This is a genomic window from Vibrio artabrorum (assembly GCF_024347295.1).
In the GTDB taxonomy this organism is placed as follows: Bacteria; Pseudomonadota; Gammaproteobacteria; order Enterobacterales; family Vibrionaceae; genus Vibrio; species Vibrio artabrorum.
In genome coordinates, this window is record NZ_AP025458.1 from 2,996,480 (window position 1) to 3,054,150 (window position 57,671).

The following is a 57,671-nucleotide window of genomic DNA, read 5'->3' on the forward strand; positions in this document are numbered from 1 at the left end:
GAACAACGCTTAACTAATTCAGCCAAAGCACCTTCTAGATGTTCGCTCTTAACTGGGGCTGCTTCTACATCTGATGACAACGCTAACTCTGCCTCCCACTTCTTAGTGATATCTAAGCCCATCTTAGAACCAAGACCGACGACTGGAGAAGCAAAATCTAGAGAATCGATCGGTGTGTTCTCTATCATCAGGCTATCGCGTGTCGGATCCATATATTTACACATCGCTGCGGTTACTTGAGACCAATCTCGAGCGTTAACGTCCTGATCGCATACCAAAACAAATTTTGTGTACATGAATTGACGTAAGAAAGACCAAACCCCCATCATCACTCGTTTGGCGTGACCAGGATATTGCTTCTTCATGGTGACGACTGCCATTCGGTACGAACAACCTTCCGGTGGGAGATAGAAGTCTTCGATTTCTGGAAATTGTTTTTGAAGGATAGGAACAAACACTTCATTTAACGCCACACCTAATACCGCTGGCTCATCCGGCGGGCGGCCAGTGTAGGTACTGTGATAGATAGGGTTCTCGCGCATGGTGACATGAGTAATAGTGAACACGTGGTGTTTTTCTTTCTCGTTGTAGTAACCAGTATGATCGCCATAAGGCCCTTCATCTGCGAATTCATTCGGATCGATGTAACCTTCCATCACGATTTCGGCACTTGCAGGAACTTCTAAGTCATTACTGACTGACTTGACGACTTCTGTTTTACTACCACGTAATAGACCGGCAAACGCATATTCCGATAAGGTATCTGGCACAGGCGTAACCGCACCTAAAATGGTGGCAGGGTCTGCACCAAACGCGACAGAGACTGGAAACGGTTGACCCGGGTGAGTTTCCATCCAGTCACGCAGATCAAGGGCTCCACCACGATGGGCTAACCAGCGCATGATGATTTTATTCTTACCGATCTTTTGTTGACGATAGATACCTAAGTTTTGGCGTTTTTTGTTCGGACCACGAGTCACTGTTAACCCCCATGTTAACAAGGGAGCGACATCGTCACTCCAACAACTCATCACCGGAATTTTATCTAAATCGACGTCATCACCTTGCCAAACCACTTTCTGGCACGCCGCTTTACGAAGGCGTTTAACTGGCATGTTTAAGACCTGCTTAAACACTGGCAGTTTATCAAGAGCGTCTTTAAAGCCTTTTGGTGGCTCTGGCTCTTTTAGGTAGGCAAGCAACTTACCCACCTCTCGTAACTCTTTAACCTCTTGACGCCCCATACCTATGGCTACGCGATCAGGCGTACCAAATAGGTTGGTCAAAACAGGCATGTCATAGCCTACCGGATTTTCAAATAAAAGAGCGGGGCCACCAGCACGCAGAGTTCGGTCGCTAATCTCGGTCATTTCATAGTCAGGATCGACGGGGTGAGAAATGCGTTTCAACTGACCAATACTTTCAAGATGGTCGATAAAATCACGTAAATCTTTAAAACTCATAAGGCTTCTACATGCTGATTATTCTGCACTCAGTATATCAAAAAGGGGAACGTTGAGGTCCCCCTTTTTAGTGTGGTTATTAAGAGATAACATCCACTTTACGGTAATGCTTGCTTGATTAAAGAACTCTTCACTTGAGGGTTATCATTGACAAGATCCTGCAACCATCGCGTATGACCTTGTTTGGCCAATTCACGGGCGACTAATGGCGCTTCATCAGCAATTGCCATCCTAGAGACAAGGAACTGTTTTACCTCTTCAGACAGCGGCTTAACCTTGGCAAGCAAAGTAATGGCTTCATCCTTCAAACGAGGATTCTTAGTCGCAGCCATGACTTGCTCAAGTGCAAAGACTTGTTGGGTTTCAGCAAGGCGCACTAATTCAGCTTGGCTGTAATAATCGGCCTTCATACGCCATAAAATGTTGTATACCTCAGGATCTTGACTCACTTGAGCTAATCGAACGACAACCTCCGTTGAGGGCAACCAACTCACAATAGAAGACGTTGTGAGTTGTTTCGTTAGGTAATCGACAGCCTCAGGCGACAAACTATCGAGCTCCTTGATTAACAAAGACTCTCGAGTTTGAACTTGGTACTCATTGCCCGACAACCACATCTTCAAATCGAGATCTTGCTTCTCTGCATCGAGCACAAACTGCTGTGTATTTTGATCTTGCCGCCACTGTTTGATGAGTCGATTGGCAATGGAAGGGTAATCGAAGGCGGGTATCGTAAATTCGTAACCATCCCCACGCTCCAACACTTGATAAGTGGGCGTGATAGCAAGTTGCTGCTCAATAAAAAGAGCCATCTTGGAAGTGAGTACGATTTTTTGTTGCTCAAGCTTTTTCAAGAGTTGGTAACGAGTGACCTCTTGTTGAGGAAATGTCAGGCGTTCAAGTGCGAAACGAAGAGAATCCACCTCATCATGTACCACAAGCTCGAATAATTCAGTCGTTTTCAATTTTACTTGATCATTCTCAAGCCAAGACTCTACTGTATGTGGGGACATCTCTGTTGCATAGCTCATACCAACCGATGACATTAACAGTGAAGTAGACAGGAGTAATGATGACAACAGTCCATGTCGCATTTTAACTTCCTTTTAACAATTTTTGTTATTCTGCAAGCTCGCACGGTAAAATGCAAACAAAAAGCGCCACCCGAAGGCAGCGCTTTTTTGATATCCATCAACCGGTCAAAATTACTGTCGACGCATTGCGTCAAAGAATTCATCGTTGGTTTTAGTCATTGCGAGTTTGTCGATAAGGAATTCCATTGCATCTGTTTCACCCATTGGGTGAACAATCTTACGCAGGATCCACATCTTCTGTAGTTCATCGCTTTTGGTAAGCAACTCTTCGCGACGAGTACCAGAGCGGTTGAAATCAATCGCTGGGAATACACGCTTTTCAGCAATCTTACGGTTAAGGTGCAGTTCCATGTTACCTGTCCCTTTAAATTCTTCGTAGATTACTTCATCCATCTTAGAACCAGTATCAACCAGTGCTGTTGCGATGATGGTTAAGCTGCCGCCTTCTTCTACGTTACGCGCTGCACCGAAGAAACGCTTAGGACGATGAAGTGCATTCGCATCAACACCACCAGTCAGCACTTTTCCAGATGAAGGAATCACAGTGTTGTAAGCACGAGCTAGACGAGTAATAGAATCCAATAGGATAACCACGTCTTTTTTGTGCTCAACAAGACGTTTCGCCTTCTCGATAACCATTTCGGCAACTTGTACGTGGCGAGATGCTGGCTCATCGAAAGTCGAAGCAATCACTTCACCTTTTACTAGGCGTTGCATTTCTGTTACTTCTTCTGGGCGCTCATCGATCAGTAGAACCATTAGTTCACACTCAGGATGATTGCGAGCAATGCTTTGGGCAATATTTTGCAGAAGCATTGTCTTACCCGCTTTAGGTGGAGCAACAATCAGACCACGTTGACCTTTACCAATTGGTGAAGCAAGGTCAAGAATTCGAGCTGTGATATCTTCAGTTGCACCATTACCTGCTTCCATCACCATACGTTCGTTGGCATGAAGAGGAGTCAAGTTTTCGAAAAGAATCTTGTTACGAGCGTTGTCTGGCTTGTCGTAGTTAACCGTGTTTACTTTAAGCAGTGCAAAGTAACGCTCGCCATCTTTAGGTGGACGGATTTTACCGCCAATAGAGTCACCCGTGCGAAGGTTAAAACGACGAATCTGGCTTGGTGATACGTAAATATCATCTGGCCCAGCAAGGTACGAGCTATCGCCGCTACGCAGGAAACCAAAACCGTCTTGAAGAATTTCTAGAACACCATCACCAAAGATGTCCTCACCACTTTTTGCATGCGCTTTAAGGATGGAGAAGATAATGTCTTGTTTTCTTAAACGAGCTTGATTTTCAAGACCTAGGCTTTCGCTAAGTTTCACAAGTTCAGACACAGGTCTGTTCTTCAGTTCAGTAAGATTCATAGTGGTGGAAGTTTGTTTAGTCAAAATAGGATCTGTTTTCTTAAGTTAAGAAGGATTTGGTCACAGGCTCGACCAAGAAGAGAATTTGTTCAATTAACGTGCGATAAATTAGCACTAAAACTAAGACTAGTCTATAGCTTAGAAAAAACAAAACCGCGCATTTGTTAACTGCACGGTTTCTTTTCAGTTACTCACCTGATTATAGGTTCGCGTCTAGGAACTCTTTAAGCTGAGTTTTAGACAACGCACCCACTTTAGTCGCAGCTACGCCGCCATCTTTAAAAAGAAGTAGCGTTGGAATACCGCGAATACCAAATTTTGGTGGAGTACCAGCATTTTGGTCGATATTTAATTTACCGATTGTGAGCTTGCCTTCGTACTCGTCTGCGATTTCATCGAGAATTGGCGCAATCATTTTACATGGACCACACCATTCAGCCCAAAAATCAACAAGAACCGGGCCTGCAGCATTGATTACATCGTTATCAAAACCGTCATCAGTTAGCTGCAAAATCTTATCACTCATCTTCCACTCCAATGTGTTTTTTAGAACTGGTTGGATGATAACCAGTAAATAGATGCCCTATTGGAATGTATTTACTTTCGTATTGCAAGCTTAAGCTGATATTCTATAGCAATGAAAAAGACACATATCACAGAGCAAAAGTTCGCCGACTTGGATTTACTTCCTCAAGTCATTGAAGGATTGGAAAAAAAAGGGTTTGATTACTGCACCCCTATCCAAGCCTTGGCGCTCCCGGTACTGCTCACCGGCCAAGACATTGCAGGCCAGGCCCAAACGGGCACTGGTAAAACGCTTGCGTTTCTTACTGCTACTTTTAACCACCTATTAAAAACACCTGAGCATGAAGGGCGTAAGCCTAACCAGCCGCGTGCAATTATTATGGCACCAACGCGTGAGCTAGCGATTCAGATCTTTAACGATGCTGACTCTCTCGTTGCAAGCACGGGTATCAAGGCAGCGCTGGCTTACGGTGGCGAAAGCTACGACAAGCAACAGGGTAAAATTGAAGAAGGTGCAGACATCCTAATCGGGACGACTGGCCGTATCATCGACTTTTACAAGCAGAAGGTGTTTAACCTCAATCATATTCAAGCCGTTGTGCTTGATGAAGCTGACCGTATGTTTGATCTCGGCTTCATAAAAGATATCCGCTTCTTGTTCCGTCGTATGCCAGAACCTAAAGATCGTCTGAACATGTTGTTCTCTGCGACGCTGTCTTACCGCGTACAAGAACTTGCGTTCGAACACATGCACAACCCTGAGCATGTCGTTGTTGAACCTGAGCGCAAGACTGGTCACCGTATTCAAGAAGAACTTTTCTACCCTTCTAACGAACATAAGATGGCGCTTCTACAAACGTTAATCGAAGAAGAATGGCCAGATCGCGCGATCATCTTCGCTAACACCAAGCACAAATGTGAATCCGTTTGGGGCCACCTGGCTGCCGATGGTCACCGTGTTGGTCTGCTAACCGGTGATGTCCCACAGAAGAAGCGTGAAAAGATTCTTGAGCAATTCACTCAAGGCGAAGTTGACCTGCTTGTCGCAACCGATGTTGCCGCTCGTGGCCTGCACATCCCTCAAGTCACTCACGTATTCAACTTTGACCTACCAGACGATTGCGAAGACTACGTTCACCGTATCGGCCGTACAGGTCGTGCTGGCGAAAGCGGCCACTCAATCAGTTTTGCTTGTGAAGATTACGCTATCAACTTGCCACCAATCGAAGAGTACATTGAGCACGCTATCCCGATGTCTGACTACGATGCTTCGGCACTATTAGAAGATCTGCCAGCACCATTGCGCTTACGCACACGTAACCCGCAACAACGCCGCTCAAACAACAATGGCCCACGCAACGGTAACCGTAAACCAAACCCGAATCGTCGCCCACGCCAACCGCGTCATAACAAGGAAGCTTAGTCGCTTATGAGTCAAACAGTGTCGCCCCCGCTTTACGCTGCAATCGACCTCGGATCGAACAGTTTTCATATGCTCGTTGTACGTCATATTGACGGCAGCGTTCAAACCATGGCTAAGATTAAACGCAAAGTGCGTTTAGCCGCTGGCTTAAATGAAAATAATGCGCTTAGCACAGAAGCTATGCAGCGCGGCTGGGACTGTTTGAGTCTCTTTGCAGAGCGACTGCAAGACATTCCAAAAGACAATATCCGCATTGTCGGTACCGCAACTCTACGTACCGCGACCAATGTGGATATATTTCTAGAAAAAGCCAACCAGATACTCGGTTATGACATCAACGTTATTTCGGGCGAAGAAGAAGCGGCGACCATCTACAAAGGCGTAGCCCATACTTCTGGTGGTAGTGGCCGCCGACTGGTTGTCGATATTGGCGGTGCAAGTACCGAGATGATCATTGGTGAGGGCTTCTCAGCCAAAGCATTGACTAGCCTAAAAATGGGTTGTGTTACTTGGCTTGAACGCCACTTTAAAGATCGCCAACTCACCGCAACCAACTTTAATAATGCTATTGAAGCCGCAAAATCAACGTTGGTTCCAATCCTTGAACGCTACACTGATATCGGCTGGGACGTGTGTGTCGGTGCCAGTGGCACAGTTCAAGCTTTGCAAGAAATCATGTTGGCACAAGGTATGGATGAGGTCATTACTCACGCCAAACTGAAACGCCTACAAAAACAAGCGATGGCAGCAGAGCGACTTGAAGAATTAGAAATTGAAGGGTTAACCCTTGAACGTGCTCTCGTATTCCCGAGTGGTCTGTCAATTCTAATTGCTGTCTTTGAGATACTTAAAATAGATTCAATGACTCTCGCGGGCGGTGCACTCCGTGAAGGCCTGGCTTATGAGATGGTAGATGAGTTACGACAAGAAGATATTCGAGCTCGCACTATTGCGAGTGTTCAGTCTCGCTACCAAATAGATACCATTTACGGGGAGCAAGTCGCATCGTTAGCACAATCTCTGTTTGAACAAGCTGGGGCAAGTGCATGGGTATCAGAACCTCAAGCTGGTGTCCTTTTACAAACGGCCGCTAAACTGCACGAGATTGGTTTAACCATCGATTTCAAAAAAGGCGGCGAACACAGCGCGTACTTACTCCAAAACTCAGATTTACCTGGTTTTACACGTGCTCAAAAATACTATCTCGGAGAACTCGTGCGTCGCTACCATGAGCAACTAACGTCATTGCCAGAGCAACACGCTATCTCGGGCACCAGCAGCAAGCGTATTTTACGTATTCTTCGTTTGGCGATTTTGTTGACTCACCGTCGTAACCCCGACCTTGAACCACAAGTGACATTAACGGCACAAGAGGACAAGCTAACATTGAGTCTGTCAGAGCAATGGCTAGCCAGCAACCCACTCACAGCTGCTGAATTGGAAATTGAGTCGAACCGTCAGACAGATATCGGTTGGCCGCTCAACATCGAATGTCTTTGATATTAACTATCTGATACTAGGCATTAAAAAAGCCCAAGTTAGCGTACTAACTTGGGCTTTTTCTTATCGGCATCATATCCATTTGACGTAATGAAGCGCCCCTTAAAGTCTACACATTAACGCCGGTTGCTTTAAAGTCAGGGTTCACAGTCGTCAACTTCTTAACGATGTAGTTCAAAAGCACACCGTACATTGGTACAAACAGACCTAAGCTGATGATAAGTTTGAAGCCGTAATCAACCAACGCAATTTCAGTCCAGTGTTCAGCCATGAATGGATCTGGGCTTTGGTAGAAAGCAATTGCAAAGAACGCGATAGTATCAATGGCATTACCGAATAGCGTTGAACACGTTGGGGCAACCCACCACTGTTTAAGCTGACGCAGACGGTTAAAAACGTGCACATCTAAGATCTGACCGAGTAAATAAGCCATGAAGCTCGTGGCGGCAATACGTGCAACAAATAAGTTGAACTCACCCAGCTGGCTAAACCCTTGGAATGAACCTTCAAAGAACACCACTGATAAGAAATAAGAAACAGCCAGTGCCGGCAACATCACTAAAAAAATGATTTTACGAGCAAGCTGCGCGCCAAAAATGCGTACGGTCAGATCGGTCGCGAGGAAGATAAACGGGAAAGTGAAAGCGCCCCAAGTGGTGTGCATACCGAAGACGGTAAAAGGGATCTGAACCAAATAGTTACTTGATGCAATAATGATCAAGTGGAACAAAACTAGTAGTGCTAAGGCTTTGCGCTGTTGCGCAGGGGTAAAGTTACTCATGCTGTACCTTTTTAGTTTGGTTTGGGGGTGAGGGAACCCAAATCGAGTCATTTCTTCGAATAAACCAAGAAAGCTCTTACCAATAATGTGAATGAAAAAATGTATCTATAAATTGCTCTATTGAGCGGCGGGCGATTATACATTAATCAATATTGGCTGCAACGGTGAGAACAAACGCAAACGTTTATTCTCACTTTTATTGGTGAATAGCGCTAGAAGCTGTGTTTTAAAAGCCAAGTTTTTAGAAGCAATGCTAAACGCTAGAAACCACGTTTAAACAGCGTCGCAAGATAATCAAACTCTTCTCGGCTTTCTTCAGCGTTTAACGACTCAAACCAGATGGATTCACTGTAATGTTCAGACTTTAAGAACATTCGGCAACCTTCAAAATCAATCAACCAAGAATGCATATCGGCGTCCCATTGTTTTTCAACAACTGACGCTGACAGCAATGCCACCAACTTCTCACCTAATACTTCGTAAGAATCAAAATCAAAACTTGGAGACGTAATCAATAAACGTCCTTCTGCCGCCAAATACTCTCTCAAGCCAAATTCAGTTTGTGTTGTCATGCCCCTATCAACCTTATTCTTTTTCTATGAGCTTATTGTTTTATAAGCGATGACTTTTCTGAAAACGATCCTGCAATTAGCCGTGTGTGGTGATGTGGTCTTGAATCAAATCTAAGAATGGATCAGCGTACTTATCGAGTTTACGTTGACCAACACCATTCACTGCCAGCATCTCACCGTATGAGGTAGGCAGTATTTCAGCCATATCAATCAAGGTCGCGTCACTGAATACCACATAAGGCGGTAAACCATCTTCATCAGCGATCGATTTACGCAGCTTGCGCAGTTTCGCAAACAACTTCTTATCGTAGTTCTTACTGCTCAGTTTATCGGACTTAGCACTGCGCACCGCGGTATCTAAACGAGGCACAGCGAGCTCCAAAGACATCTCACCACGCAGCAGCGGTCGGGCTTCTTCTGTTAGCTGTAATGTCGAGTTACGAGTGATGTTTTGAAACAACAAGCCTTTGTGAATCAGCTGTCGGAAGATACTGATCCAGTAATCGTGGCTATGATCGCGGCCAATACCGTAGGTAGACAGCTTATCGTGGCCATTATCGCGCACGCGAATGTTCTGCATACCACGCATCACTTCAACGACGTAACCCATACCAAATGACTGATTCACTCGGTACACACAAGACAACGCCTTTTGCGCTTCTTGGGTGGCATCAAAATGCTTGGGTGGATCGAGGCAGATGTCGCAGTTACCACATGGCTTCTCACGATACTCACCAAAGTAGTTGAGCAGAACCTGACGACGACAGGTTTGCGCTTCAGCAAAGGCACTCATCGCATTCAACTTATGCATCTCAACCTGCTTTTGCGGGCCTTCTTCTTTCTCATCCAGCATACGACGCAGCCACCCCATATCTGCAGGGTCAAACAGCATCATCGCTTCAGCAGGCAAACCATCACGCCCCGCGCGGCCAGTCTCTTGATAATAGGATTCGATATTACGAGGAATATCAAAGTGGACCACAAAACGTACATTGGGTTTGTTGATGCCCATACCGAAGGCCACTGTGGCAACTACGATCTGAATATCATCACGTTGGAAAGCTTCTTGAACGTAAGCACGCTCATCGGTGTCCATTCCAGCGTGATAACCTGCGGCGCGAAGACCGTTATTGCACAGCTTCTCAGTCACCATCTCCACTTTCTTACGGCTGCCACAGTAGATGATGCCACAATTGCCTTTCTGTGTTTCTAGGTAACGAACTACCTGAGACACAGGTTTGTGTTTCTCAACTAGGTTGTAACGAATATTAGGGCGATCGAAGCTGCCTAAGTACGTGTGCGGCTCCACCAACTGCAAACGCGAGATAATATCTTTGCGCGTCGCATCATCTGCGGTTGCTGTTAACGCCATATAAGGAACATGCGGGAAATACTGCTTCAGCTGGCCTAATGATGCGTATTCAGGGCGGAAGTCGTGTCCCCATTGAGAGATACAGTGCGCTTCATCGACCGCAATCATCGAAAGCGACAAACCTTGCAGGCGCTCGATAAAATCACGCATCAATACCCGCTCTGGCGACACATACACCATTTTCAGCTGACCTGAGTTCATGCGATTGAACACATTCAACAATTGGTCGCGTGGCATTGAGGAGTTAATACACTCTGCGGCAACACCATTGGCCTTCAGTTGGTCAACTTGGTCTTTCATCAATGAGATCAGCGGCGAGATCACCAGCGTCAACCCTTCTCGAACCAAAGCTGGTATTTGGTAACACAGAGACTTACCCCCACCCGTTGGCATGATCACTAAGCTGTCTTTGCCTTCAATAGCCAAATCAATGACCTCTTGCTGACCATCGCGAAAGCTTTGATAACCAAAGACATCTTGTAAGATATCTTGCGCATCATTCGCGGGAGTGGGTATGGGCTCAGCAATCAGAGTGGCGGTCATTGTGGTTCCTAATCAAGGTATAAAGTCAGCATGCAGCATTGGCAAGCAAGGCGCACATTGTAGAGGGGAACGCTGGCGAATTAAACCGCAAATTGTTAGGTGAAAAGGGTTATCACTCCTATACTGACCAACTCTTTTTATAAATCTTATTAATAAGCACCCAGTGCTAGAGAAAGTGACATGACACAAGACGAACAACAACGTACACGACAGGGTATTTTACTTGCCGTTGCTGCCTACACTATCTGGGGGATCGCACCCATATATTTCAAATCTTTAAGTGACGTTTCCCCACTTGAGATTCTCAGCCACCGTGTCGTATGGTCTTTTTTCTTACTCGCTTTTCTACTGCACATGAGTCGTGGCTGGCGTAAGGTTCGAGACACCCTCACCTCAAAACCCAAAATGCTCTATTTGGTCGCGACGTCTATTTTGGTGGGTGCTAACTGGCTAATCTTTATCTGGGCAGTCAACTCCAATCACATGCTCGATGCCAGTTTGGGCTATTACATCAACCCGCTGATTAACGTGTTACTCGGGATGCTCTTCCTTGGCGAACGCTTACGCAAGCTTCAATGGTTTGCCGTTAGTCTTGCTGCAATTGGCGTGATCATTCAATTGATCGCGTTTGGCTCTGTGCCAATCGTTGCTATTGCCCTCGCCTTCAGCTTTGGGATCTATGGCCTACTGCGTAAGAAAGTCAGCTTAGAAGCACAAACCGGCTTATTCATTGAGACATTAGTGATGCTGCCCCTCGCGGCAACCTACTTACTGTTTATCGCAGACAGCACAACCTCGAATTTCTCGATGAACCCAATGCAACTCAATCTATTACTGGTTGCAGCCGGTGTGATCACTACGGTTCCATTGCTGTGTTTTACTGGTGCAGCAACCCGATTAAAGCTATCAACACTCGGTTTCTTCCAGTACATTGGCCCAAGCTTGATGTTCTTACTGGCGGTTCTGATTTACGGTGAAGCCTTTACCTCAGACAAAGCGATTACCTTCGCCTTTATTTGGGGAGCGTTGGTGATATTCAGCTTTGATGGTCTGCGTAATAACAATAAGAACAAACGCGCTAAACAGTAAGGTTTTACAAGCCCGCCGGAATACGAAGATGTTGCTTTTCAGCGCCACTTTAGGGGTTACTCCCTCGAAAATTAACCAGATGTTGATCATTTACAATTAGCTGATTTGAAATCACGGTAAGCTGCGGCCATCAACAGCAACCAAACAGAATAACCGAGTTATTGGAACAGATATGAACGAAGTCACCATACTGATCACCCTAGCCTCTATCCACTTCATCGCTTTGATGAGCCCCGGCCCAGACTTTGCGTTAGTCGTGCAAAATGCGACGCGTCACGGCCGCCAAACCGGCTTGTACATCGCGCTTGGTTTATCTTGTGGGATCTTGCTGCACTCACTGCTGAGCCTGACAGGCATCAGTTACCTTGTCCACCAGCAACCAACTCTATTTGCGATCATACAATTGGCTGGGGGCAGCTACTTGTTGTATCTCGGTTTCGGGGCATTAAAAGCAACATGGCAGATCATCCAACATCATGATGATGACTTAGAGGTCGTCAACGCAAAAGACCTGATTCTCACCAACAAACGAGATGCATTTTCTAAAGGGTTTATGACCAACATTCTCAATCCAAAGGCTTTGGTGTTCTTTATCAGCTTGATGTCGAGCTTAGTGCCTGCCGACATGTCTCTGGCGGGTAAAGGCTTTGCGCTCATCATTCTATTTGGTCTATCTCTGTTTTGGTTCTCGCTTCTAGCGTGGATGCTTTCAACCAAAGCGCTGCAGAAAAAACTGCATGAAGCGACCGTTTACATCGATGCTTTGTGTGGTGCCGTTTTTACGATTATCGGTTTGAGCATTCTTTGGCAGTCGCTGTCTGGTTTAATCGCTTAAATTCGACTCATGACGCTTCTATCGAATAACCCTACCTTTTTACTCACAACTTTGTGCGAGATCTCGCACAAGCGAGTGAGTAAATATCGATACTTCACTACAAAATCAAGCACAACCCAACCCTAAGCAATTGAAATAAAATGATATGTACATTTAGCATTCAAATAATTATTTAAAAAACTCGCTTATGCCCCATTGCTGATAAGTAAGGAATCGGTAATATAAATGGTGTCGGAAGGATGCTGACACGGAACAGGAAATACCAAGGACTTGGTTATCTTCAGGACGAAGATTCGATTACTCAGGATGAATAATCGGCATGGATAGCGAAATGGACATTGAACGGACGCAATAGTAACTAGGATGGTTGCTACTAAGGAAAGACAATGGACACCTCTGGATGAGGAAAGGACACCGCTCAAGGAACAAGTGAAGCGCGCTAACGAGGATTGTTGGCAGATCAGGATAAGATCAAGGACACCGCTAGGAAGGCGACGAAAGGAATACGCTGAAGGATAACAGCACACTATCATGGATTTGATGCATGGAGCACACTTAGTAGCCGGATTGCTGCGAGTAAGACTATAGACCCCGATGAGCGCAAGCTCTCGGGGTTTTTCTTTACCTATCTATTTTAGATCATTAAAGAGCAGCGATTAAGCTGCTCTTGGGGTTTGTAAATCGTGGCTTATTTTCAAATACCAAACGCTTTTTACATGCAGAAGTAACAGATTAAAGCTGCTCTAAACGAGCGTAAGCGGTGACTAACCATTTAATGCCTTCACCATTAAACGCGACTTGAACTCGGCTTTGTGGGCCACTTCCCTCGAAATTGATGATGGTGCCTTCACCAAACTTAGGGTGCTTAACGCGAGAACCCAAGCTAAAGCCTGTTTCGTTAAAGTTCTCTTTCACGGCGGTTTGGCTAAAACGCCCACTACTTGCAGGACGACTCACTTGCGCCTTCATGCGTACTTCATCCAGACAGGTCTCTGGCAGTTCACGAATAAAGCGTGATGGTTTGTGGTACTTATCTTGGCCATACAAACGACGCATCTCAGCGTAAGTAATGTAAAGCTTCTCCATCGCGCGAGTCATGCCGACATAACACAGGCGACGCTCTTCCTCTAAACGCCCTGCTTCTTCTGCCGACATCTGGCTTGGGAACATGCCTTCTTCCACGCCGACCATGAATACCATTGGGAACTCTAGGCCTTTGGCACTGTGCAGAGTCATTAACTGTACCGCGTCATCAAACTCATCAGCTTGACCTTCACCCGCTTCTAAAGCCGCATGCGTTAAGAATGCTGTTAGCATACTCATCTCGTCTGCTTCTTCTGGCTTTTCAAACTGACGCGTTGCCGTTACTAATTCTTCCAAGTTCTCAATACGTGCCTTCGACTTCTCGCCCTTCTCTTGCTCGTACATCGCGAACAGACCCGACGATTTAATCACGTGGTCGGTTTGCTCATGAAGCCTCAGTTCTACCGTATCATCTTCAAGTGCATTAATCAGTTCAATAAAGCGGCTCAAAGCACCAGCGGCACGGCCGGGTAACACTTGCTCTTCTAGCAGAGCAATACTGGCCTGCCACATGGTTTCACCACGATCACGCGCTGCAAGGCGAATCGTTTCTAACGTTTTATCGCCCAAGCCACGCGTTGGCGTATTGACGACACGTTCGAACGCTGCATCATTGCTGCGATTACTCATTAAACGCAGGTAGCTCAAGGCATCTCTGATTTCCTGACGTTCGAAGAATCGCATGCCACCATAGATTCGGTAAGGTAGCCCCCCTTGAATCAAAGCTTCTTCAAGAACACGCGATTGGGCGTTATTACGATAAAGCATCGCGGTATCTTCTAGCGCACCGCCTTTCTCTTGCCACTCTTTGATTTTGCTGACCGTGAAACGCGCTTCATCGAGCTCGTTGTAAGCTGAATATACAGAGATTGGCTCGCCATCATTCCCATCGGTCCACAACTCTTTACCCATGCGTTCGGTGTTATTCGAGATAAGCGCGTTCGACGCCTGAAGAATGGTTTTGGTTGAACGGTAGTTTTGTTCGAGTCGAACCGTTGACGCCCCAGGGAATTCATCCAAGAACTTCTGAATATTTTCGATTTTAGCGCCGCGCCAGCCATAGATGGATTGGTCATCATCACCCACGATCATCACGCGACAATCTGGGCCTGCCATCATACGCAGCCAAGCATACTGGATGTTGTTAGTATCTTGGAATTCGTCGACAAGAATATGCTTAAAGCGAGCTTGGTAGTGTTCGCGGATGTGTTTCTTATCGCGTAATAGTTCATGCGATCTCAACAAGATTTCCGCAAAATCGACCAAGCCTGCACGATCACATGCTTCTTGGTAAGCCGAGTAGATCTTTAACCACGTTTGAGTGATTGGATCATGGTAGGCGTCAATGTGACTTGGGCGCAGCCCTTCGTCTTTCTTGCCATTGATCCACCAAGAAGCTTGCTTGGCAGGCCACTGCTTTTCATCAAGATTTTGCGCCTTGATTAAGCGGCGTAACAAACGAATTTGATCATCTGAATCGATAATCTGGAAATCTTCTGGCAGTTTTGCATCTAGGTAGTGAGCACGAAGGATGCGGTGACAGATACCGTGGAAGGTGCCGTTCCACATGCCGGACGAGCTCCCCATCATCAACTCTTCAATACGACCACGCATCTCTGCTGCCGCTTTGTTGGTAAAGGTAACCGACATAATAGAGAACGGTGATGCTTGCTCTACACTTTGCAGCCAAGCGATACGATGCACCAACACTCGCGTTTTACCACTGCCAGCACCTGCCAGAATAAGGAGATTTTCTAAAGGTGCCGCGACCGCCTCACGTTGTTTATCGTTGAGGCCATCGAGTAAAAGCGAAGGATCGATCATTGGATATGCTCACTACTGGGTATTTATACATAAAAGTTGATTATAACCTAAACACTAAGCTGCGTTTAGGGTAATACGAAGAAAAAGCCATCAAAAAATAGCACATTAAAATCATAAACTTAAATACAAGAACCTCATTGGTAATGATGTTTTTCATCATACGATGAAATTATTTCCCGGTTGTTCCTCTCTTTTTTAGTAAGCAAGTTAACAATTCATTAACTTGCGATATAACAATACTATCAAGTCTAGAGGGAATGACGATGAAAAATTCTAATCTTGCTATTACAGCAGCAATCACAAGCGTACTCGCGTTCGGTGGTGCAGTGCTTACATCGGCACCTGCAGCCGCCGCAGAAAAAGAAAAATGCTACGGCGTGGCAAAAGCTGGCCAAAATGATTGTGCAACCAAAACAAGTTCATGTGCGGGTACAGCCAAAGAAGACAACCAATCCGATGCCTTCGTGGTCGTTCCTAAAGGACTGTGTGGCAAGTTATCAGGTGGCAACACTCAATCATCATAATTAAGCTGCTGAGCATGGTGAGCTGACATTCAGCTCACCTCCACTTCTTGTTAGGAGAATCGTTGTGACTCAAACTCTTCACCCCAACGCAGGGGTTGGCCTTAGAACACCGCACTTGGACTTCTTTAGCCAAAATCCAGCCTTAGTAAGTTGGTTAGAAGTTCACAGCGAGAACTACTTCTTCGCTCAATCACCGCAACGCCAACAACTCAGAGAAATTCGGCGCGCACGCAACATCAGTTGTCACGGTGTAGGACTGTCTCTCGGTTCTGTTGAGCGCATCAATCAACATCATCTGATGCAATTAAAAGACCTGATTGATGATATCGACCCCTTCTTGGTTTCTGATCATCTCAGCTGGAGCCAGACTGGCGGGCATTACTTTAATGACTTGTTACCGCTGCCTTATACCGAAGAAGCGCTAGACATCTTTTGTCGCAATGTCATCGAAGTTCAAGACAGCCTGCAACGCCCTATGCTGATTGAGAACCCATCGAGCTACCTTGCCTTCAAACACTCAACCATCCCTGAGTGGGAATTTTTAGCCGAGGTACAGAAGCGTACCGAGTGTCGCCTACTGCTCGATTTCAATAATATTTTTGTCTCATCTTTTAATCATAACTTCAGCTGTGAAGAGTATCTAAGGGGAATACCGGCAGACAAAGTGGAAGAGATTCACTTGGCAGGCTTCACTAAGAAGACACTCGAACAAGGTGAGATCTGGATAGACACCCACAGCAAGCCTGTCTGCGATGAAGTGTGGCAACTGTACACCCAATGGATAGAACAACATGGTTCACGCCATACCTTGATAGAGTGGGATTTAGATATCCCTGAACCACAAATCTTATTGGCTGAGGCTGCCAAAGCCAGTGAGCGCTTGTATCAACAAGACATCATCAATCAAAGGAGTCGCGCCTCATGAGTCACTCCCTAGCAGAAGTTCAATTGGAGTTTGCTAACGCCCTACGCTATCAAAACAATGGTGAGCACTGCGACATAGTGAGCGACCACTTTACCGATGAACAGCGCATCCAAATTTACCGCAATAACTTTGTGATTAGCTTGAGCGAAGTACTCGCGGCAACCTACCCACTCACCGAGATGTTAGTCGGCGAAGAGTGCTTCCAGCAGATGGCTCGTCAGCATATCTTACGTTATCCATCAACCACTGGTGATGTCAGCGGTTACGGAGAACATTTTGCACAAACCATCCAAACCTTTCCTGCGGTTATTGAGGCAGCACCTTATCTTGCTGAAGTGGCTTTGTATGAATGGCAAAAAGACAGCTTGGTGAGGTGTCTTTCAAAATCACATATCGACCAACGTCCTCTTGCTGGTTTAGCTGATGTGCCACCAGAGCAACAAGGCGCTTTAGTCTTTCATCTCAAAGATTCTATAACGCTCATTCATTCGAGCTATACGATTATCGGACTTGAACACGCTATCTATCAGCAACAACTCGATGGATTAGACATTAACCAACCTGAGTATGGGGTGTTAATACGAGCGGAGAATGCTCAGATTGAGAGTCATCACTTGAGTGAAGAATGCCATCAACTACTGCGCGAATTTCAATCAGGCCAAATGCTCGCAGCGATAGATCCTTCATTACTACAACATCTGAATGCTGTCATGGCACTTAACGTCATCTCAGGCTTTTCAATCAATGCCGAATTGGAGACATAATATGGATAACAACACAGTCACGAACATGATGGCTCAATACGACCGTTTGATTGAGAAATCACAGGCACTCTTTGTTCCGGTGCTACTGCTATTTTGTCGCCTATGGGTGGCGTGGGTATTCTTTAATTCTGGCCTCACCAAAATAGCGACTTGGGATAGCACTCTTTACTTGTTTGAGTTGGAATACCACGTGCCACTGCTACCTTGGGAGTTAGCCGCCTACATGGGTACCGCAGCTGAATTGATTCTGCCGGTATTCTTGGTGCTTGGCCTATTAACACGACCTATGGCAGCGCTGCTGTTCGTTTTCAATATCATTGCGGTCGTGTCTTACCCAGTATTATGGGCGCAAGGCTTCTATGATCATCAGTTGTGGGGATTAATGATTCTTATCGTCGTGGTATGGGGCGCTGGGCCATTCTCACTTGATAGAATTTTGAAAGCACAGTTTAGAGGTTAGAACGAAATTCCATTGGTATTATATTGATATACCCCAAAACACAAAAAACCACTCAATTGAGTGGTTTCTTTTTAACTGGGATAAACTACTTATTAAGAAAAGCTTGTAACTCTTCAGCAGAGATACCTTGCTCAGCTAGCTCTTTTGCTAGTAGCTGAACCTGCTCACCCTTACGAGACTCTACCACACGCTGAAATTGGTAAATGATGTCTCGCAAAGTATCGATTGGAACTTGTTTTGCCGCACTGCGAATACGCTCTTCACTTTGGTTGCCTAGCTCTTTCAGCAGTTTACCAAACATGACCTTTTCAGGTGCATCTTCCATTTGTTCTAAGACGCGCGCCATTTCGTAGGTTGTTAATGACATAACAGTATTTTCCGTTGGGGACTAACGTTTCAATGAGTAACAAATATACCATGTTTTAACGTTTCGCAAACCGTCATTTGTATATTTTGTCTCTGTTGAGACTTACGCCTTAGCAAACGTCGCGTGCCACGACTTACCCGCTTTGCTAGTGAGCACTAACAATGCTGGAACAATTAGGAACATTTGCAGCGCAATCATCACTTGAGACGTTAAATCAAAACGTTGCATGGTACCGACTAATAGTCCAGAGCCACTCATTTGAAACAAGCCAAGCAGTGCAGCGGCAGTCCCCGCTCGGTCACCGAAAGGTTCAAGCGCCTTACCTGCCGCCGCACCGAGAATCCAAGCAAAACCCACTGAAGATAAAAAGATTGGCAACATGAATGCTATCGCGCTAGCGTGGTCAGCAAGCACTAACATAATCACGCCCGCTAGCCCCAATGTTGAGATACCAATAACCAGTGCTTTATAAGTGCCAAAACGGTCCATAAATTTTGGAGCAGTGAAAGCGGCAGCAATGTTAATCGCGGCATTCACACCAAACCAGAAAGTAAATTCATTCATGGTCAAACCTAGATTTTCCATCAACACAACCGGGGCCGAGGTTACATAAGCGAGGATGACCGCCATCGCCATCAGACACAAGGTTGCGTGGAAAAGGAATGATGGTGTTTTCAATACTGACCAGTATCGCTCAAGCTTGAACACCGCCACCTTTTCTGTCGTCGGATTAGACTCTCTCATCTGGAAAAACAAAATGATGCCAACCACGACAGCGAAAACAGCCATAAAGCTGAAGTTCGATCGCCAACCAAACTGTTGAGTTAGCCAAGCACCAAGAATCGGTGCTAACGCTGGAATAAAGCAAATTGCACCATTCAGATAACTGATCATGCGACCACTCTTTGCTGGGCCAAATAGATCGCGAACCGTTGCAAAGGCCGCTACAGAAGTCGCACAAGCGCCTAAGCCTTGTAGCAGCCGAGCCATTAGCATCATATCTATCGATTGAGCTGCCCACGCCAAGCAAGCGCTCAATGCATAGATACTAACACCTCCCAATGCAACGGTTCGACGTCCTAACTTATCAGCCAAGGGGCCTGCAAATAGTTGGCCGACACCCATAGCAAATAAAAACCAAGTAATCGTATCTTGTGCTCGAGCATGTTCCACGTGAAACGCTGTCGATATTTGTGGCAGTGCAGGTAAATAGATATCAATAGCCAGAGGACTAAATAGAACCAGCATTGCCAATAAAGCAACCTGCAGTTTACTAGGGGTTGGAAGCGCGTTAGAAGGCACAAGATTATCCGTATGAGTTAATTTAGCGGCATAATACCCAACTAAAGATATGAACAAAAATGGCATATACTCATTAGCATTATTCCAAATAGGAAACTCACATGAATATAGAGAAACTGTCACGCCTCGATTTAAACCTACTCGTTTGCCTACAGGTGCTGATGGAAGAGCTGAGCGTCACACGTACCGCGCATCGATTGTGTTTGAGCCAATCGGCAGTGAGCAAATCACTAGCCAAGCTTCGTGAGCAGTTTAATGATCCCCTTTTCACGCGAAGCGCTCATGGCCTGCGGCCAACACCGAAGGCGGTTTTTCTCAAGCCTCGACTAGAAACCTTGATCAATCAACTCGAAGTGCTCACTCAGCCTGAGACATTCATTCCCAATAACAGCGACCACAGCTTTCACATCGCTGCCGTTGAGAGTGTTTACCCACTGATTCTTCCGCACTTCTTACCAGCAATATTTCGACAAGCACCTAAGGTCAATATCAACACCCACGCGTGGACCGAGCAAACCTTTAAGAAGCTACAGCTTGGCGAGTTAGATATTGGACTGACCGGCAAAGATATCGACATTAACGATGCACGTTTAACCATGCTGCCGCCAGACGACATCTGCGAGCAAGAGATCTATCGCGATGCACAGATGTGTGTGTTAAGACGCAACCACCCCGCTCTGAATGGTAAATGGGATCTAGAAACCTACCTTGCGCAGCGCCATGTACAAGTAAGATGTGATGGTAACGATCGTTGGTTGCTGGATTACAAACTTGCCGACCTTGGTCAGCAACGTGATATCGCAATTTCAGTTCCAGACTTCAATAGTGCGGCAAGCTTGTGCACCTACACCGACTTTGTTTTTACCGCACCCAGTCATTTCACTTACCTTGTCGCCAAGCAGCTGGACTTAGTGGTTGTGCCTTTACCCATGGAGTTTCCACCGATGGCATACACCCTTTTTTGGCATCGTGATAGAGAAAACGATCCAGCCTTATCTTGGCTGCGGGATATCATTAAAGAAAAAACCCTGCATCTTAGATAAAAATGGCGCACAGCATTTGCAGCAAACGAACAAAAGCGCTAGCTTATTGGCCTAAAGTCCCCTCACATCGCTATCTAGTGTGAGTGTTAACAAGGACCCTAACAATAAGGATAAACACCGATGCACAATATTACTGCTGAACGCGTTGCTGCAGTTCGAGCTTGGCTTGAAGTAAGCAACCTAGATGCTGTTATCATTCCACACGAAGACGAATATCTAGGTGAATACGTTCCAGCTCATAACGAGCGACTTCACTGGTTGACAGGTTTCACTGGCTCTGCTGGTGCAGCCGTTATCACTCGAGAGAACGCTGCCATTTTTGTTGATGGTCGCTACACGGTTCAGGTTCGTAAGCAGGTACCAGCAGAGTTATTTGAGTATCGCCACCTTATTGAAGAACCGGCTTTAGATTGGATCATCGATTCCCTAGCACAAGGCAGCAAAGTCGCATTCGACCCACGCATGCACACAGCAGCTTGGTTGAAAGGTGCGCAAACTAAACTGGCAGAGAAAGTTGAACTAATAACACTATCTTCAAATCCAATTGATGAGCTTTGGTCTGATCGCCCAGAGCCAGTAGTCTCTGATGTTCGCTTAATGGCAACAGATGCCGTAGGCCAATCAAGTGAAAGCAAACGCTCTGAGATTGCTGGCTTACTAAAAGCTAAAAGGGCTGATGCCGCTATTCTTACGGAACTCGATTCAATCTGTTGGTTGCTTAACATTCGTGGTTTGGACGTATCTCGCCTACCTGTTGTGTTATCCAACGCGATCATTCACGCCGATGAAAGCATAGACTTCTTCCTAGACCCTGCTCGTATTCCTGCAGGCTTTGAAGCACACGTCGGTAAGGGTATTCGTGTATCTCACCCATCAGAGCTTGAAGCGCGTCTTCAATCTTTAGAAGGTAAAAATGTATCTGTCGATTCAGGTACGAGTAACGCTTGGTACACGCTGGTTCTACAAAATGCTGGTGCTCATGTTATTGAAGCAGCAGACCCATGCCTAATGCCAAAAGCGACCAAGAATGAAACTGAAATTGCCGGCATGAAAGCGTGTCACATTCGTGATGGTGTTGCGATGGCGAAGTTCCTATCTTGGATTGACGCAGAAGTCGCGCAAGGTAACCTGCACAACGAAGCGGTACTAGCAGACAAAGTACAATCATTCCGCGAGCAAGACCCAACGCTGATGGACCTTAGTTTTGATACAATTTCAGCAGCAGGCGGCAACGCAGCAATGTGTCACTACAACCACGAGAACCAACCTGAACCGGGTCAATTAGAATTAAACACTCTGTACTTAGTCGATTCAGGCGGTCAATATTTAGATGGTACAACCGACATCACCCGTACTATCGCGATCGGCCAACCAAGCAACGAAATGATCCAGCAGTTTACTCTCGCACTGAAAGGTCACATCGGCATTGCACGTGCACGTTTCCCACAGGGTACTCGTGGTTTCCAGCTTGATACCCTAGCGCGTCAGCACTTATGGGCAGAAGGTTTCGACTACGACCACGGCACAGGTCACGGTGTTGGCCACTTCCTAAGTGTTCATGAAGGACCACAAAGCATCTCTAAGAAGCTAATCGACGTACCGCTTGTTGAAGGCATGGTGTTATCCAACGAGCCGGGTTACTACCGTGCTGATGAATTTGGTATTCGTATCGAAAACCTAGAGCTCGTGGTTGAGCTGCCAACTCAAGGTGACTTCTCAGTACTAACGTTTGAGTCACTAACACGCTGCCCTATCGATAAGCGCAACATCAACGTTGATCTACTGACACGACCTGAACTTGCATGGTTGAACGATTACCACCAGAAAGTATGGAACGATGTTAGCCCATTAGTTGAAGGTGATACATTGGAATGGTTACGCCAATCAACCACTCCATTGGCTCACGCTTAACGCTTCACTAAGCTGTTAACTGAACCAAAATGAGCTTGCTAGGTTAATAAGTTAAATAGCAAATAGAAAAACGGCTACCCAAAGGTAGCCGTTTTTATTTGCCTGTATCATTACATCGATGTTTCACGTGGAACATCAACCAATATGTTCGTTAGCCTGAGTAAGCGCTGTGCCAGTCTCGCCACACTGGGTCGAAACCTCTGTAACGAATCATAGCCTCAACAACAGCTGCACTTCTTTCATCACTGATCTCGAATTGCTCGAGTTCTTCTTCATCCGAAGCATAGCCACCTGGTTGCGTTTTTGATGCAGCCGACATACTGGTGATACCTAACGGCAACACATTATCGCGGAACGTCGCTGACTCGCGAGTCGAAAGAGACAACTCAACCTCAGGGTTCAACAAGCGATACGCACAGATAAGTTGCACTAACTGCTTATCACTCATGATCGACTTCGGCTGTAATCCACCACTAGAACTTCCCCCCTCACACGGACGAAGACGTGGAAATGAAATCGAGTAACGCGTTTGCCAGTAAGTACGTTCAAGATAGTCTAAGTGAGCCGCTACGAAAAAGCAGTCCGTTCGCCAATCTTCTAAGCCAATCAAAGCACCAATCCCTATCTTATCAATACCCGCTTTTGCCAAACGATCAGGGGTTTCAAGTCGATATTCAAAATCCATTTTATTGCCACGTAAGTGGTGTTCAGCATAAGTTCTTGGCTGATAAGTCTCTTGATAAACCATCACAGCATCTAAGCCAAGGGTTTTAAGTTCCGCGTAGTCATCTTGATCAAGCGGCTGCACTTCCATCGCAAGATAGTTAAATTGTGCCTTAATATTCGGTAGCACTTCACGGAAGTACTTCATTCCGACCTTGGTTTCATGTTCACCAGTCACCAACAGTACACTATCAAACTTCATCTTTTTGATAGCCGCACTTTCAGCATCGATTTCATCCAAAGTAAGTGTGCGACGCTTAATACGGTTCTCCATTGAGAAGCCGCAATACGTGCACGCGTTAGCGCACAGGTTTGAGAGGTACAATGGAATATACAACGACATTGTATTGCCGAATCGCTTGCGTGTGAGTGCCAATGATTGTTGTGCCATCTGCTCTAAATAAGGTTCTGCTGCCGGAGAGATAAGAGCCTTAAAGTCTTCTAAATTACGTTTAGGCTTACTCAGCGCACGCTCCACATCCGCCGCCGTTTTACTGAAGATGGACATACCAATGTCATCCCAGTTGAGCTGTTTAAATCGATCAACAAACGTCATAGGGACACTACTCGTCTAGAAATGAAGTTAGCGGGCTAGAAGCAACCGCGTGAGATACCTGACCAGCGAGACCTGCGAGGTAAGCCATACGCCCAGCTTCAACGGCCAGTTTAAAGGCAATCGCCATGTCAACGGGTTGTTGAGAAGCCGCAATCGCAGTATTCACTAACACGGCATCCGCGCCCATTTCCATAGCACGAGCAGCATGAGAAGGCGCACCAATCCCCGCGTCAACAATCACAGGGACGTTCGCTTGGTCGATAATGATCTCTAAGAAGTCAGCTGACGCGATTCCTTTATTAGAACCAATCGGTGCACCAAGCGGCATTACAGCAGCACAACCTGCCTCTTCTAGGCGCTTACACAATACAGGGTCGGCATGACAGTAAGGCAATACAACAAAGCCATCTTTAACCAGTTGCTCTGCCGCTTTTAATGTCTCTATTGGGTCTGGCATCAAGTACTTTGGATCTGGGTGAATTTCCAGTTTGAGCCAATTTGTGCCTAGCGCTTCGCGAGCCAAATGTGCAGCAAAGATGGCATCCCTCGCGTTCTTCGCCCCAGAGGTATTGGGTAGCAAGTTCACGCCAGCATCAATGATCGGCTGTAAAATATCATCTTGCTCAGAGCGAATATCAACCCTCTTCAACGCCATGGTGGCAAGTTGAGAACCGGAAGCTTCGATAGCACTCGCCATCAAGTGCTTATTCGCGAACTTACCCGTTCCAGTGAAGAGTCGAGATTGAAACGTTTTATCTGCGATAGTTAACATGGTTAGCCTCCTGCAATGGCTTGGAAAAGAGAGATAGCATCGCCTTCATTGACGACCGTTTGTTGCCACTGACTACGCGGGACAACCGCATTATTGATAGCAAAGACACAACCTAGATCGGGCAATGAGAGCGCTTGGATGATATCCGCTAGAGACGACGATTGTGCAACCTGTTCTGGTTGCTCATTGATAGAGATCGTTATGTTGCTCATTGGGTTTCTTCTTCTAAATAGTTAACTGTAGATGTGCAGCAAACGGGGCATTCAATATCTTGAGTGACACATAAGTTTTGCCAGTTCATCGTCTGACCATCAAACAGTTTGAGCTGATGTGTTGCAACCTGGAACTCGCCAGTACTAATACGTTGAATCGCTGCCAGTGCTTGGAGGTTGCCTATGGTGCCAACAACTGGGCCGATGATGCCGCTATCGCTACAACGTGTCGTTTTCGGATGATGACTGAAGGGGAACAAACAGTGATAACACCCTTTCTGCTTCTGATAATCAAAGACAATAAACTGACCTTTCCAGCCGATTGCAGAACCAGAAATCAAAGGTTTATTACTGCCGAAACATGCTTGGTTAACCTGCTCGCGCGACTCAAAGTTGTCAGTACAATCCAACACCAAATCAGCGAGCATCACCTCAAGCTCAAGTTGGCTTTGAGTCATTCGCTTATTGATGGTTCTGACTTGGCTTCGACCATTAAGCTCACTCAGTTGTTGCTTCAGAGCTTCGACCTTAGGCGAACCTAACTGGCTTTCCTTGAACGCAACTTGTCGTTGAAGGTTGGACGAATCCACACAGTCATCATCAACCAACACGATTTTTCCGACACCGGAAGCCGCAAGATAGAGAGCTGCTGCATTGCCTAAGCCACCACAACCAATGACCAACACATGGCTATCTAATAGATTGCGTTGCCCTTGCTCACCCACTTCAGGCAGTGCGATTTGTCGTTGATAACGAATGAATTCGAAATCACTCAGCATGACTTAGCTCCCGAGTTACCTCATTAGCAGGACCTGTAGAACTGTCAGCCATTAATGCTTCGAAGAACTCAATCACTTGTTTTGGGTCTTCGGCTAACGTAATCGCACGTACAACAGCAAGGCTCGATACCCCACAACTCCACACCTGTGCAGCCGTCGACTGGTCAATTCCACCAATCGCAACCGTCGGATAACCGGTGAGTTCTTCTGTGTATGGGATAGTATCAATCAGCTGCTGATAGAGAGATAAACACACAAGCCCTTGAGGCTTCGATGGCATCTGCTTAGTGGTGGTTGGGAATATATGCCCCAGCGCAATATAGCTTGGGTTGATTTGCACAATACGTAGCAACTCGTAATAGCCATGAGTCGAGAGACCGATCTTAATACCAGCTTGACTCAGTTGAGATAGGTTGGATTCTTCGATGTCCTCTTGCCCCAAATGAACACCAAAAGCATCATGCTTAAGTGCCAATTGCCAATAGTCATTGATAAAAACCTGTGCGTTGTGCTCTCTACCGAGTTCGATAGATCGTGCGATTTGTTGTTCTAAATCGGTTTGCTGCGAGTTCTTAATACGCAATTGAACGGTGTTGATTCCAAGCTTGAGCAGCCTTTCGATCCACTCGACATCATCAACTACTGGGTATAGTCCTAGGCTACTCTTACTCAGTTCAGGAAATGAAAGTGAGGTTCCTTGGTACGCCCAACCAACACTAATATCCAGTCGCTCGTCTTCTAGAACAGGAATAGGAAAGGTTTGGTAGTTTGCAGGCCATGTTCCACGTGAAACATTAGATGCTGAGCGAGCTAAAACCAGTGCATCTTCTAATGGGAACTCCAATGCCAACAAAGTAACTAACCAGGCAAAGTGGCCGTGATTATCTAACGCTTGATGAGCTGGATTTTCACTCTTGATAGCACGATTAGCATCTAGCTGTGACCAGATATCCAATACAGCTGAGTCATCCAAGACAGCGATATAGATGGTATTCGGAGTTTGTACCAAGGCATCGCGGACATCGGCTAGCGCCACTGAATGACTGTAATCAACGATATGATCAAGCTCACTTGAGCGACACTCCGCCAATGAATCAACATCATGAGCAAAGCCAATAGATAACGCCTGCTGATCATCAAGGATAGAGAAGTATTGAGTCGGGCTGACACCCAACTCAACTGCATCGGTTGCCAAGCCTTGTCGCTTAGCAACCAGCAGACAGCTTTGCACCTCTCCCGTTAGCTCAATATTTTGAGGTGGGATAAGAATCTTCACTGTCATTATTCCTCTAATTGAGCTTCTTTTGCGCCTACTGCAAGGTGATAAAGTTCAGAACCAGTATCACGAAACTCTTGTGATTTCTGACGCATCCCTTCCAACGGATTATCTAGCATCTTAATCTCGATAGCCTGATCAGCAGCCACTTGTTCGGTGTCTTTCGCGTACTCTCGAACTTCTTGAGAGATCTTCATTGAGCAGAATTTAGGGCCACACATTGAGCAGAAGTGAGCAACCTTGCCCGACTCTTGCGGTAAGGTTTCATCATGGAAAGACCGCGCCATTTCCGGATCAAGAGCTAGGTTGAATTGGTCTTCCCAACGGAATTCGAAACGTGCCTTTGATAACGCGTTATCTCGGATTTGTGCACCCGGATGTCCTTTAGCCAAGTCTGCAGCGTGTGCAGCCAGCTTGTAAGTAATCAGGCCAGTCTTCACATCTTCTTTGTTTGGTAAGCCTAGATGCTCTTTAGGGGTGACATAACAGAGCATCGCACAGCCGTACCAACCAATCATGGCGGCGCCAATTCCAGAGGTAATGTGGTCATAACCAGGGGCAATATCGGTAGTCAATGGACCTAAAGTATAGAAAGGTGCTTCATGGCAATGCTCTAACTGCTCGTCCATGTTCTCTTTAATTAAGTGCATTGGCACATGTCCAGGACCTTCAATTATCACCTGCACGTCGTATTCCCAAGCAACCTTAGTTAACTCACCCAGCGTACGTAATTCAGAAAATTGAGCTTCATCATTCGCATCCGCAATCGAACCCGGACGTAGACCATCACCCAGTGACAGAGCGACATCGTACTTCGCACAGATCTCACAGATCTCACGGAAGTGAGTATAAAGGAAGCTTTCTTGGTGGTGAGCAAGACACCATTTCGCGATGATAGAACCACCACGAGAGACAATGCCAGTCACACGCTTAGCGGTCATAGGAACGTAACGAAGCAATAAACCTGCGTGGATAGTAAAGTAATCAACCCCCTGCTCTGCTTGTTCAATCAAGGTATCACGCATCACTTCCCAGTTAAGATCTTCTGCAACGCCGTTCACTTTTTCAAGCGCTTGATACATAGGGACCGTACCAATTGGCACAGGGCTATTACGTAGGATCCATTCGCGAGTCTCGTGAATATTACGACCAGTAGACAGGTCCATCACGGTATCGCCACCCCAGCGAGTCGACCAGACTAGCTTCTCAACTTCTTCTTCAATCGAAGAGCTTACTGAAGAGTTACCGATATTGGCGTTCACTTTCACTAAGAAGTTTCGGCCAATAATCATCGGCTCGGATTCAGGGTGGTTGATGTTTGACGGGATAATCGCTCGGCCTTCAGCGACCTCCTTACGCACGAACTCAGGGGTGATTTCTTTGGGCAGGTTTGCACCAAAGTTATGACCAGGATGTTGATGGTTCAGCTGCTCATCAGCAAACTTCTGACGTCCCATGTTCTCACGTATCGCAATGTACTCCATCTCTGGAGTGATAATCCCCTGACGAGCATAGTGCAGCTGAGTGACACATTGGTCTCTAGTCGCGCGACGAATTTTAGGCAGATTACCGTAACGAAGATCGTCTAGAGTTTCATCTTCTAAACGCTCTTTGGTATAAACAGAACTTACATCGTCTAACAGTTCGGTATCACCACGCTCTGCAATCCATTGCTCTCGTAACTTAGGAAGGCCACTGTAAAGGTCAATTTCGTGCGTAGGGTCAGTATAAACACCAGAGGTGTCGTATACATGAATTGGCGCATTAGGTTCGAATACAGGCTCTTTTTTGGTACCACCCACAAGGCTATCTGCTAGTGAAATTTCTCGTACTGGGACTTGAATGTCCTCTCGAGATCCTTGGATGTAAGCTTTTTTTGAATTTGGATAAGGTTGGCAGGTAAGAGAGTCAATGTTTGTTTTTGCACTCAAACGCGCTTGTTTTCGACTTGACGACATAGCAAAATTCCTTGATTTAGTTAGGATAATTGCTTGTCGGACTATGTAGCAAGAGGTGTTGTTCAGCCTATTTATTGTGCAAAATTACACATAAAGCGTATGACTGCTTGAATAAATAGCATCTAAAACTAAAAGTAATTTCTCTTGTTCCCTTCGCAGGTATTAGCCTGATCAGGTTCTACGGATCCCGCAATGCGGTCTCAGCTCGTACTCTAAACAACGTACTAAGCACTCCGACAAGTGTTCTCATCAATCTAGATAAAAATAATGAGAAGTCGGAGTATAGATAAAGAACAACAAAAATGAAACATCAATGACATATCACATTGCTTCATGATTAAAACAATGTGATATGATCCCCGTGAAATCTCTAATTTTTTTTAGTCAGCTTCTTACTTAATCTCTTAATATGTGATGCATTCAAATCTCGGTAAGAGCCTATTTTATTTAGACCATCATGGTCTCGACTATGATCTAATGTTTTAGAAACAGCAACACGCTGAGAAGAGTAAATACCAGTATGCCCACTAAAGTAATAGGCGGTATAGCATGCTAGTGCAAAATATGGCAAATAAGTAGAACCGAACAACTCCACTCCCATGATTGTACAAGCTAATGGTGTATTGGTTGCTGCAGCAAAGACCGCTAAAAAGCCTAACGCAGCAAATAGATCGACTGGAGCGCCCATAACCCAAGCTAAAAAGTTACCGAGTGTAGCCCCAACAAAGAATAAAGGTGTAACCTCTCCCCCCTTATAGCCAGCAGCCAACGTGATCGCTGTTAGCACCAATTTTACTAACCAACTGTACCACTCAGCTCCTCCCGCTGAAAAAGCCGACGTGATACTCACCCCACCTTCTCTACTTGGGTAAACACCAAGACCAATGTAATCATAGTTTCCTAGTAAATGAGTAAGGCCGATAACCACTAAACCACCAGTAACAACTATTAAATATGGGTTCTTCAGCGTTGCAGAGAATAAATCTTTGAAACCATGCGTTAATTCACCAAACAAATACCCAGCTAACCCAAACCCAATAGCAGCAACAATTACTTTTGCCATAAGCAATAAATCGATATCAATAGCATGACCAAATATGGTACTCACTTCCTTATAATCAATAAGGTAATGTGTATGATGTGCCCCCCAAGCAGTAGCAACTACGTTAGCAAGGATAGCAGCAAGTAAAGACGGAATAATGGCATTGAATTTAATTCGACCTATAAATAGAACTTCAAGAGCAAAAATGGCACCAGTGAAAGGAGTCCCGAAAATGGATGAAAATCCAGCCGCAACGCCTGCGATAAGCATCATTCTTCGATCAACATCTGATAGTTTAAATATTTTTGCTAACCAATCTGTCGTCGCACCACCAATCTGAACAGCTGTCCCTTCTCTGCCCGCAGACCCGCCGAACAAATGAGTAATGACAGTAGTAAATAAAACCAAAGGCCCCATACGTACAGGGACTCCATCACCAGCTTGGTGAATCTCATCCATTATAAGGTTATTGCCACCCGCAGAGTTTTTACCCCAATTACGATAACTATAAACAATCAATAAACCTGCAATTGGCAGTAGATAAATAAGCCAGGGGGTATTAATACGACTTTCGGTTGCCTCAGATAGCAACCACAAGAAAAAGGCATTAAATGAACCAACAAGTAGAGCGACAGGTACGATCAATAAAGACCAACGTAACACTTGATACAAGTTTTTAGGGTTTTGGTGGAGAGGGTGTGCCATATACTTCATCTTTTAACATTAGTTAATCAAAAGGATAGACAATCTAGGAGGGAATAATAAAACTTTCAGCCCTACTATAGACAGATCTATCCCGAAATAATCAGTAATACTGATCAAGGACAGCGTTATAGTAGGAATCATTATCTCTAAGTAGAGCGGTTAAGGTGGAAATCCATCACCTGTACTATTATTTTTTGAGTACCGCAAGATGTTACTCTCAGTTGAGAGCAAGGTCAATAGTCGCAAAATATCAAAACGTAAAAGCTCTAGCCTTTCGACTAGAGCCTTAAATATGGCATGAGTGAAGAGGTTCGAACTCCCACACGCGCTGCTTTCGAATCCGCAGCTCTGCCAATGGGAGCTACCCCATAAAACGGTTTTTACTGCTTCAGGTATGAAAAAAGCCCGCTGATTTCTCAGCGGGCTTTTCAATGGTGGTGGAGGGATAGGGATTTGAACCCTAGAACCGCTATTAACGGTTGCCGGTTTTCAAGACCGGTGCTTTCGACCACTCAGCCATCCCTCCAACAAATTGTCGTCAACAGATTTGTGCACTGTTGAGGTTGTTACTTGCTATGCAAATAACGAAGTTTTTTTGTCTTCACTTTTAAAAAGTGAAAATAAATTTGGAGCCTGGCGATGTCCTACTCTCACATGGGGAAGCCCCACACTACCATCGGCGCTATTGTGTTTCACTTCTGAGTTCGGCATGGAATCAGGTGGGTCCACAATGCTATGGTCGCCAAGCAAATTGGGTTAATTGACGCCTACGCGACAATTAATAATTCGGAAAGCTATAATCTAAAAGTTTCTCTTCAAACGCATTCAAGGTCTGTCTTTCTATTGAGTCCACAAAACCCCTTGGGTGTTGTATGGTTAAGCCTCACGGGCAATTAGTACAGGTTAGCTCAATGCCTCGCAGCACTTACACACCCTGCCTATCAACGTCGTAGTCTACGACAACCCTTTAGGACACTTATAGTGCCAGGGAAAACTCATCTCAAGGCTCGCTTCCCGCTTAGATGCTTTCAGCGGTTATCGATTCCGAACTTAGCTACCGGGCAATGCCATTGGCATGACAACCCGAACACCAGAGGTTCGTCCACTCCGGTCCTCTCGTACTAGGAGCAGCCCCTTTCAATTTTCCAACGCCCACGGCAGATAGGGACCGAACTGTCTCACGACGTTCTAAACCCAGCTCGCGTACCACTTTAAATGGCGAACAGCCATACCCTTGGGACCGACTTCAGCCCCAGGATGTGATGAGCCGACATCGAGGTGCCAAACACCGCCGTCGATATGAACTCTTGGGCGGTATCAGCCTGTTATCCCCGGAGTACCTTTTATCCGTTGAGCGATGGCCCTTCCATTCAGAACCACCGGATCACTATGACCTGCTTTCGCACCTGCTCGAATTGTCATTCTCGCAGTCAAGCGGGCTTATGCCATTGCACTAACCACACGATGTCCAACCGTGTTTAGCCCACCTTCGTGCTCCTCCGTTACTCTTTGGGAGGAGACCGCCCCAGTCAAACTACCCACCAGGCACTGTCCGTAATCCCGATTCAGGGACCAACGTTAGAACATCAAAACTACAAGGGTGGTATTTCAAGGACGACTCCACCACATCTAGCGACGCGGTTTCAAAGTCTCCCACCTATCCTACACATGTAGGTTCAATGTTCAGTGCCAAGCTGTAGTAAAGGTTCACGGGGTCTTTCCGTCTAGCCGCGGGTACACTGCATCTTCACAGCGATTTCAATTTCACTGAGTCTCGGGTGGAGACAGCGTGGCCATCATTACGCCATTCGTGCAGGTCGGAACTTACCCGACAAGGAATTTCGCTACCTTAGGACCGTTATAGTTACGGCCGCCGTTTACCGGGGCTTCGATCAAGAGCTTCGACCGAAGTCTAACCCCATCAATTAACCTTCCGGCACCGGGCAGGCGTCACACCGTATACGTCATCTTACGATTTTGCACAGTGCTGTGTTTTTAATAAACAGTTGCAGCCACCTGGTATCTGCGACTCTCGTCTGCTCCATCCGCAAGGGACTTCACTGATAAGAGCGTACCTTCTCCCGAAGTTACGGTACCATTTTGCCTAGTTCCTTCACCCGAGTTCTCTCAAGCGCCTTGGTATTCTCTACCCGACCACCTGTGTCGGTTTGGGGTACGATTCCTTACAATCTGAAGCTTAGAGGCTTTTCCTGGAAGCATGGCATCAATGACTTCACTACCGTAGTAGCTCGACATCGTATCTCAGCGTTAGTAGCGGTCCGGATTTACCTAAACCACCCGCCTACGTACTTGAACCTGGACAACCGTCGCCAGGCCCACCTAGCCTTCTCCGTCCCCCCATCGCAATTGTAAGAAGTACGGGAATATTAACCCGTTTCCCATCGACTACGCCTTTCGGCCTCGCCTTAGGAGTCGACTTACCCTGCCCCGATTAACGTTGGACAGGAACCCTTGGTCTTCCGGCGAGGGAGTTTTTCACTCCCTTTATCGTTACTCATGTCAGCATTCGCACTTCTGATACCTCCAGCAGCCCTTACAGACCACCTTCAACGGCTTACAGAACGCTCCCCTACCCCACGCACCCTAAGGTACGTAGCCGCAGCTTCGGTGTATAGCTTAGCCCCGTTACATCTTCCGCGCAGGCCGACTCGACCAGTGAGCTATTACGCTTTCTTTAAATGATGGCTGCTTCTAAGCCAACATCCTGGCTGTCTGAGCCTTCCCACATCGTTTCCCACTTAGCTATACTTTGGGACCTTAGCTGGCGGTCTGGGTTGTTTCCCTCTCCACGACGGACGTTAGCACCCGCCGTGTGTCTCCCGGATAGTACTTACTGGTATTCGGAGTTTGCAAAGGGTTGGTAAGTCGGGATGACCCCCTAGCCTTAACAGTGCTCTACCCCCAGTAGTATTCGTCCGAGGCGCTACCTAAATAGCTTTCGGGGAGAACCAGCTATCTCCAGGTTTGATTGGCCTTTCACCCCTAGCCACAAGTCATCCGCTAATTTTTCAACATTAGTCGGTTCGGTCCTCCAGTTGATGTTACTCAACCTTCAACCTGCCCATGGCTAGATCACCTGGTTTCGGGTCTAATCCTAGCAACTGTACGCCCAGTTAAGACTCGGTTTCCCTACGGCTCCCCTAAACGGTTAACCTTGCTACTAAAATTAAGTCGCTGACCCATTATACAAAAGGTACGCAGTCACACCACGAAGGTGCTCCTACTGCTTGTACGTACACGGTTTCAGGTTCTATTTCACTCCCCTCACAGGGGTTCTTTTCGCCTTTCCCTCACGGTACTGGTTCACTATCGGTCAGTCAGTAGTATTTAGCCTTGGAGGATGGTCCCCCCATATTCAGACAGGATATCACGTGTCCCGCCCTACTCGTTTTCACTGATTATGATGTGTCGGTTACGGGGCTATCACCCTTTACTGCGAGACTTTCCAGACTCTTCACCTGCATCATTAAAAGCTTAAGGGCTAATCCAATTTCGCTCGCCGCTACTTTCGGAATCTCGGTTGATTTCTCTTCCTCGGGGTACTTAGATGTTTCAGTTCCCCCGGTTTGCCTCCTGTTGCTATGTATTCACAACAGGATACGTACTTATGCACGTGGGTTTCCCCATTCAGGAATCCCAGACTCAAAAGGTTATTACTACCTAATCTGGGCTTATCGCAAGTTATTACGCCTTTCATCGCCTCTGACTGCCAAGGCATCCACCGTGTACGCTTAGTCACTTAACCATACAACCCGAAAGGGTCTTGTGTATGATACAAATTTGCCTTCACTTTTAAAAAGTGAAGACAAAAAGCAACCAAGGTTTTTGGTTGTCATTAAGAAGGGTTAATTCTCAATGACTGTTTGCCGGACTCAATTGTGATTCAAACAAGTTTGAATCGAATACAAGACACTTGAATGTGTTTGTTGTGTTTATCTAATGAAAGATAAACATTGAGAACTTTTAAATTTGATTGAATTACTCGTAAGTAATCAATCAGTCAGCTTTCCAAATTGTTAAAGAGCATGAGATTTTAAGAACCAATGTTCTAAAATTCACATTTTCTAAAGATTCTCACCGTCAAAGACTCCAACCAACAACAAAAGAAGTGGTTTGGATATGATGATAACCAAGAATATTTAGAGAATGGTGGGCGATACCGGGCTCGAACCAGTGACCCCCTGCTTGTAAGGCAGGTGCTCTCCCAACTGAGCTAATCGCCCCAAATTTTATTTCCTTGGGAGGAAATGGTGGGTCGTGCAGGATTCGAACCTGCGACCAATTGATTAAAAGTCAACTGCTCTACCAACTGAGCTAACGACCCAATGGTATCCCGTAGGGGAGTCGAACCCCTGTTACCGCCGTGAAAGGGCGGTGTCCTAGGCCTCTAGACGAACGGGACACTGCTAATTTATCTCCACTTTAAAAGCAGAAACAAACTTCGAAGAACTTGGGAGTTCTTCATCTCTTTGCTTTTCTAAACCTAATCAATCTGTGTGGACACTCATCGTAAGTATCTTCGTATAAGGAGGTGATCCAGCCCCAGGTTCCCCTAGGGCTACCTTGTTACGACTTCACCCCAGTCATGAACCACAAAGTGGTGAGCGTCCTCCCCGAAAGGTTAAACTACCCACTTCTTTTGCAGCCCACTCCCATGGTGTGACGGGCGGTGTGTACAAGGCCCGGGAACGTATTCACCGTGACATTCTGATTCACGATTACTAGCGATTCCGACTTCATGGAGTCGAGTTGCAGACTCCAATCCGGACTACGACGCACTTTTTGGGATTCGCTCACTATCGCTAGCTTGCTGCCCTCTGTATGCGCCATTGTAGCACGTGTGTAGCCCTACTCGTAAGGGCCATGATGACTTGACGTCGTCCCCACCTTCCTCCGGTTTATCACCGGCAGTCTCCCTGGAGTTCCCGACATTACTCGCTGGCAAACAAGGATAAGGGTTGCGCTCGTTGCGGGACTTAACCCAACATTTCACAACACGAGCTGACGACAGCCATGCAGCACCTGTCTCAGAGCTCCCGAAGGCACACCTGTGTCTCCACTGGCTTCTCTGGATGTCAAGAGTAGGTAAGGTTCTTCGCGTTGCATCGAATTAAACCACATGCTCCACCGCTTGTGCGGGCCCCCGTCAATTCATTTGAGTTTTAATCTTGCGACCGTACTCCCCAGGCGGTCTACTTAACGCGTTAGCTCCGAAAGCCACGGCTCAAGGCCACAACCTCCAAGTAGACATCGTTTACGGCGTGGACTACCAGGGTATCTAATCCTGTTTGCTCCCCACGCTTTCGCATCTGAGTGTCAGTATCTGTCCAGGGGGCCGCCTTCGCCACTGGTATTCCTTCAGATCTCTACGCATTTCACCGCTACACCTGAAATTCTACCCCCCTCTACAGTACTCTAGTTCACCAGTTTCAAATGCAGTTCCGAGGTTGAGCCCCGGGCTTTCACATCTGACTTAATGAACCACCTGCATGCGCTTTACGCCCAGTAATTCCGATTAACGCTCGCACCCTCCGTATTACCGCGGCTGCTGGCACGGAGTTAGCCGGTGCTTCTTCTGTTGCTAACGTCAAGAGATAGCGCTATTAACACTACCCCCTTCCTCACAACTGAAAGTACTTTACAACCCGAAGGCCTTCTTCATACACGCGGCATGGCTGCATCAGGCTTGCGCCCATTGTGCAATATTCCCCACTGCTGCCTCCCGTAGGAGTCTGGACCGTGTCTCAGTTCCAGTGTGGCTGATCATCCTCTCAGACCAGCTAGGGATCGTCGCCTTGGTGAGCCATTACCTCACCAACTAGCTAATCCCACCTAGGCATATCTTGACGCGAGAGGCCCGAAGGTCCCCCTCTTTGGCCCGTAGGCATTATGCGGTATTAGCCATCGTTTCCAATGGTTATCCCCCACATCAAGGCAATTTCCTAGGCATTACTCACCCGTCCGCCGCTCGACGCCCATTAACGCACCCGAAGGATTGTTAGTGTCGTTTCCGCTCGACTTGCATGTGTTAGGCCTGCCGCCAGCGTTCAATCTGAGCCATGATCAAACTCTTCAATTTAAGATTTTGTCGACTCAACGAATACTGACTTCAAAACTACAAAAAGTAATTCTAAAGCTATTACCACTCCAACAGAATGGTAATGAATTGACTGTGCCGAATAACTACAAGTAGTTAAACGTATTGGTCACTCAGTTCATTGAAATCAAGTTTGATTCCGAAGAATCTGTTTTATCTAACGATAAAACGTTTTGATATTCATCAACGAGTGCCCACACAGATTGATAGGTTTAAATTGTTAAAGAGCTTTCCTTTTTGAGCTTCGCTCAAATCGGACGGCCATTTTAGCGATTTAAGTTTTAGTGTCAACCACTATTCTCAAAACTTTTTTCAAGCGCTTAGCTTGGCTAATTTGACCCGTTGAATCGTTTGGGTTTCTTACGAAGCCTTCCCGTTTCAACGAGGTCGCATTATAGAGATTTCGATCACACTGGCAAGCCCTTTTTGAAGTTTTTCTTACTTTTTTGATTGTTCGAGCGTTTTTTGTTCAAAACGCTCCATTTTCACTAGTAATCCCCCTAACTAAGGGCTTAAGGTGCCTATATAAAGGAGGATTTATGAGTTCAATACGCAGTTATAAAGGAATATCCCCTCAGATTGGACAGGGTGTCTATATAGATACAAGTTCGGTCCTGGTTGGTGATATCAAAATCGGTGACGACTCTAGCGTGTGGCCTTTGGTTGCAGCTCGAGGAGATGTGAACCACATTCATATTGGAGAGAGAACGAATATCCAAGATGGCAGTGTTTTGCACGTTACCCATAAGAATGCAGAAAGCCCTGGGGGTTATCCTTTATTAATAGGTAATGATGTCACTATCGGACATAAAGTCATGCTGCATGGCTGTACGATTGAAGATCGTGTACTCGTTGGCATGGGAGCTATCGTGTTGGATGGCGTGGTTATCAAACAAGAAGTGATGATTGGTGCTGGTAGCTTGGTGCCGCCTAACAAGGTACTTGAAAGCGGTTATCTCTATGTAGGGAGCCCGGTCAAACAAGCACGCCCATTAAATGATAAAGAGCGTGCCTTTTTACAGAAGTCTGCTGACAACTATGTGCAGAATAAAAACGACTACCTAGATTCGGTGCTTCCAGTTTAAAGTACTTTGATCTGAATCCGATTAGAGGAGTCATACTCCTCTTCTTCTATTAACTCTTCCGCTAACTCTTCAATATCGAAACGTAACTCAGAAAAGATAACTAAAGCTTGATCGCCCTCTTCTATCTCTTTACCTGCCAATCGTGATAATTCTTCAATCGGCATGACACATTCAATCAATGCGCCCGACTGTTGTGCTGGGAAAGTAATTGTTCGGCTCTCTTCATCCCAATCTTGGATATCAGGAAATAGAATTGATTGATTCATTTTTTATAAATACCTCATTACATCTCTAGGTTTTTACGTAATTCTCTTAAAATCTGTTTTGTTCCCGGACGAAGGCCACGCCAAAGCATAAAGCTCTCTGCCGCTTGTCCGACTAACATCCCCAAACCATCATAAGTAGCGTAAACACCATTATCTAATGCCCATTGATTGAATACCGTGGTTCCCGATCCATAAACCATGTCATAAACAGCGCTATTAGAATTGAAAATAACATTAGACACGTCAGGAAGCTGACCTGTTAAACCAGACGAGGTCGAGTTAATGATGACATCAAAGCCTTCATTAACATCACTTAATCCCATTCCTTTGATATTTCCATGTGAAGCAAACATCTCAGCCAATAACTCGGCCTTGGAACGGGTTCGGTTAGCAATCACTAACTGCTGCGGCTTTTGGTCAAGAAGAGGTTGAATCACTCCTCTTGCAGCACCACCAGCGCCAAGCAGAAGAACACGTGCACCTTTTAGCGTAACTTGATGTTGAAGCAAATCTTGAACTAAACCCTCACCATCGGTGTTATCACCAATGATCTCTCCATCATCTAACTTCTTAAGGGTGTTTACGGCACCAGCTAGTTGAGCCCTCTCCGTTAAACGACTGGCAAACTGATAGGCCTCTTCTTTAAAAGGCGCTGTAACGTTACATCCTCGACCACCTTCGCTGAAAAAGGTTTTAGCCGAAGTGATAAATTGACCATGATCGGGTTGCAATGCTGTATAGGTAAGTGGTTGATTGGTTTGGCGAGCAAATAACGTGTGAATGAATGGCGATTTGCTTTGCCCAATAGGGTTACCGAAAACGGCATAACGGTCTACTTGCTGTGTCATATCCTTACCTAACAGAAATAATAAAAAGGGTCATCGATACAGATGACCCTATCACTATCCCTATAAGGAGGGAAGAACTACCAAACTCTAGGCTTTAAGTAGTCACTATAAAGTAGAGCTTCTGGTGAGCCCGCTTGTGGTTCATAACGGTATTCCCAACGAGCCAATGGTGGCATCGACATCAATATCGACTCGGTGCGCCCACCACTTTGCAGACCAAATAAGGTACCACGGTCGTACACTAGGTTGAATTCCACATAGCGACCACGACGGTAAAGTTGGAAGTCACGTTCGCGCTCACCATAAGGCGTTTCTTTACGTCGTTCTACAATTGGTAAGTATGCGGCTGCAAAACCTTCACCGACCGCCTGCATATAAGCAAAACTCTTCTCAAAGCCCCACTCATTCAGATCATCAAAGAACAGGCCACCCACACCGCGTGTTTCCTCTCGGTGGGGGAGATAGAAGTAGTTATCACACCACTCTTTATGTTCTTGATAAACATCATCACCAAACGGCGCACAAAGATCTTTAGCGGTTTGATGCCAAGATTGGCAGTCTTCATCGAAAGGATAAAATGGCGTTAAGTCAAAACCACCACCAAACCACCAAATCGGGGCTTCTCCTTCTTTTTCCGCTATGAAGAATCGAACGTTGGCGTGTGAGGTTGGGATGTATGGGTTTTTAGGGTGGATAACTAATGAGACTCCCATCGCCTCAAACTCACGGCCAGCCAATTCAGGGCGGTGAGCTGTTGCTGAGGCAGGCATTGCCTTACCCGCAACATGCGAGAAGTTAACCCCACCTTGCTCAAAGACCGCCCCGCGGGCCATCACGCGAGTTCGACCACCGCCACCCAGGCGTTCACCCGGCTCACGCTGCCATGCATCTTCTTCAAACAGTGCAGTGCCATCAGCCTGCTCAAGCTGTTGGCAAATCGAATCTTGTAGGCTCAGAAAAAACTGCTTTACGGCTTCTTTATCAATTGCTGACATCTTACTTCCTTCGCAGGGTTTAACCCTGTCTTAATATTTTCGACGTTTTTGCATCTCTAATTTCGCTAGGCTTGTCACGACCGCCCGTCTGACCTTCTAAAATAGCGACCAAATATTGGCCCAGTTGCTGCTGAACTTCTTCCGTCGTCATGCAAGGCGGCTCTCCGGTCAGGTTAGCACTGGTCGAGGTCAGCGGCTTACCGAACTCATTACACATCCTTTGAACCAAAGGGTGATCCGTCACTCGCACCGCGATGGAATCAAATTGACCGCTAACCCAATCCGTGACTTTACTACTGGTTGGCATGATCCAAGTCACCGGACCTGGCCATGTCGCTTTCACTGTAGCCAACTGCGCTTCCGTCAATTGGCTTTCATCAATGTAAGGTAACAGTTGCTCGTAACTCGCAGCAATTAGGATCAACCCTTTCTCGATCGGTCGCTGTTTTAAGTCGAGTAATTTCTTGATGGCATGTGGATTATCGGGATCACAACCGACCCCAAATACGCCTTCGGTCGGGTAAGCAATGACTTCACCTTGTTGTAATGCCTGCAAAGTATGTTGAAAGTTATCCAAGGGTTGCCTCATTAATTCAGTAATCGAACTCGCTAAGTGTACAAATTATCATTCACTGTGACTAAAGCTATTTGTTTATAAAATGTATCAATTAACCAACCAGACTGACGCAAACGTTTTCCTTGATCGATTTTACCCGTATAATGCGCACAAAATATCTAATCACTAATTAAATCGTACCTGAAGGAGTTTGAGATGACTGTCGGTATTATCATGGGATCTAAATCTGATTGGCCAACAATGAAGCGAGCAGCAGAAATGTTGGATCAGTTTGGCGTAGCGTACGAAACAAAAGTGGTTTCTGCTCACCGCACACCTCAGTTGCTTGCAGACTACGCAACCAGTGCGAAAGAGCGCGGTATTAAAGTGATTATTGCTGGTGCTGGCGGCGCTGCTCACCTTCCGGGTATGGCTGCGGCTTTCACCAGCGTACCGGTTCTAGGTGTTCCCGTTCAATCTAAAGCACTAAAAGGCATGGATTCTCTGCTTTCTATCGTGCAAATGCCAAAAGGTATTGCGGTAGGTACTCTAGCTATCGGTGAAGCGGGAGCTGCTAACGCGGGCATCCTAGCGGCTCAAATCATTGGTACATACAATGAAGAAGTGATGGCAAAAGTAGAAGCATTCCGCTCTGAGCAAACAGAAACGGTTCTGGCTAATCCAAACCCTGCTGAGGACTAATTTCCATGCATGTTCTTGTGTTAGGCGCGGGCCAACTTGCTCGCATGATGTCCCTAGCTGGGGCGCCGCTGAATATTGAAATTTCTGCTTTTGATGTTGGCAGTAAAAATATTATTCACCCATTAACGCAAGCGGTTCTAGGCAACGGCTTAGACAATGCGATTGAGCGTGCGGACGTGATTACTGCAGAGTTCGAACATATCCCTCACGATGTACTTGAGGTATGTGAACGCAGCGGTAAGTTCTTACCGACCACAGAAGCCATCAAAGCTGGCGGTGACCGTCGCCTTGAAAAAGCGCTGTTAGACGAAGCGAACGTGAAGAATGCTAAATACTACGTGATTAATTCTCGCGAAGATTTTGACGCCGCGATCGCTCACGTTGGCTTACCAATGGTATTGAAGAGCACACTGGGCGGCTACGATGGCAAGGGCCAGTGGCGCTTAAAGACATTAGATAATGTCGAGTCAACTTGGACAGAAATGGCTGAGTGCATTGCCGCAACAGACAACCAAGCGATTGTGGCTGAAGAGTTTGTCCCATTTGACCGCGAAGTATCACTGGTTGGTGCTCGTGGTATCAATGGCGAGATTCAAGTGTATCCACTGGCTGAGAATGTTCACACCGATGGCGTATTAAGCTTATCAACAGCGATTGACGACATTGAACTGCAAGCGCAAGCGAAAACCATGTTCACCGCCGTTGCAGAACGTTTGAATTACGTTGGCGTACTCGCACTAGAGTTCTTTAATGTTCAGGGTTCACTGCTGGTTAATGAGATCGCACCACGTGTTCATAACTCTGGCCACTGGACACAGCAAGGCGCTGAAACTTGTCAGTTTGAAAACCACCTGCGTGCCGTATGTGGGATGCCTCTCGGCAGCACCAAACTGATTCGCCCAACTGCAATGATCAACATTCTTGGTGAGGATACTCTTCCTGAGGCGATTCTGGCTCAAGGTGGTTGTCATGTTCATTGGTATGGCAAAGAGAAGCGCGCAGGTCGTAAGATGGGTCACATTAACGTGAGTGCTGACTACAACGCAGAGCTGCAAAGAGCGTTATGCTCACTGGCAGACATTCTTGATAAGCAAGCCTACCCAGCTGTGCATGAGTTTGCTGAGCAGATGAAGTAAGTCTACGGTGCTTGATAAATATAGAACGTTTATTGGATATAGAAACGGCGCTCATTGAGCGCCGTTTTTTATTTCTGGTCATTCACTTACTTTGATTAGTATTACTACTGAGATTGAATGTGATGACACTTGCGATCAGCACATTGGGTCTTAGTGCCACTGGCCATTTTCTTCTCCAGCAACAGCGGGAACTGGCACTGTTCACAACGACCTATAACAGGTGGCTGATTAACAGCGAACTTACACTTAGGGTAGTTATCACACGCATAGAAGGTTTTACCATAGCGAGATTTACGCTCAACCAAGTGGCCTCGACCACACTCAGGGCAGGCAACCTGTGGCTGCTCTTCAGGTTGTTCTTTCGGTTGATCCAAAGATTCGATGTGATTACACATTGGGTAACCACTGCAACCAATGAACATCCCAAAGCGACCTTGCCTTAATACCAATTCGTTTTGGCATTTAGGACACGGCACGCCCAGCTCTTTCACCACATGACCATCATTTTGATGAAGAGGCTTGATGTAATCACAGCTCGGATACTGCTTACAGCCTAAAAATGGGCCGTGCTTACCATGGCGAAGCTGAAGCTCCCCACCACACTGTGGACATGGTTCATGCTCTAACGCATGTTCATGTGCTGAAAAAAGCTGATTATCAATCTTACTACTCATGACAAGCCTGTATTAATGCAAGATACCTTGCTCTTTGGTGTACAACAGCTCTTCCATTTGCGTGTAAGCACTTTCATTACCCGGCACATTAAATAGCACCATTAAGATAATCCATTTCAGATCATCCAATTCAAACTCATTGGTATCAAGCCCCATCACACGATCAATCACCATCTCACGAATCTCCGTCGTGAGTACGTTGATCTGCTCAAGGAAGAGTAAAAAACCTCGACACTCCATATTAATACGTGAAATCTCTTTGCTTGTGTAAACACGCATCGAGGTGCTGGAGCACATAGTAATTGCCGCTTGGTTGTCAGTATCTTGCAGGGCCGCAAGATCCTCTAACCAATAGAGGGCCTTATAAATATCCTCTTGGTGAAACCCTGCTCGAAGAAGCTCATCTTCAAGCTCATCTTGATCCACCTGCAATTCTGAATCGCTATGGATATAGGTTTCAAACAAGTACATCAGTATGTCCATCATCCTAGCTTAGCCTCTCACCTTTCGAATATAGCCACCGGAAACTGCAACAACATGCCCAGAGAGCTCAAGCTCTAAAAGCTGCATCATGACCTCATGCACAGGTATATGGGTTCTCTGTGCCAAAATATCAACGGGTGTCGCCTCTAATCCTACGTTAGCGAACAGCTGTGGAAATGGCAATTGTTCATTTTCGCTCTCACTCGACGTCGATTCGAACAAACTGGGCTGCTGATCGATAGACCAGTCTAACAGACTCTTTATTTCAACCAACACATCTTGAGCACTCTGCACCAAACAAGCGCCAGTTTTAATTAAGCTATTGCCTCCGCGACTGGTTGGGCTATGAATCGAACCAGGAAGGGCAAACACTTCGCGGCCTTGCTCCATGGCATAGCGAGCGGTAATCAGAGAACCGCTTTTCTCAGCCGCCTCAACGACGAGAGTCCCCAAAGACAACCCACTGATAATACGGTTACGGCGAGGGAAATGTTCAGGTCGAGGTTTAGCGCTTGGACGGAACTCTGAGATCAGCGCGCCATTCTCACAAATTCTATCCGCTAGATCTCTATGTCGTGCCGGGTAGATGGAATCTAAACCCGCCCCCAATACGGCAAAAGTTTCGCCACCTTTTTCCAGAGCCCCATCATGAGCGTAGCCATCGATACCGAGCGCTAGGCCACTGGTGACAATCAAGCCGTTTTGCACGAACTCTTTGGCAAAAGACTTCGCCGTTTGCAGCCCTTCGAGACTGGCATTACGGCTGCCAACCATCGCGATTTGAGGCTCAATCAGTTTTTCAATATGCCCCTTAACGAAAAGCACGCTTGGTGCAGAGGCTATCTCGTTCAGCAGTTTGGGGTAATGTGAGCAATTCGCGGTAATGATGTGGTGGTTAGGTTGTCTTGCTTGCCACTCTAGGCACGCCTCTACTTCTCTTGGGGCTTGCTCCCTTAGATAGGAAATTTGCTTGGCTGACAAACCAAGCGCTTGCAGCTGTTGGCTGGAGTAGCCAACAATATTCGATGGGGAATCAACACTCAATAGACGAGAAAGACGCTTACCCCCAAGTTGCGGAACAAAGCTCAGGGAGAGCCAAGCGATCAGCGGTTGCTCATTCACTCGGAGTCCTTAACCTCTTCCGTCAAAGCAAGATCCAAAGGCGATACCGCCAGAATGTCATTGCTAACCGGCTTAGAGCTTTGAGTGATCAACGCCAAGCTAAAATACTGGTAAGGGCGAATAACCATCAAACTTCCGAGTGAGGTACTTGGCAATTGCACCTTATCGCTCGCTGCTGATTCTTTATAGCTGTATTCACCTTGCTTACCAAACACCACCGCCCCGCTCTCGCTAAGGGTGAACATAGAACCCTGGCGAAGGTTGTCCTGTGAGCCTTTATTGATAACGACCACCTGGTTCTTTGCGCTGTATTGGCTACCATCTAATGAACCCAAGATATTGGCAAACTGCCCCGCAGCACTAGGCGCAGGGTTAAAGGTGGTTGAGAGCTTCACCTGATCAACACCAAGCTCTGGCAGCACAAGATCGTTAAGCAGCACCTCTTGCAGTTGAGTCTCTATCTGTAAGCTACTGAACTCAGTGTCCACTTCTTTTAGGCTCGCCGTGGCGACCAAACGTAATGAGGTCATACTCGCTTGAGGTTGCTGTCGTTGGTAAGTTTCGACGGCGCGGTAGATGCCCCACTTTTGATGTTGTTGGTTGCCCGAGATAAACAACCGGTCTTCACCCGATAAGAAGCGTTTGCCATCACTGGTTCCTAACACGCGTTGAGCCGATTGAATATCTTGCAGTTCAACCAAGCGATCAGATTGTAAATACGGCAAAACCAACCCCTCATTGAGGGTAGGTACTGCTTTCTTCTTCGACACGCGAATCTTTGGGCTCAGCTTAATGACGGGGATGAGGCTCAATACTGGCTCACCATTAACCCACACCAAAGACAACTTATCTCCGGGATAAATCAGATGTGGGTTTTCTATCTCAGGATTGACTTGCCATAACCTAGGCCACAACCATGGGCTATCGAGATACATGGCTGAAATATCCCATAAGGTATCGCCCTTAACCACCGCATAAGTTTGAGGCGCATCCTGTTTAATGGTTAAAGGTTGCCCACTATTTTCAGCCATAACGGCAAACGAAAGCGAGGCACAAATAAGAGAAAAAGTGGAAGAAAAATAACGCATGACCTCGGTTCCTTGGTCTGAATATATGACATCTGATTGGATAATTACCTTCAGGATGCTGTCATTTGACCTCTAAAATGTCTAGAATTGAGCCAACAAGGTTTAAGCTGTTTCGGCACAGTTCAATATTTCGAGTGTATATGTCTGTATTACAAGTATTAACATTACCTGATGATCGTCTACGTACCGTGGCGAAACCGGTAAAAGAAGTGACCCCTGAGATTCAAAAGTTCGTTGATGACATGATTGAAACCATGTACGACGAAGAAGGTATCGGCCTTGCGGCGACGCAAGTCGATTTCCACCAACGCATCGTTGTTATTGATATTTCAGAAACGCGTGATGAACCTATGGTTCTGATCAATCCTGAAATTACTGAAAAACGTGGCGAAGATGGTATCGAAGAAGGTTGCCTCTCTGTACCTGGCGCACGAGCTCTAGTCCCTCGTGCAGCAGAAGTCACAGTTAAAGCACTAGACCGTGAAGGTAACGAATTCACATTCGACGCTGATGATCTACTGGCGATATGCGTTCAGCACGAGCTTGACCACTTAGAAGGCAAGTTGTTTGTTGATTACCTATCACCATTAAAACGCAAGCGTATTCAAGATAAGCTCGCGAAGATTAAACGTTTCAACGAAAAACAAGAGCAATAATCGTTGCTATTACTCAATTAAGAAGGAAGCCTACCTTGAGTCAGTCTTTAAGAATTGTCTTCGCAGGTACTCCGGATTTCGCCGCCCGTCACTTGGCGGCGTTGTTGTCTTCGGAACATGACGTTGTTGCTGTTTACACGCAGCCAGATCGTCCTGCCGGCCGCGGTAAAAAACTGACGGCGAGCCCAGTAAAAAACATCGCACTTGAAAACAATATTCCGGTTTACCAACCAGAAAACTTCAAGTCAGATGAGGCTAAGCAAGAGCTAGCTGAATTGAACGCTGACATCATGGTTGTTGTCGCTTACGGCTTATTGCTTCCGCAGGTTGTATTAGATACGCCTCGCTTGGGTTGTATCAACGTACATGGCTCCATCCTACCGCGCTGGCGTGGTGCAGCTCCGATTCAACGCTCTATTTGGGCGGGTGATAAGGAGACCGGCGTAACGATCATGCAGATGGATATCGGCCTAGATACTGGCGATATGCTCAGCATCGCAACGCTGCCTATCGAAGCGACAGATACCAGCGCGTCAATGTACGAAAAGTTGGCAGGCCTTGGCCCTGATGCGCTTGTGGATTGTTTAGCAGATATCGCGTCTGGTAAAGCCATTGCAGAGAAGCAAGACGATGAGCTTGCTAACTACGCGAAGAAGCTAAGCAAAGAAGAAGCGCGTATCAACTGGAATGATGAAGCTGCGCATATTGAGCGCTGCGTTCGTGCCTTCACCCCATGGCCAATGAGCCACTTTGAAGCCGCTGAGAACAGCATTAAAGTATGGCAAAGCCGTGTGGCAGAGCAAACTTCTGATAAGCCTGCAGGTACCATTCTGCAAGCGGATAAAACGGGTATCTATGTAGCAACAGGACAAGGCGTAATTGTTCTTGAACAGCTACAGGTTCCAGGTAAAAAAGCCATGTCAGTTCAAGATATCTTGAACTCACGTGCAAGCTGGTTTGAAGTTGGAACTCAACTGTCTTAACCGCTTTAGAGCGGCTATAACGCCGCTTAGAAAACCTTTACGAGGGCAGAGATGCCCTCATGTATTCAAATAAAAATTCGGTATCCCTCATGAATGTTCGCGCTGCTGCTGCAAATGTCCTATTCCAAGTTGTCGATAAAGGCCACTCTCTTTCACACGCTCTCCCTGCGGCTCAAAAAACGATCCGCCCGCGAGACCATGCACTACTGCAAGAGATTTGCTACGGCGCACTTCGTTACCTGCCTCGTTTAGAGTCAATCGCTAACGAATTGATGGAAAACCCGTTAAAAGGTAAAAAGCGTGTATTCCACCACCTAATTTTGGTGGGCATTTATCAACTGAGCTTTATGCGTATCCCTTCGCACGCTGCCGTTGCTGAAACCGTTGAGGGCACGAAAACCCTGCGAGGTCCGAGCCTGAGTGGCTTGATCAACGCTGTACTACGTAGCTACCTGCGCGACCAAGAAGAACTCGACGAAAAAGCGGTTAGCCACAATGCGGGCAAATACGGCCACCCAAGCTGGATTCTTAAAATGCTTCAAGAGAGCTACCCAGATCAATGGGAGCAATTGGTCGAAGCAAACAACAGCAAAGCACCAATGTGGCTGCGCGTAAACCGCCAACACCACACGCGTGACGAGTATGTTGAACTGCTTAAAAACGAAAACATTGAATACACTCTGCACCCTGAAGCGGCGGATGCCATAAAATTAGCTTCACCTTGTGATGTGACGTTACTTCCAGGCTTCGACAAAGGCTGGGTATCAGTACAAGACGCAGCCGCTCAGCTTGCCGTTGACTACCTCACACCAAAAGAGGGTGAGTTAATCCTCGACTGTTGTGCCGCGCCAGGCGGTAAAACGGCCCACATTCTAGAACATACTCAAGACACTGAAGTGGTTGCAATTGACAGTGACATTAAGCGCCTAGACCGCGTTTACGATAACCTTGAACGCCTGCAATTACGTGCTGATGTAATCTGTGGCGATGCTCGCTACCCTGAAGAGTGGTGGACAGGCAGTCAGTTTGACCGCATCCTACTTGATGCGCCATGCTCAGCGACCGGTGTTATTCGCCGTCACCCTGATATTAAGTGGTTGCGCCGTGCATCTGATATCGATGCACTAGCAGAGCTACAAAGTGAAATCATGGACGCCATGTGGCGCCAGCTAAAAGAAGGTGGCACCATGGTTTATGCGACATGCTCTATCACGCCGCAAGAAAACGTACTGCAAGTGAAAGCATTCCTTGGGCGTACTGAGAACGCAACGCTTGTTGGGTCTGATATCGAAAATCCGGGGCGTCAAATACTGCCTGGTGAAGAAGATATGGATGGCTTCTACTACGCAGTGCTAGTAAAACAGGCATAACAACTAACAGCGGCTAAGAATGTATTTCTTAGCCGCTGTTGCTTCTAGTGCATTATCAAAACAAGTGATATCACTAGAATTACCACGGTAAAGAAAAGAGACAGGCTATGAAGATCATTATCCTAGGTGCAGGCCAAGTTGGCGGTACCCTTGCTGAAAACCTAGTGGGTGAAAACAACGACATCACCATTGTCGACCGAAATGCCGACCGATTGCGTGAGCTTCAGGACAAATACGACCTTAGGGTTGTCAACGGCTATGCCAGCCACCCAAACACACTCCGTGAAGCGGGCGCGCAAGATGCCGACATGTTGGTAGCCGTAACCAACATGGACGAAACCAACATGGCCGCATGTCAGGTTGCCTTCTCTCTGTTTAATACACCGAACCGTATTGCCCGTATTCGTTCTCCTCAATACCTGGAAGAGAAAGAAGCGCTCTTCAAGTCAGGCGCGATTCCAGTCGATCACCTAATCGCACCGGAAGAGCTAGTCACCAGCTACATCGAGCGCCTGATTCAATATCCAGGTGCACTGCAGGTTGTGAGTTTTGCTGAACAAAAAGTGAGCCTAGTTGCAGTAAAAGCCTACTACGGTGGTCCACTCGTCGGTAACGCCCTATCGGCTTTGCGTGAGCACATGCCGCACATTGATACTCGTGTTGCCGCGATCTTCCGCCAAGGTCGCCCGATTCGCCCACAAGGAACAACCATCATTGAAGCCGACGATGAAGTATTCTTCGTCGCAGCAAGTAACCACATCCGCTCAGTCATGAGTGAGCTGCAACGCTTAGAGAAACCGTACCGCCGTATCATGATTGTCGGTGGTGGTAACATTGGTGCAAGCTTGGCAAAACGCCTTGAGCAGAGCTACAGCATCAAGCTTATCGAGCGCAGTTACACACGTGCCGAGAAACTGTCTGAAGAATTAGAAAACACCATCGTATTCTGTGGCGACGCAGCAGACCAAGAGCTACTCACCGAAGAGAACATCGATCAAGTGGACGTGTTCATTGCCCTAACCAATGAAGATGAAACCAACATCATGTCAGCAATGCTGGCGAAGCGAATGGGTGCCAAGAAAGTCATGGTACTGATTCAGCGTGGTGCTTACGTCGACCTAGTACAAGGAGGGGTCATTGATATTGCAATCTCTCCACAACAAGCGACGATCTCTGCGCTGCTGACTCACGTTCGTCGAGCGGATATTGTAAACGTATCATCCCTTCGTCGCGGCGCGGCTGAAGCAATCGAAGCCATTGCTCATGGTGACGAAACCACATCCAAAGTGGTTGGCCGAGCAATTAGCGACATCAAGCTACCGCCAGGCACCACCATTGGTGCGATTGTTCGCGGGGAAGAGGTACTGATTGCGCATGATAGAACCGTCATTGAACAAGATGACCATGTAGTGATGTTCCTTGTAGATAAGAAATACGTGCCTGATGTTGAGTCTCTTTTCCAACCTAGCCCTTTCTTCTTGTAATCTTCTAATGAGAACTGCGCTCCAGCATAACGCTGTGGTCTGCTAAAACTATGGTCTATTGAAGCTATGGTCAACTTTCGTCCAATATTATTAGTGATAGGGTTGGTATTATCAAAACTCGCCCTTTTCATGTACATCCCAACATTGGTTGCCTTCTTTACCGGTACCGATGGTTTTCTCGAATTTGGTCAATCGGTAGTGATCACGCACCTCGTGGCGTTCATCTGCTTGAATTTGGGTCGCTCTGCTAAGTTTCGATTAGGGGTGCGAGACATGTTCTTGATCACCTCTCTGGTCTGGACCATTGCCAGTGCCTTTGCCGCACTCCCTTTTGTGTTCATTAACCACATCAGCTTCACTGACGCCTACTTTGAGACCATGTCTGGTATCACCACGACCGGTTCCACCGTGCTCAGTGGCTTAGACAGCATGGCACCAAGCATTCTATTATGGCGTTCCATATTGCAGTGGTTAGGTGGCATTGGCTTTATCGTGATGGCGGTAGCGGTGCTGCCTATGCTTAACGTCGGCGGGATGCGCCTGTTCCAAACAGAATCCTCCGATTGGTCAGATAAAAGCAGCCCACGAGCGAAAACGGTCGCCAAGAATATCGTGGCGGTTTATCTCGTTCTGACTGGCCTATGCTGGGTAAGTTACGTATTGGCAGGCATGAGCGCCTTTGACGCGATCAATCACGCCTTTACCACGTTATCAACGGGTGGTTACTCAACTTCAGATGGCTCAATGAACCACTTCTCAAACAGCGCTCATTGGGTGGGGACTGTATTCATGTTCCTTGGTGGCCTGCCGTTCTTACTGTTTGTTAGTGCCCTACGCGGTAGAAAACTCTCGATACTCTACAAAGACGCACAAGTGAGAGGTTTCACGTACCTATTCTTAGTCACTAGCGCCGTAATCTCCACATGGTTAGTGACAAGAGATGGCTATAACGTCATGGATGCTTTGCGTGTCTCAATGTTTAACATTGTATCAATCGTAACGACAACCGGCTTTGGCTTAGAAGATTTTACCGCGTGGGGGGCACTGCCGAGTACACTGTTTGCGTTTTTAATGATGGCAGGGGCCTGCTCAGGTTCAACCTCGGGCGGCATTAAAATATTCCGTTTCCAAATTGCGATGACCATGCTTCACAAGCAGTTAATGAAGTTAATTCACCCATCAGGAGTATTTGTTCAACGCTACAATCAACGGCCAGTAAACGACGATATCGTACGATCTATAGTGGCTTTTGGTTTGATGTTCTTCATCACGATCATCTTAATTTCAGGCGCGCTGAGTGCCATGGGGTTGGATCCTTTAACCAGTATATCTGGTGCGATTACAGCCGTTGCCAATGTGGGTCCAGGCATGGGTAGCGTCATTGGTCCAACGGGTAACTTTGCTCCACTGCCAGACACCGCAAAGTGGCTATTAAGTTTGGGTATGCTGATGGGACGACTCGAAATACTTACGTTAATCGTTCTCTTTTTTCCAGCCTTTTGGCGAAGTTAGTTGCGCAAAAACTTAAGGATACCGAGATGAAATCATACTTACTTATTGCCAGCACACTGCTGAGCAGTTCAGCGTTCGCCAACCAGATAGTGACTCTGCAAAATGGAAAACAGATACAGCTGAACGATGATTTTACTTGGCAATATGTGGCGCCACAGCCAGCGGAAGAAGATATAACAACATCAGAGATTACTCAGCCTGTTATAGCCGTGCCTGTTGTGCCAGCCCCGGTTGCGACTAACGTGCGCGGCACAACAATGGTTGTTGATAGCCAAAAGCCAAGCCTGCAGCTATCTCAATCAGGGGTTGATGTGGTACTAGGCGCTAGCCACTATGAGGATGGTGAATTGATCATCCCTACAGCTATCACCAACCAAGGCTCTCAGGCGGTTATCTTAGTCTCTTTGCAATTAGACGTGTACTCACCGAGTGGCGAACGATTAACAGAGCAAACGGTAACCGTTTGGAAATCGATTAAGCGGATGGCTGACACCTACCTTCGACCTAAAACGAATGCCGAAGGTACCTCGATCAAGCTAGCAGTAGAACAGCACCCTAAGTACCAAATCAAAGCAGAAATCGTTGAAGTGCTGACTCGTTAAACCGGAGTTACGTACAAGTAAATTGCCAAGAAATGGCAAGCGCAACCCGCTAATACAAACAAATGCCAAATGGCATGATTGTATGGGATACGTTTTGCCACATAGAAAATTACACCTAAAGAGTAGATCACACCTCCGAGTGCTAACAAGACTAAGCCGCCCATCTCGATGTTCATCGCCAGTTGGTACACCACGATCAACGACAACCAACCCATAGCTAAATACGTCACTAATGACAAACGCTTAAATCGGTAGACGAAGAAAATCTTCATGATGATACCCACCAGCGCGATACTCCAGATCACCGCCATCAAACCCATCGCAAGTGGTGTTCTTAAACTCACCAATAGAAATGGTGTATAGCTGCCAGCAATCAGCAAATAAATGGCACAGTGGTCAAGGGTTTTGAGTAAACGCTTGGTCTTTTCTGTCGTGATCGAATGGTACAGTGTCGAAGCAAGGAAGAGCAGGATAATACTGCTGCCGTAAACCGTCATACTGGCAACGGTCAATAGGTCAGCTTGGGAATCAAAGGCGCGAACCAGCAACAAAATCAAGCCAATCACGCCGAGCAAGACGCCCAAGCCATGGGTTATCGCATTCGCGCGTTCTTCGATGTCGCTGTATTCGCTGGCAGATGACGCAGACATGAGTATCCTACTAGAGTAAATGTTCAATTGACCCAGTATTACACATTAAGCTTACACGTGTAAGCTTAAATTTATATCACATCAATGATGCGTGCTGAGACTAGGCTCGCTACAACTCAATAGCCAAAGAGTTGGATTAAAGGTGATAGGACTAAGAGGCATTATCTAAGTATTCAAGTACCCGCTTGCCTGCCTCTTCTGGTGAGATATCCAATGGCACACTCAATTGACGCTGTAGCTGACCCATTCCGAGTAAGCTCGCCAACATGCCTTTTGCACCGTCGCGATTACGGTCTATCTCAAACCACAACTTCAGCTCGGTATCATCTCGATGAGCCACTACTTCCAGCTCACGCCAACGGCCATGATAAGGGCCAGTCGTAGGCACAAATTCGAACTCTTGGACAAACGGCAACTCAAAGCCTTCTACCGCTTCACACTCAACTTGGCGAATGCGTAAACCTTGAGCTTCGAGTTCGTTAAAAATGCCATCGAGCAACGCATCAGGGCGAACCGTCAGAATATCCTTGTCTGATGGATCAATTGACATGGCAATATCTAAACCGGTTTCAAGCCACACCTTTGAGTCACCAATCGTAATTGGAGTGTTCAACGGCACATCAAATTCGCACTCAAAATTACGGCTTTCTCCAGGCTGAATCACAAAGGCGTACGGCAGACTCCATTTTGCTAAAGAGTATGTCTGGTGCATTCGGCGTGTTTGACCGCCCTCCTGCCTTTGTGAATTCGTCGTAATTTCTTTGATGTAACGACAACACAAATTGAGATCGATATTATCTATCTCCTGCGGTTGAGCGCCACCATACACATGCACAATAATGCTCGCCTTTTGCCCTGGATAAAGCACTTCCTGTTGCAATACAGAATCCACCTTGGCAGATCCAATACAAAAACTTGCTAGCGTTTTCTTTAAGAACGACATATGCACCTCCTTTAAAGCATCATCTTAAGCCTGATAGTGGTTCAAACTCAAATATACTGCTCACACTATTTTAGCTCTAATATCGTATATTTATCACTCAGGCATCGATCGATAAGTTAGATAGTGATAATCTAAGTTTTGATATGCATGCATATCATTATCCTGATTTATTATTCGGATTGGCGAAAGCCAGAGGAGTGACGCTTCAAGTCATTGGGGTAGATCTCATAGTAAATCAGGCCATTAGATTGGCAATGGATATGCCTGACCGTTAGGTAACTTAATGCGCCCAACAACAGTCAGGTTCTCGCACACCAACCGCAGTGCGATGCGTCGTCGTAGTGGCTTTGCTGCCGCTCCAACGGCTAAGAAATTGGCTCCAACAATGACTTTAGTTGAGAAGACTGCTTTATTAGCACCGACTGCAACCAAAGTAATTAAAGCCGCTTAACAAAAAGCGCAGTTTTTACTGCGCTTTTTTCTTGCACAATTCCCGAATTGAAATGTGTTTACACATTGGTATTCCCGACCTGATTTGATACCTTAGCCACAAATCATTATAAAATTTGTGGAGAAATAAAGTATGAAGTGTCACCGCATTGAAGAACTGCTTGAACTGATGGAGCCTGAATGGCAGAAAGATCAAGAGCTTAACCTATTAGAGTTTATCATTAAGCTGTCAAAAGAAGCGGGCTACCAAGGCAAGCTTGAAGAACTGACTGACGATGTTCTTATCTACCACCTAAAAATGCGCAACAGCGAAAAAGATGAAATGATCCCAGGTCTAAAAAAAGACCAAGAAGATGATTTCAAAACCGCGATTCTAAAAGCGCGTGGCCTTCTTTAATCGCTAAAACGCATTAAAGCTCGATTGCCCATAATATAGCTCAACTCTAAAAAGCGACCTCTTGGTCGCTTTTTTGTTTCTATTCGCTATTTTTTTATAACAACTGTTGCGACTTTTGTTGTTAAAGGTTGATAGCGTTAAAGAAATGAGAACAAATTTATCGTTATAATTACCCGTTATAAGAATCGTCTAAAATAATAAGAACGAGTGCTACAACGCTGCACCAAGATCTATTTCTGTTGGCCCTCCTAACCATATGTTCAAGCCATGTCGTCATGCCCGATTTAACAGGGAAAACAGCCACAAAAAGGATAATTCATGAGTCAGGATAAAATCGATATCAAAGATGTGACGCCTAAAACCTTTAATCCTAAAACACATAAAGGTAATGGCGATCGATTTAACCCAAGTAACCGAATCTATGTTCGAGAAAGCAAAGGTAAATTCCAACAACTGCGTCGCTATGGCGGTTGGTTCTTACTTTTACTTTTTGCGCTTATTCCATGGATTCCATTTGGTGAACGGCAAGCGATCTTACTCGATATCGGTAACCAGCAGTTCAACTTCTTTGGCACCACGCTCTACCCACAAGATCTTACCCTACTCGCGATCGTATTCATGATTGCCGCATTCGGCCTGTTTTTTATCACCACCTTTTTAGGCCGAGTTTGGTGTGGTTACCTTTGCCCACAAACCGTATGGACCTTCATGTACATCTGGTTCGAAGAGAAACTAGAAGGGGCAGCAAACAAACGAAGAAAACAAGACTCGGGCAAACTGACGAGTTATTTAATCCTCAGAAAAACCCTCAAACACATTGCATGGTGGGTGATAGCTATCGCGACGGGCTTAACCTTTGTTGGTTACTTTATCCCAATCAAAGAGTTAGTGGTTGGCTTCTTTACCTTTAACTTGCCTTTCTGGCCGGTATTCTGGGTACTGTTCTTTGCAGGATGTACTTATGCGAATGCGGGGTGGATGCGTTCAATCGTTTGCCTACACATGTGCCCTTACGCTCGCTTTCAATCTGCCATGTTTGATAAAGACACCTTTATCGTCGGTTACGATACCAAGCGAGGTGAAAGCCGAGGGCCTCGCTCCCGTAAAGCCGATCCCAAGACACTGGGTCTTGGTGACTGTATTGACTGCAATCTGTGTGTACAAGTGTGCCCTACCGGAATCGATATCCGTGACGGCCTGCAATACGAGTGCATTAACTGTGGCGCCTGTATTGATGCCTGTGACAACACCATGGAACGCATGGGCTACGACAAAGGCCTGATCAGCTACACGACTGAGCACAGGCTTGAAGGACACTCAACGAAGGTTATGCGTCCTAAATTGCTTGGCTATGGAACGATATTAATCATTATGCTCGGCTTGTTCTTCGCTCAAATTGCGAGTGTTGATCCAGCAGGACTGAGCGTACTGCGAGATAGAAATCAACTGTTCAGAGTCAATAATCAAGGACTCGTTGAAAACACCTACACCCTAAAAGTGATCAACAAAACCCAGCAAGAGCAAGAATATAAGCTTGACGTGAGTGGGCTTCCAGAATCAACCTGGTACGGTAAGCAAACCATCACCGTTGACCCTGGCGAGGTTTTAAACTTACCGATCAGTTTAGGGGTCGACCCAGAAAAACTGAGCTCACCCGTTTCGACAATTCAGTTTATACTCTCGGATAATGAAGAGTTTACGATGGAAGTCGAAAGCCGCTTTATTAAGCAGCTCTGATACCAATCACCTTAGTGTTTGGTATAACACCCCAACAAATGGAAAAAGGCTCAGCAATGAGCCTTTTTTATTCTATGACGATGCAAGCCTTTAACTTTGATAAACTGACCCCTGACTTCATGTGGTACGCACTGGAGAGTATTGGGGTGCGCGCTGAATCCGGGCTTCTCGCTCTTAACAGCTACGAAAACCGGGTGTATCAATTCACCGATGAAGACCGCAAACGCTACGTCGTTAAATTTTATCGCCCACAGCGTTGGAACAAAGCGCAAATCCAAGAAGAACACGACTTCGCATTAGAACTGATAGAACAGGAGATGCCCATTGCGCCGCCAATGCGCGTGAACGGTGCAACCCTGCATGAATATCAAGGCTATCTGTTTACGCTGTTTGAAAGCGTTGGCGGTCGACAGTATGAAGTCGATAATCTGGATCAGCTAGAAGGCGTAGGACGTTTCCTCGGCCGAATTCATAAGGCGAGCGCTGGAAGAACATTTCAACATCGCCCAACCATCTGTCTTGACGAGTATTTGTATCAACCACGTCAGATATTAGAAAACTCTCAATTCATCCCGACACATCTAGAAAACGCCTTCTTTAATGACATCGACCTTCTAATCAAAGAGATCGAGAGCCAGTGGCCAACCAACACTGAAAACATTCGACTGCATGGTGACTGCCACCCAGGTAATATCTTGTGGCGCGATGGACCAATGTTCGTCGATCTTGATGATTCGCGTAACGGCCCTGCAATACAAGATCTGTGGATGCTGCTAAACGGTGAACGCCAAGACAAGCTGATGCAACTGGATATCTTGTTAGAGAGTTATCAGGAGTTTTGTGACTTTAATCCATCACAACTGAAACTAATCGAACCTCTACGCGGTCTACGTATGGTGCACTACATGGCATGGCTAGCGAAAAGATGGCACGATCCTGCTTTTCCTTTGGCCTTCCCTTGGTTTAATGATCCTAAGTATTGGGAGCAACAAGTACTTGCTTGTAAAGAGCAAATTGCTA

General features: G+C 46.4%; 50 protein-coding genes, 4 tRNA genes, 3 rRNA genes and 2 riboswitches (2 of these 59 running past the window's edge). Of the genes, 23 read left to right on the plus strand and 34 right to left on the minus strand.

Annotated elements, in window-relative coordinates; all coding sequences use genetic code 11:
* From ubiD to trxA, 4 genes are all read right to left on the minus strand, one after another.
* Positions 1-1,463 carry the 5' portion of a 4-hydroxy-3-polyprenylbenzoate decarboxylase gene (gene ubiD, locus OCU36_RS13585; RefSeq protein WP_261838412.1) on the minus strand. 379 nt of this gene lie to the left of the window's left edge, so only the first 1,463 of its 1,842 coding nucleotides appear in the window; its start codon is at positions 1,461-1,463; its stop codon lies off the left edge, out of view.
* 98 nt (positions 1,464-1,561) lie between these two features.
* Positions 1,562-2,557 carry a hypothetical protein gene (locus OCU36_RS13590; protein ID WP_261838413.1) on the minus strand — a complete coding sequence of 332 codons (996 nt, stop codon included), beginning with the start codon at positions 2,555-2,557 and terminating at the stop codon, positions 1,562-1,564.
* Positions 2,558-2,668: 111 nt separating this feature from the next.
* Positions 2,669-3,928, minus strand: a complete 1,260-nt coding sequence (gene rho, locus OCU36_RS13595) for a transcription termination factor Rho (RefSeq protein WP_029222011.1) — start codon at positions 3,926-3,928, stop codon at positions 2,669-2,671.
* Positions 3,929-4,127: 199 nt separating this feature from the next.
* On the minus strand, positions 4,128-4,454 hold the full coding sequence (gene trxA / locus OCU36_RS13600; protein ID WP_010440700.1) for a thioredoxin TrxA: 327 nt from the start codon (positions 4,452-4,454) through the stop codon (positions 4,128-4,130).
* Between the two features lie 111 nt (positions 4,455-4,565).
* On the opposite strand from trxA, the gene rhlB reads away from it, so the two are divergent.
* A complete protein-coding gene (gene rhlB / locus OCU36_RS13605; protein ID WP_261838414.1) occupies positions 4,566-5,876 on the plus strand; it encodes an ATP-dependent RNA helicase RhlB in 1,311 nt (436 codons plus the stop codon).
* 6 nt (positions 5,877-5,882) lie between these two features.
* Positions 5,883-7,376: a guanosine-5'-triphosphate,3'-diphosphate diphosphatase gene (gene gppA, locus OCU36_RS13610; protein WP_261838415.1), complete on the plus strand. Its 1,494-nt coding sequence runs from the start codon at positions 5,883-5,885 to the stop codon at positions 7,374-7,376.
* A 109-nt stretch (positions 7,377-7,485) separates the two neighbouring features.
* On the opposite strand, the gene OCU36_RS13615 is transcribed toward gppA, so the two are convergent.
* The 3 genes from OCU36_RS13615 to recQ form a co-directional block, all read right to left on the minus strand.
* Positions 7,486-8,157 (minus strand): 7-cyano-7-deazaguanine/7-aminomethyl-7-deazaguanine transporter, encoded by a 672-nt coding sequence (locus OCU36_RS13615; protein ID WP_261838416.1) that lies wholly within the window; start codon positions 8,155-8,157, stop codon positions 7,486-7,488.
* Positions 8,158-8,417: 260 nt separating this feature from the next.
* The gene (locus tag OCU36_RS13620) at positions 8,418-8,729 is read right to left on the minus strand and encodes a DUF3630 family protein (protein ID WP_261838417.1); all 312 of its coding nucleotides are present in this window, start codon (positions 8,727-8,729) and stop codon (positions 8,418-8,420) included.
* Positions 8,730-8,805: 76 nt separating this feature from the next.
* Positions 8,806-10,644, minus strand: a complete 1,839-nt coding sequence (recQ, locus tag OCU36_RS13625; RefSeq protein WP_261838418.1) for an ATP-dependent DNA helicase RecQ — start codon at positions 10,642-10,644, stop codon at positions 8,806-8,808.
* Between the two features lie 180 nt (positions 10,645-10,824).
* Here recQ and rarD point away from each other — a divergent pair, with 180 nt between their 5' ends.
* Positions 10,825-11,733, plus strand: coding sequence for an EamA family transporter RarD (rarD, locus tag OCU36_RS13630; protein ID WP_261838419.1), 909 nt, complete (start codon positions 10,825-10,827; stop codon positions 11,731-11,733).
* Positions 11,734-11,905: 172 nt separating this feature from the next.
* Positions 11,906-12,568 carry a LysE family translocator gene (locus tag OCU36_RS13635; protein WP_261838420.1) on the plus strand — a complete coding sequence of 221 codons (663 nt, stop codon included), beginning with the start codon at positions 11,906-11,908 and terminating at the stop codon, positions 12,566-12,568.
* Positions 12,569-13,300: 732 nt separating this feature from the next.
* Here the strand turns inward: OCU36_RS13635 and uvrD are convergent.
* Positions 13,301-15,475, minus strand: coding sequence for a DNA helicase II (uvrD, locus tag OCU36_RS13640; protein WP_261838421.1), 2,175 nt, complete (start codon positions 15,473-15,475; stop codon positions 13,301-13,303).
* Between the two features lie 263 nt (positions 15,476-15,738).
* Here uvrD and OCU36_RS13645 point away from each other — a divergent pair, with 263 nt between their 5' ends.
* The 4 genes from OCU36_RS13645 (at position 15,739) to OCU36_RS13660 (ending at position 18,148) form a co-directional block, all read left to right on the plus strand.
* On the plus strand, positions 15,739-15,999 hold the full coding sequence (locus tag OCU36_RS13645) for a BufA1 family periplasmic bufferin-type metallophore (RefSeq protein WP_261838422.1): 261 nt from the start codon (positions 15,739-15,741) through the stop codon (positions 15,997-15,999).
* A 64-nt stretch (positions 16,000-16,063) separates the two neighbouring features.
* Positions 16,064-16,924 carry an MNIO family bufferin maturase gene (gene bufB, locus OCU36_RS13650; protein WP_261838423.1) on the plus strand — a complete coding sequence of 287 codons (861 nt, stop codon included), beginning with the start codon at positions 16,064-16,066 and terminating at the stop codon, positions 16,922-16,924.
* The gene (locus OCU36_RS13655) at positions 16,921-17,688 is read left to right on the plus strand and encodes an HvfC/BufC N-terminal domain-containing protein (RefSeq protein ID WP_261838424.1); all 768 of its coding nucleotides are present in this window, start codon (positions 16,921-16,923) and stop codon (positions 17,686-17,688) included. The genes bufB and OCU36_RS13655 overlap by 4 nt, the downstream gene beginning before the upstream one ends.
* A gap of 1 nt (position 17,689) precedes the next feature.
* Positions 17,690-18,148, plus strand: coding sequence for a DoxX family protein (locus OCU36_RS13660; protein WP_261838425.1), 459 nt, complete (start codon positions 17,690-17,692; stop codon positions 18,146-18,148).
* Positions 18,149-18,233: 85 nt separating this feature from the next.
* Here the strand turns inward: OCU36_RS13660 and tsrA are convergent, their stop codons facing one another.
* Together tsrA and OCU36_RS13670 are read right to left on the minus strand one after the other, a co-directional pair.
* Positions 18,234-18,515, minus strand: coding sequence for an H-NS-like global regulator TsrA (tsrA, locus tag OCU36_RS13665; RefSeq protein ID WP_009848181.1), 282 nt, complete (start codon positions 18,513-18,515; stop codon positions 18,234-18,236).
* A gap of 102 nt (positions 18,516-18,617) precedes the next feature.
* Complete coding sequence (locus OCU36_RS13670; protein WP_261838426.1) at positions 18,618-19,817, minus strand: multidrug effflux MFS transporter; 1,200 nt, start codon at positions 19,815-19,817, stop codon at positions 18,618-18,620.
* A gap of 101 nt (positions 19,818-19,918) precedes the next feature.
* On the opposite strand from OCU36_RS13670, the gene OCU36_RS13675 reads away from it, so the two are divergent.
* Positions 19,919-20,860 carry a LysR family transcriptional regulator gene (locus OCU36_RS13675; RefSeq protein WP_261838427.1) on the plus strand — a complete coding sequence of 314 codons (942 nt, stop codon included), beginning with the start codon at positions 19,919-19,921 and terminating at the stop codon, positions 20,858-20,860.
* Between the two features lie 120 nt (positions 20,861-20,980).
* Positions 20,981-22,771: an aminopeptidase P family protein gene (locus OCU36_RS13680; RefSeq protein WP_261838428.1), complete on the plus strand. Its 1,791-nt coding sequence runs from the start codon at positions 20,981-20,983 to the stop codon at positions 22,769-22,771.
* Between the two features lie 151 nt (positions 22,772-22,922).
* Here the strand turns inward: OCU36_RS13680 and thiH are convergent, their stop codons facing one another.
* The 14 genes from thiH to OCU36_RS13750 all read right to left on the minus strand — a co-directional run bounded on the left by thiH (position 22,923) and on the right by OCU36_RS13750 (position 36,894).
* The gene (thiH, locus tag OCU36_RS13685) at positions 22,923-24,050 is read right to left on the minus strand and encodes a 2-iminoacetate synthase ThiH (protein ID WP_261838429.1); all 1,128 of its coding nucleotides are present in this window, start codon (positions 24,048-24,050) and stop codon (positions 22,923-22,925) included.
* Positions 24,051-24,057: 7 nt separating this feature from the next.
* Positions 24,058-24,822 (minus strand): thiazole synthase, encoded by a 765-nt coding sequence (locus tag OCU36_RS13690; RefSeq protein ID WP_261838430.1) that lies wholly within the window; start codon positions 24,820-24,822, stop codon positions 24,058-24,060.
* A gap of 2 nt (positions 24,823-24,824) precedes the next feature.
* A complete protein-coding gene (gene thiS, locus OCU36_RS13695; RefSeq protein WP_048610390.1) occupies positions 24,825-25,034 on the minus strand; it encodes a sulfur carrier protein ThiS in 210 nt (69 codons plus the stop codon).
* On the minus strand, positions 25,031-25,813 hold the full coding sequence (locus OCU36_RS13700; protein WP_261838431.1) for a HesA/MoeB/ThiF family protein: 783 nt from the start codon (positions 25,811-25,813) through the stop codon (positions 25,031-25,033). Before OCU36_RS13700 ends, thiS begins: the two co-directional genes overlap by 4 nt.
* Positions 25,803-27,095: a thiamine phosphate synthase gene (locus tag OCU36_RS13705; RefSeq protein ID WP_261838432.1), complete on the minus strand. Its 1,293-nt coding sequence runs from the start codon at positions 27,093-27,095 to the stop codon at positions 25,803-25,805. Before OCU36_RS13705 ends, OCU36_RS13700 begins: the two co-directional genes overlap by 11 nt.
* Positions 27,095-29,047: a phosphomethylpyrimidine synthase ThiC gene (thiC, locus tag OCU36_RS13710; RefSeq protein WP_261838433.1), complete on the minus strand. Its 1,953-nt coding sequence runs from the start codon at positions 29,045-29,047 to the stop codon at positions 27,095-27,097. Before thiC ends, OCU36_RS13705 begins: the two co-directional genes overlap by 1 nt.
* Positions 29,048-29,178: 131 nt before the next feature.
* Positions 29,179-29,293, minus strand: a riboswitch (TPP riboswitch).
* A 124-nt stretch (positions 29,294-29,417) separates the two neighbouring features.
* Positions 29,418-30,794 carry a voltage-gated chloride channel family protein gene (locus OCU36_RS13715; RefSeq protein ID WP_261838434.1) on the minus strand — a complete coding sequence of 459 codons (1,377 nt, stop codon included), beginning with the start codon at positions 30,792-30,794 and terminating at the stop codon, positions 29,418-29,420.
* Between the two features lie 124 nt (positions 30,795-30,918).
* Positions 30,919-30,983: riboswitch (Fluoride riboswitch) on the minus strand.
* Positions 30,984-31,229: 246 nt separating this feature from the next.
* Positions 31,230-31,320: transfer RNA gene (locus tag OCU36_RS13720), tRNA-Ser, on the minus strand.
* A 105-nt stretch (positions 31,321-31,425) separates the two neighbouring features.
* Positions 31,426-31,541: ribosomal RNA gene (rrf, locus tag OCU36_RS13725) — 5S ribosomal RNA — on the minus strand.
* Between the two features lie 125 nt (positions 31,542-31,666).
* Positions 31,667-34,560 (minus strand): 23S ribosomal RNA (locus OCU36_RS13730).
* Positions 34,561-34,962: 402 nt separating this feature from the next.
* Positions 34,963-35,038 (minus strand) — tRNA-Val (locus tag OCU36_RS13735).
* 25 nt (positions 35,039-35,063) lie between these two features.
* Positions 35,064-35,139, minus strand: a tRNA-Lys gene (locus OCU36_RS13740).
* 2 nt (positions 35,140-35,141) lie between these two features.
* Positions 35,142-35,217, minus strand: a tRNA-Glu gene (locus OCU36_RS13745).
* A 122-nt stretch (positions 35,218-35,339) separates the two neighbouring features.
* Positions 35,340-36,894: ribosomal RNA gene (locus tag OCU36_RS13750) — 16S ribosomal RNA — on the minus strand.
* The 16S, 23S and 5S rRNA genes sit together here with 4 tRNA genes alongside, the layout of an rRNA operon.
* Before the next feature lie 557 nt (positions 36,895-37,451).
* Here OCU36_RS13750 and OCU36_RS13755 point away from each other — a divergent pair.
* Positions 37,452-37,997, plus strand: a complete 546-nt coding sequence (locus OCU36_RS13755) for a gamma carbonic anhydrase family protein (protein WP_261838435.1) — start codon at positions 37,452-37,454, stop codon at positions 37,995-37,997.
* Here OCU36_RS13755 and OCU36_RS13760 read toward each other — a convergent pair.
* The 4 genes from OCU36_RS13760 to OCU36_RS13775 all read right to left on the minus strand — a co-directional run bounded on the left by OCU36_RS13760 (position 37,994) and on the right by OCU36_RS13775 (position 40,683).
* Positions 37,994-38,263, minus strand: a complete 270-nt coding sequence (locus OCU36_RS13760) for a DUF1488 family protein (protein WP_261838436.1) — start codon at positions 38,261-38,263, stop codon at positions 37,994-37,996. The genes OCU36_RS13755 and OCU36_RS13760 overlap by 4 nt on opposite strands.
* 17 nt (positions 38,264-38,280) lie before the next feature.
* Entirely contained in the window at positions 38,281-39,111 is an 831-nt protein-coding gene (gene aroE / locus OCU36_RS13765) for a shikimate dehydrogenase (protein ID WP_261838437.1), read from the minus strand.
* A 77-nt stretch (positions 39,112-39,188) separates the two neighbouring features.
* Complete coding sequence (gene hemF, locus OCU36_RS13770) at positions 39,189-40,106, minus strand: oxygen-dependent coproporphyrinogen oxidase (protein ID WP_261838438.1); 918 nt, start codon at positions 40,104-40,106, stop codon at positions 39,189-39,191.
* A gap of 19 nt (positions 40,107-40,125) precedes the next feature.
* Complete coding sequence (locus tag OCU36_RS13775) at positions 40,126-40,683, minus strand: L-threonylcarbamoyladenylate synthase (RefSeq protein WP_261838439.1); 558 nt, start codon at positions 40,681-40,683, stop codon at positions 40,126-40,128.
* 195 nt (positions 40,684-40,878) lie between these two features.
* Here OCU36_RS13775 and purE point away from each other — a divergent pair, with 195 nt between their 5' ends.
* Positions 40,879-41,364, plus strand: a complete 486-nt coding sequence (gene purE / locus OCU36_RS13780) for a 5-(carboxyamino)imidazole ribonucleotide mutase (RefSeq protein WP_261838440.1) — start codon at positions 40,879-40,881, stop codon at positions 41,362-41,364.
* Positions 41,365-41,369: 5 nt separating this feature from the next.
* Entirely contained in the window at positions 41,370-42,500 is a 1,131-nt protein-coding gene (locus OCU36_RS13785) for a 5-(carboxyamino)imidazole ribonucleotide synthase (RefSeq protein ID WP_261838441.1), read from the plus strand.
* Positions 42,501-42,604: 104 nt separating this feature from the next.
* Here OCU36_RS13785 and OCU36_RS13790 read toward each other — a convergent pair whose 3' ends face one another.
* From OCU36_RS13790 to OCU36_RS13805, 4 genes are read right to left on the minus strand one after another with little or no spacing between them, the layout of a single operon-like run.
* Positions 42,605-43,174: a DNA topoisomerase family protein gene (locus OCU36_RS13790; RefSeq protein ID WP_261838442.1), complete on the minus strand. Its 570-nt coding sequence runs from the start codon at positions 43,172-43,174 to the stop codon at positions 42,605-42,607.
* 12 nt (positions 43,175-43,186) lie between these two features.
* On the minus strand, positions 43,187-43,660 hold the full coding sequence (locus OCU36_RS13795; protein ID WP_261838443.1) for a DUF494 family protein: 474 nt from the start codon (positions 43,658-43,660) through the stop codon (positions 43,187-43,189).
* Between the two features lie 6 nt (positions 43,661-43,666).
* The gene (gene dprA / locus OCU36_RS13800; RefSeq protein WP_261838444.1) at positions 43,667-44,779 is read right to left on the minus strand and encodes a DNA-processing protein DprA; all 1,113 of its coding nucleotides are present in this window, start codon (positions 44,777-44,779) and stop codon (positions 43,667-43,669) included.
* Positions 44,776-45,867 (minus strand): LysM peptidoglycan-binding domain-containing protein, encoded by a 1,092-nt coding sequence (locus OCU36_RS13805; protein WP_261838445.1) that lies wholly within the window; start codon positions 45,865-45,867, stop codon positions 44,776-44,778. The genes dprA and OCU36_RS13805 overlap by 4 nt, the downstream gene beginning before the upstream one ends.
* A 140-nt stretch (positions 45,868-46,007) precedes the next feature.
* Here OCU36_RS13805 and def point away from each other — a divergent pair, with 140 nt between their 5' ends.
* The 6 genes from def (at position 46,008) to OCU36_RS13835 (ending at position 52,474) form a co-directional block, all read left to right on the plus strand.
* The gene (gene def / locus OCU36_RS13810) at positions 46,008-46,523 is read left to right on the plus strand and encodes a peptide deformylase (protein WP_261838446.1); all 516 of its coding nucleotides are present in this window, start codon (positions 46,008-46,010) and stop codon (positions 46,521-46,523) included.
* 35 nt (positions 46,524-46,558) lie between these two features.
* Entirely contained in the window at positions 46,559-47,506 is a 948-nt protein-coding gene (gene fmt, locus OCU36_RS13815; protein ID WP_261838447.1) for a methionyl-tRNA formyltransferase, read from the plus strand.
* A gap of 89 nt (positions 47,507-47,595) precedes the next feature.
* Entirely contained in the window at positions 47,596-48,876 is a 1,281-nt protein-coding gene (gene rsmB / locus OCU36_RS13820) for a 16S rRNA (cytosine(967)-C(5))-methyltransferase RsmB (protein ID WP_261839743.1), read from the plus strand.
* A gap of 107 nt (positions 48,877-48,983) precedes the next feature.
* Positions 48,984-50,360, plus strand: a complete 1,377-nt coding sequence (trkA, locus tag OCU36_RS13825; RefSeq protein ID WP_261838448.1) for a Trk system potassium transporter TrkA — start codon at positions 48,984-48,986, stop codon at positions 50,358-50,360.
* A gap of 66 nt (positions 50,361-50,426) precedes the next feature.
* Complete coding sequence (locus OCU36_RS13830; RefSeq protein WP_261838449.1) at positions 50,427-51,872, plus strand: TrkH family potassium uptake protein; 1,446 nt, start codon at positions 50,427-50,429, stop codon at positions 51,870-51,872.
* Positions 51,873-51,898: 26 nt separating this feature from the next.
* Entirely contained in the window at positions 51,899-52,474 is a 576-nt protein-coding gene (locus OCU36_RS13835) for a DUF3157 family protein (protein ID WP_261838450.1), read from the plus strand.
* Here OCU36_RS13835 and trhA read toward each other — a convergent pair.
* Positions 52,471-53,124, minus strand: coding sequence for a PAQR family membrane homeostasis protein TrhA (gene trhA / locus OCU36_RS13840; protein WP_261838451.1), 654 nt, complete (start codon positions 53,122-53,124; stop codon positions 52,471-52,473). The two genes, OCU36_RS13835 and trhA, sit on opposite strands and share 4 nt — an antisense overlap.
* Before the next feature lie 151 nt (positions 53,125-53,275).
* Positions 53,276-54,067 carry a sporulation protein gene (locus tag OCU36_RS13845; protein WP_261838452.1) on the minus strand — a complete coding sequence of 264 codons (792 nt, stop codon included), beginning with the start codon at positions 54,065-54,067 and terminating at the stop codon, positions 53,276-53,278.
* A gap of 283 nt (positions 54,068-54,350) precedes the next feature.
* On the opposite strand from OCU36_RS13845, the gene OCU36_RS13850 reads away from it, so the two are divergent.
* The 4 genes from OCU36_RS13850 to OCU36_RS13865 form a co-directional block, all read left to right on the plus strand.
* A complete protein-coding gene (locus OCU36_RS13850; protein WP_261838453.1) occupies positions 54,351-54,518 on the plus strand; it encodes a hypothetical protein in 168 nt (55 codons plus the stop codon).
* Between the two features lie 132 nt (positions 54,519-54,650).
* On the plus strand, positions 54,651-54,914 hold the full coding sequence (locus OCU36_RS13855; RefSeq protein ID WP_009848104.1) for a YihD family protein: 264 nt from the start codon (positions 54,651-54,653) through the stop codon (positions 54,912-54,914).
* A gap of 318 nt (positions 54,915-55,232) precedes the next feature.
* Complete coding sequence (ccoG, locus tag OCU36_RS13860; protein WP_261838454.1) at positions 55,233-56,651, plus strand: cytochrome c oxidase accessory protein CcoG; 1,419 nt, start codon at positions 55,233-55,235, stop codon at positions 56,649-56,651.
* A 74-nt stretch (positions 56,652-56,725) separates the two neighbouring features.
* A protein-coding gene (locus OCU36_RS13865; protein WP_261839744.1) for a serine/threonine protein kinase crosses the window boundary here: on the plus strand, positions 56,726-57,671 show its 5' portion. Its footprint extends 41 nt past the window's final position; the window shows 946 of its 987 coding nt (coding positions 1-946); its start codon is at positions 56,726-56,728; its stop codon lies beyond the right edge, outside the window.

Excerpts from the sequence above, each read along its gene's own strand:
- ccoG (WP_261838454.1), top strand. The coding sequence starts at position 55,233 with ATGAGTCAGGATAAAATCGATATCAAAGATGTGACGCCTAAAACCTTT.
- OCU36_RS13680 (WP_261838428.1), top strand. The coding sequence starts at position 20,981 with ATGCACAATATTACTGCTGAACGCGTTGCTGCAGTTCGAGCTTGGCTT.
- OCU36_RS13845 (WP_261838452.1), bottom strand. The coding sequence starts at position 54,067 with ATGTCGTTCTTAAAGAAAACGCTAGCAAGTTTTTGTATTGGATCTGCC.
- purE (WP_261838440.1), top strand. The coding sequence starts at position 40,879 with ATGACTGTCGGTATTATCATGGGATCTAAATCTGATTGGCCAACAATG.
- rhlB (WP_261838414.1), top strand. The coding sequence starts at position 4,566 with ATGAAAAAGACACATATCACAGAGCAAAAGTTCGCCGACTTGGATTTA.
- OCU36_RS13675 (WP_261838427.1), top strand. The coding sequence starts at position 19,919 with ATGAATATAGAGAAACTGTCACGCCTCGATTTAAACCTACTCGTTTGC.
- OCU36_RS13835 (WP_261838450.1), top strand. The coding sequence starts at position 51,899 with ATGAAATCATACTTACTTATTGCCAGCACACTGCTGAGCAGTTCAGCG.
- OCU36_RS13620 (WP_261838417.1), bottom strand. The coding sequence starts at position 8,729 with ATGACAACACAAACTGAATTTGGCTTGAGAGAGTATTTGGCGGCAGAA.
- gppA (WP_261838415.1), top strand. The coding sequence starts at position 5,883 with ATGAGTCAAACAGTGTCGCCCCCGCTTTACGCTGCAATCGACCTCGGA.
- trkA (WP_261838448.1), top strand. The coding sequence starts at position 48,984 with ATGAAGATCATTATCCTAGGTGCAGGCCAAGTTGGCGGTACCCTTGCT.
- aroE (WP_261838437.1), bottom strand. The coding sequence starts at position 39,111 with ATGACACAGCAAGTAGACCGTTATGCCGTTTTCGGTAACCCTATTGGG.
- thiH (WP_261838429.1), bottom strand. The coding sequence starts at position 24,050 with ATGACGTTTGTTGATCGATTTAAACAGCTCAACTGGGATGACATTGGT.
- OCU36_RS13645 (WP_261838422.1), top strand. The coding sequence starts at position 15,739 with ATGAAAAATTCTAATCTTGCTATTACAGCAGCAATCACAAGCGTACTC.
- OCU36_RS13805 (WP_261838445.1), bottom strand. The coding sequence starts at position 45,867 with ATGCGTTATTTTTCTTCCACTTTTTCTCTTATTTGTGCCTCGCTTTCG.
- rarD (WP_261838419.1), top strand. The coding sequence starts at position 10,825 with ATGACACAAGACGAACAACAACGTACACGACAGGGTATTTTACTTGCC.
- OCU36_RS13855 (WP_009848104.1), top strand. The coding sequence starts at position 54,651 with ATGAAGTGTCACCGCATTGAAGAACTGCTTGAACTGATGGAGCCTGAA.
- OCU36_RS13715 (WP_261838434.1), bottom strand. The coding sequence starts at position 30,794 with ATGGCACACCCTCTCCACCAAAACCCTAAAAACTTGTATCAAGTGTTA.
- OCU36_RS13705 (WP_261838432.1), bottom strand. The coding sequence starts at position 27,095 with ATGACAGTGAAGATTCTTATCCCACCTCAAAATATTGAGCTAACGGGA.
- recQ (WP_261838418.1), bottom strand. The coding sequence starts at position 10,644 with ATGACCGCCACTCTGATTGCTGAGCCCATACCCACTCCCGCGAATGAT.
- thiS (WP_048610390.1), bottom strand. The coding sequence starts at position 25,034 with ATGAGCAACATAACGATCTCTATCAATGAGCAACCAGAACAGGTTGCA.
- OCU36_RS13615 (WP_261838416.1), bottom strand. The coding sequence starts at position 8,157 with ATGAGTAACTTTACCCCTGCGCAACAGCGCAAAGCCTTAGCACTACTA.
- tsrA (WP_009848181.1), bottom strand. The coding sequence starts at position 18,515 with ATGTCATTAACAACCTACGAAATGGCGCGCGTCTTAGAACAAATGGAA.
- OCU36_RS13635 (WP_261838420.1), top strand. The coding sequence starts at position 11,906 with ATGAACGAAGTCACCATACTGATCACCCTAGCCTCTATCCACTTCATC.
- uvrD (WP_261838421.1), bottom strand. The coding sequence starts at position 15,475 with ATGATCGATCCTTCGCTTTTACTCGATGGCCTCAACGATAAACAACGT.
- rsmB (WP_261839743.1), top strand. The coding sequence starts at position 47,596 with ATGAATGTTCGCGCTGCTGCTGCAAATGTCCTATTCCAAGTTGTCGAT.
- OCU36_RS13690 (WP_261838430.1), bottom strand. The coding sequence starts at position 24,822 with ATGTTAACTATCGCAGATAAAACGTTTCAATCTCGACTCTTCACTGGA.
- OCU36_RS13660 (WP_261838425.1), top strand. The coding sequence starts at position 17,690 with ATGGATAACAACACAGTCACGAACATGATGGCTCAATACGACCGTTTG.
- OCU36_RS13790 (WP_261838442.1), bottom strand. The coding sequence starts at position 43,174 with ATGAGTAGTAAGATTGATAATCAGCTTTTTTCAGCACATGAACATGCG.
- OCU36_RS13785 (WP_261838441.1), top strand. The coding sequence starts at position 41,370 with ATGCATGTTCTTGTGTTAGGCGCGGGCCAACTTGCTCGCATGATGTCC.
- rho (WP_029222011.1), bottom strand. The coding sequence starts at position 3,928 with ATGAATCTTACTGAACTGAAGAACAGACCTGTGTCTGAACTTGTGAAA.
- hemF (WP_261838438.1), bottom strand. The coding sequence starts at position 40,106 with ATGTCAGCAATTGATAAAGAAGCCGTAAAGCAGTTTTTTCTGAGCCTA.
- OCU36_RS13700 (WP_261838431.1), bottom strand. The coding sequence starts at position 25,813 with ATGCTGAGTGATTTCGAATTCATTCGTTATCAACGACAAATCGCACTG.
- OCU36_RS13795 (WP_261838443.1), bottom strand. The coding sequence starts at position 43,660 with ATGATGGACATACTGATGTACTTGTTTGAAACCTATATCCATAGCGAT.
- trxA (WP_010440700.1), bottom strand. The coding sequence starts at position 4,454 with ATGAGTGATAAGATTTTGCAGCTAACTGATGACGGTTTTGATAACGAT.
- OCU36_RS13760 (WP_261838436.1), bottom strand. The coding sequence starts at position 38,263 with ATGAATCAATCAATTCTATTTCCTGATATCCAAGATTGGGATGAAGAG.
- thiC (WP_261838433.1), bottom strand. The coding sequence starts at position 29,047 with ATGTCGTCAAGTCGAAAACAAGCGCGTTTGAGTGCAAAAACAAACATT.
- OCU36_RS13755 (WP_261838435.1), top strand. The coding sequence starts at position 37,452 with ATGAGTTCAATACGCAGTTATAAAGGAATATCCCCTCAGATTGGACAG.
- trhA (WP_261838451.1), bottom strand. The coding sequence starts at position 53,124 with ATGTCTGCGTCATCTGCCAGCGAATACAGCGACATCGAAGAACGCGCG.
- OCU36_RS13590 (WP_261838413.1), bottom strand. The coding sequence starts at position 2,557 with ATGCGACATGGACTGTTGTCATCATTACTCCTGTCTACTTCACTGTTA.
- def (WP_261838446.1), top strand. The coding sequence starts at position 46,008 with ATGTCTGTATTACAAGTATTAACATTACCTGATGATCGTCTACGTACC.
- OCU36_RS13830 (WP_261838449.1), top strand. The coding sequence starts at position 50,427 with ATGGTCAACTTTCGTCCAATATTATTAGTGATAGGGTTGGTATTATCA.
- OCU36_RS13655 (WP_261838424.1), top strand. The coding sequence starts at position 16,921 with ATGAGTCACTCCCTAGCAGAAGTTCAATTGGAGTTTGCTAACGCCCTA.
- OCU36_RS13850 (WP_261838453.1), top strand. The coding sequence starts at position 54,351 with ATGCGCCCAACAACAGTCAGGTTCTCGCACACCAACCGCAGTGCGATG.